At 71.6% G+C, this 55,197-nt stretch carries 59 protein-coding genes, 1 tRNA gene and 1 pseudogene (2 of these 61 running past the window's edge); 49 read left to right on the top strand and 12 right to left on the bottom strand.

All coding sequences use genetic code 11. The annotated features are described in order from the left end of the window. From CRP27_RS09545 to dapF, 13 genes are all read left to right on the top strand, one after another. Window positions 1-413 carry the 3' portion of a dihydrofolate reductase gene (locus CRP27_RS09545; RefSeq protein ID WP_176505542.1) on the top strand. 106 nt of this gene lie to the left of the window's left edge, so the window shows 413 of its 519 coding nt (coding positions 107-519); its start codon lies off the left edge, out of view; its stop codon occupies window positions 411-413. 318 nt (window positions 414-731) lie between these two features. After that, window positions 732-1,709, top strand: coding sequence for a 4-hydroxy-tetrahydrodipicolinate synthase (gene dapA / locus CRP27_RS09540; protein ID WP_097180999.1), 978 nt, complete (start codon window positions 732-734; stop codon window positions 1,707-1,709). A 49-nt stretch (window positions 1,710-1,758) separates the two neighbouring features. Continuing rightward, complete coding sequence (locus tag CRP27_RS09535) at window positions 1,759-3,435, top strand: ribonuclease J (protein WP_097180474.1); 1,677 nt, start codon at window positions 1,759-1,761, stop codon at window positions 3,433-3,435. Window positions 3,436-3,602: 167 nt separating this feature from the next. Next, window positions 3,603-6,542: a DNA translocase FtsK gene (locus CRP27_RS09530; RefSeq protein WP_097180473.1), complete on the top strand. Its 2,940-nt coding sequence runs from the start codon at window positions 3,603-3,605 to the stop codon at window positions 6,540-6,542. Between the two features lie 5 nt (window positions 6,543-6,547). Further along, window positions 6,548-7,192, top strand: coding sequence for a CDP-diacylglycerol--glycerol-3-phosphate 3-phosphatidyltransferase (gene pgsA, locus CRP27_RS09525; protein ID WP_176505541.1), 645 nt, complete (start codon window positions 6,548-6,550; stop codon window positions 7,190-7,192). Next, on the top strand, window positions 7,189-7,686 hold the full coding sequence (locus CRP27_RS09520; RefSeq protein ID WP_097180471.1) for a CinA family protein: 498 nt from the start codon (window positions 7,189-7,191) through the stop codon (window positions 7,684-7,686). The genes pgsA and CRP27_RS09520 overlap by 4 nt, the downstream gene beginning before the upstream one ends. A gap of 154 nt (window positions 7,687-7,840) precedes the next feature. After that, complete coding sequence (locus CRP27_RS09515; protein WP_027464765.1) at window positions 7,841-8,149, top strand: helix-turn-helix domain-containing protein; 309 nt, start codon at window positions 7,841-7,843, stop codon at window positions 8,147-8,149. An 84-nt stretch (window positions 8,150-8,233) separates the two neighbouring features. Further along, window positions 8,234-8,458, top strand: coding sequence for a DUF3046 domain-containing protein (locus CRP27_RS09510; protein ID WP_097180470.1), 225 nt, complete (start codon window positions 8,234-8,236; stop codon window positions 8,456-8,458). 250 nt (window positions 8,459-8,708) lie between these two features. Next, on the top strand, window positions 8,709-9,776 hold the full coding sequence (recA, locus tag CRP27_RS09505) for a recombinase RecA (protein WP_097180469.1): 1,068 nt from the start codon (window positions 8,709-8,711) through the stop codon (window positions 9,774-9,776). Next, a complete protein-coding gene (locus CRP27_RS09500) occupies window positions 9,773-10,636 on the top strand; it encodes a regulatory protein RecX (protein WP_097180468.1) in 864 nt (287 codons plus the stop codon). The genes recA and CRP27_RS09500 overlap by 4 nt, the downstream gene beginning before the upstream one ends. A gap of 37 nt (window positions 10,637-10,673) precedes the next feature. Beyond that, on the top strand, window positions 10,674-12,167 hold the full coding sequence (miaB, locus tag CRP27_RS09495; RefSeq protein ID WP_097180998.1) for a tRNA (N6-isopentenyl adenosine(37)-C2)-methylthiotransferase MiaB: 1,494 nt from the start codon (window positions 10,674-10,676) through the stop codon (window positions 12,165-12,167). Next, window positions 12,154-13,101 (top strand): tRNA (adenosine(37)-N6)-dimethylallyltransferase MiaA, encoded by a 948-nt coding sequence (gene miaA, locus CRP27_RS09490; protein ID WP_097180467.1) that lies wholly within the window; start codon window positions 12,154-12,156, stop codon window positions 13,099-13,101. The genes miaB and miaA overlap by 14 nt, the downstream gene beginning before the upstream one ends. After that, window positions 13,098-13,988, top strand: coding sequence for a diaminopimelate epimerase (dapF, locus tag CRP27_RS09485; RefSeq protein ID WP_097180466.1), 891 nt, complete (start codon window positions 13,098-13,100; stop codon window positions 13,986-13,988). Before miaA ends, dapF begins: the two co-directional genes overlap by 4 nt. Window positions 13,989-14,291: 303 nt before the next feature. Here the strand turns inward: dapF and CRP27_RS09480 are convergent, their stop codons facing one another. Further along, window positions 14,292-14,921, bottom strand: coding sequence for a class I SAM-dependent methyltransferase (locus tag CRP27_RS09480; protein WP_097180465.1), 630 nt, complete (start codon window positions 14,919-14,921; stop codon window positions 14,292-14,294). 61 nt (window positions 14,922-14,982) lie between these two features. On the opposite strand from CRP27_RS09480, the gene hflX reads away from it, so the two are divergent. Further along, window positions 14,983-16,521, top strand: coding sequence for a GTPase HflX (gene hflX, locus CRP27_RS09475; RefSeq protein WP_097180464.1), 1,539 nt, complete (start codon window positions 14,983-14,985; stop codon window positions 16,519-16,521). A gap of 151 nt (window positions 16,522-16,672) precedes the next feature. Here hflX and lexA read toward each other — a convergent pair whose 3' ends face one another. Further along, window positions 16,673-17,317: a transcriptional repressor LexA gene (gene lexA / locus CRP27_RS09470; RefSeq protein ID WP_079238651.1), complete on the bottom strand. Its 645-nt coding sequence runs from the start codon at window positions 17,315-17,317 to the stop codon at window positions 16,673-16,675. Window positions 17,318-17,554: 237 nt separating this feature from the next. On the opposite strand from lexA, the gene CRP27_RS09465 reads away from it, so the two are divergent. The 9 genes from CRP27_RS09465 (at window position 17,555) to scpB (ending at window position 24,629) form a co-directional block, all read left to right on the top strand. Then, complete coding sequence (locus tag CRP27_RS09465; RefSeq protein WP_097180463.1) at window positions 17,555-17,923, top strand: LysM peptidoglycan-binding domain-containing protein; 369 nt, start codon at window positions 17,555-17,557, stop codon at window positions 17,921-17,923. A gap of 75 nt (window positions 17,924-17,998) precedes the next feature. Further along, window positions 17,999-19,141, top strand: coding sequence for a histidinol-phosphate transaminase (locus CRP27_RS09460; RefSeq protein ID WP_097180462.1), 1,143 nt, complete (start codon window positions 17,999-18,001; stop codon window positions 19,139-19,141). Next, the gene (gene hisB, locus CRP27_RS09455; RefSeq protein WP_097180461.1) at window positions 19,138-19,740 is read left to right on the top strand and encodes an imidazoleglycerol-phosphate dehydratase HisB; all 603 of its coding nucleotides are present in this window, start codon (window positions 19,138-19,140) and stop codon (window positions 19,738-19,740) included. The genes CRP27_RS09460 and hisB overlap by 4 nt, the downstream gene beginning before the upstream one ends. Beyond that, window positions 19,737-20,375 (top strand): imidazole glycerol phosphate synthase subunit HisH, encoded by a 639-nt coding sequence (hisH, locus tag CRP27_RS09450; protein WP_097180460.1) that lies wholly within the window; start codon window positions 19,737-19,739, stop codon window positions 20,373-20,375. The genes hisB and hisH overlap by 4 nt, the downstream gene beginning before the upstream one ends. Before the next feature lie 115 nt (window positions 20,376-20,490). Beyond that, window positions 20,491-21,237: a bifunctional 1-(5-phosphoribosyl)-5-((5-phosphoribosylamino)methylideneamino)imidazole-4-carboxamide isomerase/phosphoribosylanthranilate isomerase PriA gene (gene priA, locus CRP27_RS09445; protein ID WP_097180459.1), complete on the top strand. Its 747-nt coding sequence runs from the start codon at window positions 20,491-20,493 to the stop codon at window positions 21,235-21,237. Window positions 21,238-21,241: 4 nt separating this feature from the next. Further along, on the top strand, window positions 21,242-22,078 hold the full coding sequence (locus CRP27_RS09440) for an SseB family protein (protein ID WP_097180458.1): 837 nt from the start codon (window positions 21,242-21,244) through the stop codon (window positions 22,076-22,078). 158 nt (window positions 22,079-22,236) lie between these two features. Next, entirely contained in the window at window positions 22,237-23,115 is an 879-nt protein-coding gene (locus CRP27_RS09435; protein WP_079238658.1) for a ParA family protein, read from the top strand. Next, the gene (locus CRP27_RS09430; protein WP_097180457.1) at window positions 23,099-23,962 is read left to right on the top strand and encodes a ScpA family protein; all 864 of its coding nucleotides are present in this window, start codon (window positions 23,099-23,101) and stop codon (window positions 23,960-23,962) included. Before CRP27_RS09435 ends, CRP27_RS09430 begins: the two co-directional genes overlap by 17 nt. Before the next feature lie 43 nt (window positions 23,963-24,005). Continuing rightward, window positions 24,006-24,629 carry an SMC-Scp complex subunit ScpB gene (scpB, locus tag CRP27_RS09425; RefSeq protein ID WP_097180997.1) on the top strand — a complete coding sequence of 208 codons (624 nt, stop codon included), beginning with the start codon at window positions 24,006-24,008 and terminating at the stop codon, window positions 24,627-24,629. Between the two features lie 58 nt (window positions 24,630-24,687). Here the strand turns inward: scpB and CRP27_RS18485 are convergent, their stop codons facing one another. Beyond that, window positions 24,688-25,416: a hypothetical protein gene (locus CRP27_RS18485; protein WP_255257519.1), complete on the bottom strand. Its 729-nt coding sequence runs from the start codon at window positions 25,414-25,416 to the stop codon at window positions 24,688-24,690. 234 nt (window positions 25,417-25,650) lie between these two features. Between CRP27_RS18485 and CRP27_RS18480 the strand changes: the two genes are divergently transcribed. The 6 genes from CRP27_RS18480 to CRP27_RS09395 all read left to right on the top strand — a co-directional run bounded on the left by CRP27_RS18480 (window position 25,651) and on the right by CRP27_RS09395 (window position 31,214). After that, window positions 25,651-26,406: a pseudouridine synthase gene (locus tag CRP27_RS18480; RefSeq protein ID WP_255257577.1), complete on the top strand. Its 756-nt coding sequence runs from the start codon at window positions 25,651-25,653 to the stop codon at window positions 26,404-26,406. 19 nt (window positions 26,407-26,425) lie between these two features. Continuing rightward, window positions 26,426-27,550, top strand: coding sequence for a prephenate dehydrogenase (locus CRP27_RS09415; protein WP_097180455.1), 1,125 nt, complete (start codon window positions 26,426-26,428; stop codon window positions 27,548-27,550). Window positions 27,551-27,720: 170 nt separating this feature from the next. Then, window positions 27,721-28,404: a (d)CMP kinase gene (gene cmk, locus CRP27_RS09410; protein ID WP_255257576.1), complete on the top strand. Its 684-nt coding sequence runs from the start codon at window positions 27,721-27,723 to the stop codon at window positions 28,402-28,404. A gap of 68 nt (window positions 28,405-28,472) precedes the next feature. Then, on the top strand, window positions 28,473-29,993 hold the full coding sequence (gene der / locus CRP27_RS09405) for a ribosome biogenesis GTPase Der (RefSeq protein ID WP_097180453.1): 1,521 nt from the start codon (window positions 28,473-28,475) through the stop codon (window positions 29,991-29,993). 20 nt (window positions 29,994-30,013) lie between these two features. Continuing rightward, window positions 30,014-30,652, top strand: coding sequence for a hypothetical protein (locus CRP27_RS09400; RefSeq protein WP_097180452.1), 639 nt, complete (start codon window positions 30,014-30,016; stop codon window positions 30,650-30,652). Between the two features lie 55 nt (window positions 30,653-30,707). Beyond that, on the top strand, window positions 30,708-31,214 hold the full coding sequence (locus CRP27_RS09395; protein WP_255257518.1) for a hypothetical protein: 507 nt from the start codon (window positions 30,708-30,710) through the stop codon (window positions 31,212-31,214). On the opposite strand, the gene CRP27_RS09390 is transcribed toward CRP27_RS09395, so the two are convergent. Continuing rightward, window positions 31,211-32,053: a helix-turn-helix domain-containing protein gene (locus CRP27_RS09390; protein WP_097180450.1), complete on the bottom strand. Its 843-nt coding sequence runs from the start codon at window positions 32,051-32,053 to the stop codon at window positions 31,211-31,213. The genes CRP27_RS09395 and CRP27_RS09390 overlap by 4 nt on opposite strands. 102 nt (window positions 32,054-32,155) lie before the next feature. Between CRP27_RS09390 and CRP27_RS09385 the strand changes: the two genes are divergently transcribed. Beyond that, a complete protein-coding gene (locus CRP27_RS09385) occupies window positions 32,156-33,028 on the top strand; it encodes an oxidoreductase (RefSeq protein WP_097180449.1) in 873 nt (290 codons plus the stop codon). 98 nt (window positions 33,029-33,126) lie between these two features. On the opposite strand, the gene CRP27_RS09380 is transcribed toward CRP27_RS09385, so the two are convergent. Both CRP27_RS09380 and CRP27_RS09375 read right to left on the bottom strand, forming a co-directional pair. Beyond that, a complete protein-coding gene (locus CRP27_RS09380; RefSeq protein ID WP_217990721.1) occupies window positions 33,127-35,256 on the bottom strand; it encodes an ATP-dependent DNA helicase RecQ in 2,130 nt (709 codons plus the stop codon). Between the two features lie 63 nt (window positions 35,257-35,319). Continuing rightward, on the bottom strand, window positions 35,320-36,792 hold the full coding sequence (locus tag CRP27_RS09375; protein ID WP_097180448.1) for a hypothetical protein: 1,473 nt from the start codon (window positions 36,790-36,792) through the stop codon (window positions 35,320-35,322). Window positions 36,793-36,862: 70 nt separating this feature from the next. Between CRP27_RS09375 and CRP27_RS09370 the strand changes: the two genes are divergently transcribed. The 7 genes from CRP27_RS09370 to CRP27_RS09345 all read left to right on the top strand — a co-directional run bounded on the left by CRP27_RS09370 (window position 36,863) and on the right by CRP27_RS09345 (window position 41,667). Then, the gene (locus CRP27_RS09370; protein WP_097180447.1) at window positions 36,863-37,687 is read left to right on the top strand and encodes an endonuclease/exonuclease/phosphatase family protein; all 825 of its coding nucleotides are present in this window, start codon (window positions 36,863-36,865) and stop codon (window positions 37,685-37,687) included. Then, on the top strand, window positions 37,684-38,265 hold the full coding sequence (locus CRP27_RS09365; protein WP_141399732.1) for a hypothetical protein: 582 nt from the start codon (window positions 37,684-37,686) through the stop codon (window positions 38,263-38,265). The genes CRP27_RS09370 and CRP27_RS09365 overlap by 4 nt, the downstream gene beginning before the upstream one ends. Window positions 38,266-38,399: 134 nt before the next feature. Continuing rightward, window positions 38,400-38,473, top strand: a tRNA-Pro gene (locus CRP27_RS09360). A gap of 311 nt (window positions 38,474-38,784) precedes the next feature. Further along, on the top strand, window positions 38,785-39,174 hold the full coding sequence (locus CRP27_RS18220; RefSeq protein WP_176505540.1) for a GNAT family N-acetyltransferase: 390 nt from the start codon (window positions 38,785-38,787) through the stop codon (window positions 39,172-39,174). Further along, a complete protein-coding gene (locus CRP27_RS09350; RefSeq protein ID WP_097180444.1) occupies window positions 39,174-40,139 on the top strand; it encodes a DUF2332 domain-containing protein in 966 nt (321 codons plus the stop codon). Before CRP27_RS18220 ends, CRP27_RS09350 begins: the two co-directional genes overlap by 1 nt. Window positions 40,140-40,413: 274 nt before the next feature. After that, window positions 40,414-40,665 (top strand): hypothetical protein, encoded by a 252-nt coding sequence (locus CRP27_RS17985; protein ID WP_141399730.1) that lies wholly within the window; start codon window positions 40,414-40,416, stop codon window positions 40,663-40,665. A gap of 84 nt (window positions 40,666-40,749) precedes the next feature. Next, window positions 40,750-41,667, top strand: a complete 918-nt coding sequence (locus CRP27_RS09345) for an arginase family protein (protein ID WP_097180443.1) — start codon at window positions 40,750-40,752, stop codon at window positions 41,665-41,667. Here CRP27_RS09345 and CRP27_RS09340 read toward each other — a convergent pair. Continuing rightward, window positions 41,612-41,980, bottom strand: a pseudogene (locus tag CRP27_RS09340) (amidohydrolase family protein); the annotation flags it as partial. The gene CRP27_RS09345 and the pseudogene CRP27_RS09340 overlap by 56 nt on opposite strands. A gap of 152 nt (window positions 41,981-42,132) precedes the next feature. Between CRP27_RS09340 and CRP27_RS09335 the strand changes: the two are divergent. Together CRP27_RS09335 and CRP27_RS09330 are read left to right on the top strand one after the other, a co-directional pair. Beyond that, on the top strand, window positions 42,133-42,462 hold the full coding sequence (locus CRP27_RS09335; protein ID WP_141399729.1) for a hypothetical protein: 330 nt from the start codon (window positions 42,133-42,135) through the stop codon (window positions 42,460-42,462). Between the two features lie 130 nt (window positions 42,463-42,592). Next, window positions 42,593-43,180, top strand: coding sequence for a hypothetical protein (locus CRP27_RS09330; RefSeq protein WP_097180441.1), 588 nt, complete (start codon window positions 42,593-42,595; stop codon window positions 43,178-43,180). A gap of 12 nt (window positions 43,181-43,192) precedes the next feature. Here the strand turns inward: CRP27_RS09330 and CRP27_RS09325 are convergent, their stop codons facing one another. From CRP27_RS09325 to CRP27_RS09315, 3 genes are read right to left on the bottom strand one after another with little or no spacing between them, the layout of a single operon-like run. Further along, window positions 43,193-43,858: a GAP family protein gene (locus CRP27_RS09325; RefSeq protein ID WP_097180440.1), complete on the bottom strand. Its 666-nt coding sequence runs from the start codon at window positions 43,856-43,858 to the stop codon at window positions 43,193-43,195. 10 nt (window positions 43,859-43,868) lie between these two features. Continuing rightward, window positions 43,869-44,126 (bottom strand): DUF6458 family protein, encoded by a 258-nt coding sequence (locus tag CRP27_RS09320; protein WP_097180439.1) that lies wholly within the window; start codon window positions 44,124-44,126, stop codon window positions 43,869-43,871. Then, window positions 44,123-45,478 carry a DUF1254 domain-containing protein gene (locus CRP27_RS09315; RefSeq protein ID WP_097180438.1) on the bottom strand — a complete coding sequence of 452 codons (1,356 nt, stop codon included), beginning with the start codon at window positions 45,476-45,478 and terminating at the stop codon, window positions 44,123-44,125. The genes CRP27_RS09320 and CRP27_RS09315 overlap by 4 nt, the downstream gene beginning before the upstream one ends. 145 nt (window positions 45,479-45,623) lie before the next feature. Between CRP27_RS09315 and CRP27_RS09310 the strand changes: the two genes are divergently transcribed. The 10 genes from CRP27_RS09310 to CRP27_RS09265 all read left to right on the top strand — a co-directional run bounded on the left by CRP27_RS09310 (window position 45,624) and on the right by CRP27_RS09265 (window position 53,460). Further along, on the top strand, window positions 45,624-46,019 hold the full coding sequence (locus CRP27_RS09310; RefSeq protein ID WP_097180437.1) for an SHOCT domain-containing protein: 396 nt from the start codon (window positions 45,624-45,626) through the stop codon (window positions 46,017-46,019). 2 nt (window positions 46,020-46,021) lie between these two features. Further along, window positions 46,022-46,450 (top strand): DUF6325 family protein, encoded by a 429-nt coding sequence (locus CRP27_RS09305; protein ID WP_097180436.1) that lies wholly within the window; start codon window positions 46,022-46,024, stop codon window positions 46,448-46,450. Window positions 46,451-46,459: 9 nt separating this feature from the next. Beyond that, on the top strand, window positions 46,460-46,774 hold the full coding sequence (locus CRP27_RS09300; protein ID WP_097180435.1) for an SHOCT domain-containing protein: 315 nt from the start codon (window positions 46,460-46,462) through the stop codon (window positions 46,772-46,774). A 40-nt stretch (window positions 46,775-46,814) separates the two neighbouring features. Beyond that, entirely contained in the window at window positions 46,815-47,315 is a 501-nt protein-coding gene (locus CRP27_RS09295) for a DUF1269 domain-containing protein (protein ID WP_097180434.1), read from the top strand. Between the two features lie 33 nt (window positions 47,316-47,348). After that, on the top strand, window positions 47,349-47,843 hold the full coding sequence (locus CRP27_RS09290) for a DUF1269 domain-containing protein (RefSeq protein ID WP_097180433.1): 495 nt from the start codon (window positions 47,349-47,351) through the stop codon (window positions 47,841-47,843). Between the two features lie 65 nt (window positions 47,844-47,908). Continuing rightward, entirely contained in the window at window positions 47,909-48,628 is a 720-nt protein-coding gene (locus CRP27_RS09285) for a GAP family protein (RefSeq protein ID WP_097180432.1), read from the top strand. Continuing rightward, window positions 48,625-49,989, top strand: coding sequence for a hypothetical protein (locus CRP27_RS09280; RefSeq protein WP_097180431.1), 1,365 nt, complete (start codon window positions 48,625-48,627; stop codon window positions 49,987-49,989). The genes CRP27_RS09285 and CRP27_RS09280 overlap by 4 nt, the downstream gene beginning before the upstream one ends. 38 nt (window positions 49,990-50,027) lie before the next feature. After that, complete coding sequence (locus CRP27_RS09275) at window positions 50,028-51,146, top strand: AI-2E family transporter (protein ID WP_097180430.1); 1,119 nt, start codon at window positions 50,028-50,030, stop codon at window positions 51,144-51,146. After that, entirely contained in the window at window positions 51,143-51,820 is a 678-nt protein-coding gene (locus CRP27_RS09270) for a GAP family protein (RefSeq protein ID WP_097180429.1), read from the top strand. Before CRP27_RS09275 ends, CRP27_RS09270 begins: the two co-directional genes overlap by 4 nt. Continuing rightward, complete coding sequence (locus tag CRP27_RS09265; RefSeq protein ID WP_255257517.1) at window positions 51,820-53,460, top strand: SulP family inorganic anion transporter; 1,641 nt, start codon at window positions 51,820-51,822, stop codon at window positions 53,458-53,460. Before CRP27_RS09270 ends, CRP27_RS09265 begins: the two co-directional genes overlap by 1 nt. 105 nt (window positions 53,461-53,565) lie before the next feature. On the opposite strand, the gene CRP27_RS09260 is transcribed toward CRP27_RS09265, so the two are convergent. Beyond that, window positions 53,566-53,769 carry a hypothetical protein gene (locus tag CRP27_RS09260; RefSeq protein ID WP_217990720.1) on the bottom strand — a complete coding sequence of 68 codons (204 nt, stop codon included), beginning with the start codon at window positions 53,767-53,769 and terminating at the stop codon, window positions 53,566-53,568. A 106-nt stretch (window positions 53,770-53,875) separates the two neighbouring features. Then, on the bottom strand, window positions 53,876-55,197 hold the 3' portion of the coding sequence (locus CRP27_RS09255; protein WP_097180428.1) for a LuxR C-terminal-related transcriptional regulator. Its footprint extends 1,279 nt past the window's final position; 1,322 of the gene's 2,601 nt are visible here — the last part of the coding sequence; its start codon lies off the right edge, out of view; it ends in the stop codon at window positions 53,876-53,878.

The following is a 55,197-nucleotide window of genomic DNA, read 5'->3' as shown; positions in this document are numbered from 1 at the left end:
AGGACCTCGCGCACTTCCGGCAGGTGACCGGGGACGCGACCGTCGTGATGGGCCGCCGGACCTGGGCCTCGCTGCCGAAGCGCTTCCGTCCCCTGCCCGGGCGCCGGAACGTCGTGCTCACCCGTGACGAGGCGTGGGAGGCCGAAGGTGCCGAGGTGGTGCACGACCTCGCGACCGCACTCGACACCGACGAACCCGTCTGGATCATCGGCGGCGGGCAGGTGTACGCCGCGGGGGTACCCTTCGCCGACCGGGTGTCCGAGACGGTGATCGACGTCGAGGTCCCCGGTGACACGGTCGCGCCGGCGCTCGCCGAGGCGGACGGTTGGTTCCTCGTCGACGAGGGGCCGTGGCAGGAGTCCCGCGCCGACGGCACTCGCTACCGCTTCCTCGAGTGGCGCCGGCGCGCGTAGCGCGGGCGCCGCGCGGGCGCGCCGCGGGCGCGCCGCGGGCGGCCGCGCCGCGGTTCGCGGCGGCCCCGCACAACCAAAATCACCGCGCACCACGGGTTTGCGCGGTTCGAGTCGACTTTGGTTGTGCGGCGAACGCCGCCGGGTGCACGCAACCGACGGCCGGGCCGCAGCGTCCGAGGCGGGGGTGATCCGCGCCTCTCCCACCGGCACGGCCGGCTCGCCGCTGGCGCGTCGATCCGGAACCGGCGGCGGGGCCCAGCCCGGTGACCGTCCGGGCGGACGGCCGCCCTCGCCCGCATCCCCGGTACGCTGGTGCCCGTGTCCCCGCGTGAGAATCCCTTCGGCCAGGTCCTCGTCGCCCTCGTGACCCCGTTCACGGCTGACGGCGAGGTCGACTGGCCCGGCGTCGAGCAGCACATCGACGACTGCATCACCGCCGGCGCCGACGGCATCGTCGTGACCGGCACGACCGGCGAGACGAGCACCCTCACCGACCCGGAGAAGCTCCGGCTGGTCGAGGTCGGCAAGTCCGTCGCCGCGGGCCGCGCGAAGATCATCACGGGCGGCGGCTCGAACGAGACCGCGCACGCCATCCACCTGTACAAGCAGAGCGAGAAGGCCGGCGCGGACGGCGTGATGATCGTCACGCCGTACTACAACAAGCCGACCCAGTCGGGTGTGCTCACGCACTTCCGGATGATCGCCGACGCCACCGACCTGCCCGTGATCCTGTACGACATCCCCGGCCGCACGGGCATCCCGATCACGTACGAGACGATCGTGCGGGCGTCGCACCACCCGAACATCCTCGCCGTGAAGGACGCCAAGGGCGACTTCGCCGAGGTCTCCCGGGTGCTCAACAACACCGACCTCATGTACTTCTCCGGCGACGACACGAACGTGCTCCCGCACCTGTCGATCGGCGCCACGGGCCTCATCGGCGTGACCGCGAACATCACGAGCACGCCGTACCGCACCATCATCGACGCCGTGAACCGGGGCGACCTGGCGACCGCGACCGCCGAGCACAAGCGCGTCGAGCCGCTCGTCCGTGCCGTCATGACGCACGTGCCGGGCACCGTCGCGGCGAAGTACATCCTGCACGGGCTCGGCCGCATCGGCAGCCCGCGCGTCCGTCTGCCGCTCGTCGGCCCCGAGGACTCCGAGGCCTACGCCATCGAGACCTCGCTCGAATCCGTCCGGGACATCCCGGGCGCCGACTTCTCCAACTTCCGCCCCGACCGCAACGCAGCGGCCGGCGGCGCTCTACCGAAGGTGCCAGGCACCACCCGCTAGCGAACACCGCGGCGCGCAGGACGCGCGTCGCCCGAATCCGTAGGACCGAATGCCCACACAGATCTCCGAACCGCAGCCGCTCGAAGCCGGCACCCTCCGCGTGATCCCCATCGGGGGACTCGGCGAGATCGGTCGCAACATGACCGTCTACGAGTACGAGGGCAAGCTCCTCGTCGTGGACGCCGGCGTGCTCTTCCCCGAGGAGCACCAGCCCGGGGTCGACCTGATCCTGCCGGACTTCGCGCCGATCCGGGACCGCCTCGACGACGTCCTCGGGGTCGTGCTGACGCACGGTCACGAGGACCACATCGGCGCCGTCCCGTACCTCCTGAAGCTCCGCGACGACATCCCGCTGATCGGCTCCACGCTGACGCTGGCCCTCGTCGAGGCGAAGCTCAAGGAACACCGGATCAAGCCGTACACGCTCGTCGTGCAGGAGGACCAGACCGAGCAGCTCGGCCCGTTCCACCTCGAGTTCGTCGCCGTGAACCACTCCATCCCGGACGCCCTCGCCGTCTCGATCACGACCCCCGCCGGTCGGGTCCTGCACACGGGCGACTTCAAGATGGACCAGCTCCCGCTCGACGACCGGATCACGGACCTCCGTGCCTTCGCCCGCCTCGGCGAGCAGGGCGTGGACCTGTTCCTGCCGGACTCGACGAACGCCGACGTGCCGGGCTTCACCGCCCCCGAGCGCGACATCGGCCCCGTCCTCGAGAACATCATCACGCGCGCACGCAAGAAGGTCGTCGTGGCGAGCTTCTCGTCGCACGTGCACCGTGTGCAGCAGGTCCTCGACGCCGCCGCAGCCGCGAACCGCAAGGTCGCGTTCATGGGCCGCTCGATGATCCGCAACATGACCATCGCCGCCGACCTCGGCTACCTCCGGGTGCCCGAGAACGTGCTCATCGACACGAAGAAGGCGAAGAACGTCCCCGACGACCAGATCGTCTACATGTCGACCGGGTCGCAGGGCGAGCCGATGGCCGTCCTGGCGCGCATGGCGAACCTCGAGCACCAGATCGAGATCGGCGAGGGCGACACCGTCATCCTCGCGTCGTCGCTGATCCCGGGCAACGAGAACGCCGTCTACCGGGTCATCGACGGGCTGACGAAGCTCGGCGCGAAGGTCGTGCACAAGGGCAACGCGAAGGTGCACGTCTCCGGGCACGCGTCCGCCGGCGAGCTCCTCTACTGCTACAACATCCTGCGTCCGCGGAACGTCCTGCCGGTCCACGGCGAGCACCGCCACCTGTACGCGAGCGCCGACCTGGCGATCCAGACGGGTGTGCCGCCGCGCAATGTGATCCTCGGGCAGGACGGCATCGTCGTCGACCTGAAGGACGGCGTCGCCACGGTGGCCGGACAGCTCGACATCGGGTACGTGTACGTCGACGGCTCGACCGTGGGCGAGATCACCGACGCCGACCTCAAGGACCGCCGCGTCCTGGCCGAAGAGGGCTTCATCTCCATCTTCACCGCGGTCGACTTCACCACGGGCCAGTGCGTCGTCGGCCCGGAGATCCAGTCGCGGGGCTTCGCCGAGGACGAGTCCGTCTTCGACGAGGTCCGCCCGCAGATCGCCAAGGCCCTCGCCGAGGCGGCCGCGAACGGCACCCGCGACGGCCACGCCTTCCAGCAGGTCGTGCGCCGGACCGTGGGGCGCTGGGTGAACACGAAGCACCGTCGCCGACCGATGATCGTCCCGGTGGTCATCGAGGCGTAGCGCGCCGCGCCTGCCGCACTGCGGCAGTGGACCGGACTGGAGGCCCGGTGCACGTTCCTGACGGACGTGCACCGGGCCTCCAGTCGCGTTCCGGGCACGTGTCGCGTCCGTCACGGACGCGGCGGGCCTCCCTTGGTTTGTCCTGGGAGGGCATTAGGGTGCTGCCCATGGCCGGAGGCACCAAGTCGACCACGCGCTCGCGCGCGTCCTCGTCGTCCCGTGGAAGCGGGACGCGCGGTCCGTCGCGCACCCAGGCCACGACGAAGAAGCTCCCGCAGGCGGCACCGACACCGGTCTTCCGCGAGCAGAACCCGCTCGTGACCTTCTGGCTCGCGATGGCGCACGGCGTCGGCGCGATGTTCCGCCTGCTCGGCAAGGAGACCCTCGAGAAGGACCAGCGTCGCGACGGGTTCCCGTTCCTGCTGTTCGTCCTGGCGATCGCCGGAGCGGTGGTCGAGTGGCTCAACCCGACGAACTCCGTCTCGGTGGCGCTCGACGCCTACACGTTCGGCGGGCTGTTCGGACGGCTGGCCTTCGCGCTCCCCGTCATCATGGTCGTCTTCGCCGGCTGGCTCTTCCGGCACCCGGCGTCGGTGCACGACAACACCCGCATCGGGATCGGCCTCGGGCTGCTGCTCGTGTCGATCGCCTCGCTCTGCCACGTCTTCGGCGGCCAGCCGAGCGCTCCGGACGGCATGCCCGCGCTCGCGGCGGCCGGAGGGGTGATCGGCTGGGTCGTCATCGGGTGGCTCGTCACCATCGCGACCGCGTGGGTGGCGGTCCCGGTGGCGATCGTGCTGCTCGTCCTCTCGCTCTTCATCATCACGAAGACTCCGCCGAACAAGCTCGGACGACGGCTGCACGAGCTGTACGCGTACCTCTTCGGTGCGCCGGCGCCTGCCGCCGAGCCCGAGGAAGCCGTGGCCGAGGCGCCGGCGCCGCGCGCGAAGACGTCGAAGCGCGGGAAGAAGGGCGACACCGACTTCCAGTTGTTCGACGACCTCGGCTTCGACGAGGACCGGGCCGCCGCCGACGGCGACGAGGCCGAGGGCGGCACCGTCCCCTGGTGGCGCCGCAACAAGTCCGGGCGCGAAGAGGACCCGGCCTACGACAGCCCGGTGATCACCGGCGCGACGTCGACCGTCCCCGAGGTCCCCGCGTCGGGTGCCGCGAACCCGAACGCCGGTGCCGCTGCCGGGCTCGTCGACCACACGCCGGCCGAGCCCGCGTCCGTGAACCTCAACGACTCCGTCGAGCAGGACCTGCAGGACGCCGAGCAGGCGCTCCGCGACTTCGGGACGCCCGTCCCGGAGCGTCCCGCGGCGACCGAGGTGGTGCGTCCTGACGCCGCCGTGTCCCCGGTGGTCTCCCCGTCCCTCCCGGCCGACGACGTCCCCGAGGCCGCCGACGACGGTCTCCCGCCCGTCGCCGCTGCCGACGAGGACCCGTCCGCGCCCTACCGACTGCCGGCCGCGACCACCCTGAGCTCCGGCTCGCCGTCGGTTGCCCGCAGCCAGGCGAACGACGACATCGTCGCCGCGATCACCGGGGTCCTCACCGAGTTCAAGGTCGACGCGAAGGTGACCGGCTTCTCGCGCGGCCCGACGGTCACGCGCTACGAGATCGAGCTCGGCCCCGGCGTCAAGGTCGAGCGCGTGACGGCGCTCTCGAAGAACCTGTCCTACGCGGTCGCCTCGAACGAGGTCCGCATCCTGTCGCCGATCCCCGGCAAGAGCGCCATCGGCGTCGAGATCCCGAACACCGACCGCGAGACGGTGTCGCTCGGCGACGTGCTCCGGTCGAACGCGGCACGCAAGTCGAAGCACCCGATGACGATCGGCGTCGGCAAGGACGTCGAGGGCGGGTTCGTCGTGGCGAACCTGGCGAAGATGCCGCACCTGCTCGTCGCCGGCTCCACCGGTTCCGGCAAGTCGGTGTTCATCAACTCGATGATCACCTCGCTCCTGATGCGCGCGAAGCCGTCAGAGGTCCGCATGGTCCTCGTCGACCCCAAGCGCGTGGAGCTCTCGATCTACGCGGGCGTCCCGCACCTCATCACGCCCATCATCACGAACCCGAAGAAGGCAGCCGAGGCGCTGCAGTGGGTCGTGAAGGAGATGGACATGCGGTACGACGACCTCGCGTCGTTCGGGTTCCGTCACGTCGACGACTTCAACAAGGCGATCGAGAACAACGAGATCGTCCTGCCGGCCGGCAGCGAGCGGAAGCTCAAGCCGTACCCGTACCTGCTCGTCGTGGTGGACGAGCTCGCGGACCTCATGCTCGTCGCCCCGCGCGACGTCGAGGAGTCGATCGTGCGCATCACCCAGCTCGCCCGCGCCGCCGGCATCCACCTCGTGCTCGCGACGCAGCGCCCCTCGGTCGACGTCATCACCGGTCTGATCAAGGCGAACGTCCCGTCGCGCATCGCGTTCGCCGTCACGAGCGTCACCGACTCCCGCGTCATCCTCGACCAGCCCGGTGCCGACAAGCTCATCGGGCAGGGCGACGCGCTCTTCCTGCCGATGGGGTCGTCGAAGTCGCTCCGCGTGCAGGGTGCCTGGGTGAACGAGAGCGAGGTCGCCGAGGTCGTCCAGCACGTCACGCGCCAGGCCCGCCCGGAGTACCGCCAGGACGTCCAGGCCGTGGTCGAGCGCAAGGAGATCGACGCGGACATCGGCGACGACCTCGAGCTGCTGCTCGCCGCCGTCGAACAGGTCGTGTCGACCCAGTTCGGCTCCACGTCGATGCTCCAGCGCAAGCTCCGCGTGGGCTTCGCGAAGGCCGGTCGCCTCATGGACCTGATGGAGTCCCGCGACATCGTCGGGCCGTCCGAGGGGTCCAAGGCCCGCGACGTGCTCGTGACGGCCGACCAGCTGCCGTCGGTGCTCGCGAAGCTCCGGGGCGAGGAACCACCCGCCGCCGCAGCGCCCGCAGCCGGTGCCGGGCTCGTCGGCACGACCGCCGCGCCGAGTGCGCCCGTGTCCGCGCCGTCCGACGACGGCGACCGCTACGGAGCCGACCCGGTGGGGGACATGACGCGCGGGTACGATGAAACCGACGACGAGCCCGATGAGGACGCGTGGGGACTGACGGGCAGGGAGTGACGGCGATGACCGCCTCGAACGGTACGGACACGACGCACGGCGCGAAGTTCCCGTGGCGCGGACGACTCATCCGCAAGGGTCCCGGCCCAGCGTCGACGGGCAACGTCGCGAACATCATCACGGTCGTCCGGATCCTGATGGCCCCGCTGTTCTTCGTGCTGCTCCTGGCGGACGCCGGAGCCGACGGGCCGCTGCGGATCTGGGCGGCGATCACGTTCGTCGTGGCGATCGTCACCGACAGCGCCGACGGCATCATCGCCCGACGCCAGAACCTCGTCACGGACTTCGGCAAGCTCGTCGACCCGATCGCCGACAAGGTGCTCATCGGCGGCGCCCTCGTGGCCCTGTCGATCCTCGGCGAACTGCCCTGGTACGTGACCGTGCTCATCATGGTGCGCGAGATCGGCATCACGGTGTTCCGGTTCGCCGTGCTCTCCGACCGGGTGATCCCGGCGAGCCGGGGCGGCAAGATCAAGACCGTGCTGCAGGCCGTGGCGCTCACCGCGGCGCTGTTCCCGTGGTGGAACCTCGTCGGGGACTGGGCGCACTGGGTCAACGGCATCCTGATGACGGCGGCGTTCCTCGCGACCGTCCTGAGCGGCATCGACTACCTCTGGCAGGCCTGGAAGCACAACCGGACCGCGGCGTGACCGTCGGGTCCGCCGCGGCGACCCTGATCGCCGAGCTGACCGCACGCGGTGAGACCGTCGCGGTCGCCGAGTCCCTGACCGGCGGACTCGTCGTGGCGACCCTGGTCGGCGTCCCCGGTGCGAGTGCGGTCGTCCGCGGCGGCGTCGTGGCCTACGCGACCCCCGTCAAGCACACCGTCCTCGGTGTCTCGGATGCGTTGCTCGCCAGCAACGGCGCCGTCGATCCCGAGGTCGCCCGGCAGATGGCCACGGGCGTCCGGGCGGCCCTCGCGGTCGACGGGGCGCCCGCGACCTGGGGGATCAGCACCACCGGCGTCGCCGGCCCCGACCCGCAGGACGGCAAGCCCGTCGGCACGGTGTTCGTCGGGATCGCCTCCGAGGACGCTGCCACGGCGTACGAACTCCACCTCGACGGTGACCGTGAGGCAATCCGCCAGGCGTCCGTCTCCGAACTCCTGGCACGGATGTCGTCCACGATCCGGGGCCGGGAATAGGTCCCGTTTCCACTGGGTTACATCTCACGCAATCTCCAGCGGTACAGCAGCCGGCCTCGCTAGCATGCTGCAACCGGCAACGCTACAGTTGCTCAACCCGAACTCGGCCATCCGGACCGAGCGGGCGCGGAGACGACAGAGAGGAGGAGATCTCATGGTTCTCGTTCGTCAGGAAATCGGCGACGTTCTGCGGGACTTCCGCTTGCAGAAGGGCCGGACCCTCCGTCAGGTCGCGTCCAAGGCCAGCGTGGCTCTCGGGTACCTCAGTGAGGTCGAGCGCGGTCAGAAGGAGGCCAGCTCGGAGATCCTCGCATCCGTCGCGGATGCGCTGGACACCCCCATCTCCACGATCATGCGCGAGGTGGGAGACCGTCTCGCGATCGTCGAGGGGCTCACCCCCGTGCCGGACACGCTCCCGGACGACCTCGTCGCCGAGTTCGACAACGACCTCGCGGTGCGCTGACCCGCACCGCCCCACGCGCCCCCGCTGGTCCGCCAGCGGGGGCGTTCGTGCGTCCGGTGGGCGCGTGCCGATTACGCTGGAACGATGCGTGTGAGTGAGTTCTGGCGAGCGGTCGACCAGGTGTTCGGCGATGCGTACGGCGCGGTCGTCAGCCGGGACGTGGTGCTCGAGGAGCTCGGCGGGCGGTCCGCGGCGGACGCCCTCGCGGCGGGGATCGACGCGCGCCGGGTGTGGGAAGCGCTTTGCGACTCCCAGGACGTCCCGCTCGACAAGCGGCACGGCAAGGGCCTCGCCGAACCCCGGGACTGATCCGAACACGTGTTCGGCGTGTTGCTCGAACGCGTGTTCGATCGGTGGTACTTTCCTCCACATCGGCGCTGTACGAGGACCTCGTCCACAGATCGCGCGGCCGGCGGCAGTGATGTCGGTGGCCCGCCCTAGGTTCGAGGTCATCGGGAACAGCCCGAAGCCTTGTCGCTGAGACACCGGCCCTGCACCACCGGCCGGGGTGGACGCGACAGCCTACAGGCGGCCGACACCGAGCACGAAGGAGCACCCCATGCCATCACCCCAGGACCGCGAGAAGGCCCTCGAGACCGCCCTCGCACAGATCGACCGGCAGTTCGGCAAGGGCACGGTCATGCGCCTCGGCTCGGACGAGCGCGCGCCCGTCGCCACCATCCCCACCGGGTCGGTCGCGCTCGACGTCGCGCTCGGGATCGGTGGTCTGCCGCGTGGCCGCATCATCGAGATCTACGGCCCGGAGTCGTCGGGTAAGACCACGCTGACGCTGCACGCCATCGCCAACGCCCAGCGCGCTGGCGGCATCGCGGCGTTCATCGACGCGGAGCACGCGCTCGACCCCGAGTACGCCAAGAAGCTCGGCGTCGACATCGACGCCCTCCTCGTCTCCCAGCCCGACACCGGTGAGCAGGCGCTCGAGATCGCCGACATGCTCGTCCGTTCCGGCTCCATCGACCTCGTCGTCATCGACTCCGTCGCGGCGCTCGTGCCCCGCGCCGAGATCGAGGGCGAGATGGGTGACTCGCACGTCGGTCTCCAGGCGCGCCTCATGTCGCAGGCGCTCCGCAAGCTCGCCGGTGGGCTCAACCAGACCCAGACCACGATGATCTTCATCAACCAGCTGCGCGAGAAGATCGGCGTGTTCTTCGGCAGCCCGGAGACCACGGCCGGTGGTAAGGCGCTCAAGTTCTACGCCTCGGTCCGCCTCGACATCCGACGCATCGAGACGCTCAAGAGCGGCACCGACGCAGTCGGCAACCGCACGCGCGTCAAGGTCGTCAAGAACAAGATGGCGCCGCCCTTCAAGCAGGCCGAGTTCGACATCCTGTACGGCACGGGCATCTCGCGGGAGGGCTCGTTGCTCGACTTCGGTGTCGACCACGGCATCGTCAAGAAGTCGGGCGCCTGGTACACGTACGACGGCGACCAGCTCGGACAGGGCAAGGAGAACTCGCGGTCGTTCCTCATCCAGAACCCGGAGATCGCCGCCGAGATCGAAGGCAAGATCCTCGCGAAGCTCGGTGTCGGCGGCGCGTCCGTCGAAGCGGCTGACGCACCGGTCGAGTCGATCGCGCCGAAGATCGCGGAGCGCAAGGGCGCGTGACGACCGACCACGACGACGACGCGGACCTCGCACCGGTCACCGACCTGTTCGGTGCGAGGTCCCGTCGCGCCGCTCCTGGTCCGGCTCCCGAGACGGACGCTCCCGGTCCCGACACGGACGCTCCCGTCCTCGACACGGACGCCGACGCGCCGGTCCCGCTCCCGATCCAGGGTGCGCGGGCGCAGGCCGAGTGGCTCCAGCCGGTGGTGGGGGACGGCTCCGGACGCAGTGCCCGTGCCGAACAGGACGGGTACGACGAGGACCACACCGCCGACGCCACCACGGCCTCGGTGTTCGCGATCGACAGCGGCGCCGAGATCGACCCGGCCGACGCACCACGGCCGATCGACGAGCAGCGCGCCGACGCCGAGCGGCTCAGCATGCGGGCACTCGGGCGCAAGGGTGTGAGCGAGTCCGAGCTCCGGACGATGCTGACGAAGAACGACCTCGACCCCGAGGTCGTCGAGCACGAGGTCGAGCGGCTCACGCGGGTGGGACTGCTGGACGACGTCGCGCTGGCAACCGACCTCGTCGACCGGCTGCACGACCGGAAGGGCCTCGGCCGGCAGGGCGTCGTGGCGGAACTCCGTCGTCGCGGGATCGACCAGGCAGCGATCGACGCCGCGCTCGAGGCAGCGGCCGACGACGAAGACGACGAGTTCGTCCGCGCGATCGAGCTCGCCGAGAAGCGGGCGGGACAGCTCCGCGGGCTTGATCGTGCAACAGCGGAACGCCGGCTCTCGGGGTTCCTGATGCGCAAGGGCTACAACGGCGGAGTCGTCCGCATCGCCGTGGAACGTGCACTGGACGGGGGTGGCCGGGGTCCCCGCGGCCCGCGCGGCTCGGTCCGCTTCGAGTAGCCGGGTCGCGCTCCGGCGGAATTACACTGGGATGACCATGGCCACCGTCGCAGCGCGCCCCCGCACCTACGAAGTCCGCACCTACGGGTGCCAGATGAACGTGCACGACTCCGAGCGACTGAGCGGCTCGCTCCAGGCCGCAGGCTACGTCGCCGCCGACGGTGACCAGGCCGACGTGGTCGTCATCAACACGTGCGCCGTGCGCGAGAACGCCGACAACCGGCTGTACGGGAACCTCGGGCAGCTCGCGGGCATCAAGCGCGACCACCCCGGCATGCAGATCGCGGTCGGCGGGTGCCTGGCGCAGAAGGACAAGAACGTCATCCTCGAGAAGGCCCCCTGGGTCGACGTCGTGTTCGGGACGCACAACATGGGGTCGCTGCCGACCCTCCTCGAGCGGGCGCGGCACAACGACGAGGCGCAGATCGAGATCCTCGAGGCGCTCGACGTCTTCCCGTCGACCCTCCCGACGAAGCGCGACTCGACGCACAGCGGGTGGGTGTCCATCTCCGTCGGGTGCAACAACACGTGCACGTTCTGCATCGTCCCGTCGCTCCGCGGCAAGGAGAAGGACCGCCGCCCCGGTGACGTCCTCGCCGAGATCCAGGCGCTCGTCGACGACGGCGCGATCGAGGTCACCCTGCTCGGCCAGAACGTCAACTCCTACGGCGTCGAGTTCGGCGACCGGCAGGCGTTCGGCAAGCTCCTGCGGGCCACCGGGCAGATCGAGGGCCTGGAGCGCGTCCGGTTCACCAGCCCGCACCCGGCGGCCTTCACCGACGACGTCATCGACGCGATGGCCGAGACCCCGAACGTGATGCCGCAGCTGCACATGCCGCTGCAGTCCGGCTCCGACCGCATCCTCAAGGCGATGCGCCGCAGCTACCGGAGCGAGCGCTTCCTCGGCATCCTCGACCGGGTCCGCGCGAAGATCCCGCACGCGGCCATCTCCACGGACATCATCGTCGGGTTCCCCGGCGAGACCGAGCAGGACTTCGAGGACACCCTGCGCGTCGTCGAGCAGGCCCGGTTCGCCTCGGCGTTCACGTTCCAGTACTCGATCCGCCCCGGCACCCCCGCGGCCACGATGGACGACCAGCTCCCGAAGCAGGTCGTGCAGGAGCGCTACGAACGCCTCGTGGCCCTGCAGGAGCGCATCACGGCGGAGGAGAACGCCGCCCAGGTCGGCCGGAGCGTCGAGGTGCTCGTCGCGACGGGCGAGGGCAAGAAGGACGACTCGACGCACCGGCTGTCCGGCCGTGCCGAGGACTCGCGCCTCGTGCACTTCGCCGTGCCCGCAGGGTCCGCCGTGCCGCGCCCCGGCGACGTCGTGACGGTCGAGGTCACCCGGTCCGCACCGCACTTCCTCATCGCCGACAACGACGGGCCCCTGTCGATCCGTCGAACCCGCGCGGGCGACGCCTGGGACCGCGCGCAGGCGGAGAGCTGCGGCGTGCCCACACCGGCAGCACCCGCCGACGGCCCGCGCGCGGTGTCGCTCGGCCTGCCCACGCTCCGTGTCGGCCGCTGACCCCGAGCACGTCGACGCCGACCTGATCGCCGTCGTCGGCGCCACCGGTACCGGCAAGTCCGACCTCGGCATCGCCATCGCAGAGCGGCTGCAGGCGTCCGGACGCCCGGCGGAGATCGTCAACGCCGACGCCATGCAGCTGTACCGCGGCATGGACATCGGCACCGCGAAGCTCACCGTCGAGGAACGCCGTGGCATCCCGCACCACCAGCTCGACGTGCTCGACGTCACCGACGAGGCGAGCGTCGCCGCGTACCAACGCGACGCCCGCGCCGAGATCGACGCGATCCACGGGCGCGGCGGCGTCGCGGTCCTCGTCGGCGGGAGCGGGCTGTACGTGTCGGCCGTCCTCTTCGACCTCGCGTTCCCCGGCACCGATCCCGAACTCCGCGCGCAGCTCGAACGGGAGCACGACGAGCTCGGTCCGGGCATCCTGCTCGAGCGGCTCCGGACTCTCGACCCGACTGCCGCAGCGACGATCGACGCACGCAACCCACGGCGGTTGATCCGGGCACTCGAGATCGCGAGCCGATCCGAGATCGTCACCCCGAGCCTCCCGTCCGCGCCCCGTGCCTGGCGACCAGCACGGATCCTGCACCTGCACCGCGAACGCGCGCAGCTCGTCGAGGCACTGCACGAGCGCGCCGCGCGCATGTTCGCCGAGGGCCTGGTGGACGAGGTCGACGCGTTGCGCGAACGAGGTCTGGAACGCGGGAAGACGGCGCGGGCAGCGATCGGGTACTCCCAGGCGCTCGAGGTGCTGCGGGGGGAGTCGACCGTCGAGCACGCGGTCGAGGCCACGGGCATCGCCACGCGCAAGTACGCCCGGCGCCAGGTGTCGTGGTTCCGCCGGTACGCCGACACCGAGGTGCTCGACGTCACCGGGGCCGACCGGACGGCGCTCACCGAGACGGCCCGTAGGATCGTCCCGTGACCGAGCTGCACTTCACCAAGGGCCAGGGGACCGGCAACGACTTCGTCCTGTTCGCCGACCCCGACGCCACGGTCGACCTGACCCCAGACCGGATCCGCGCGATCGCGGACCGGCGCTTCGGCGTGGGCGGCGACGGCGTCATCCGCGCGGTCCGGTCCGAGTCGCTGGCGGAGGGGCAGGCGCTCCTCGCCGAGGACCCGGCCGCCACCTGGTTCATGGACTACCACAACGCCGACGGCACCGTCGCGGAGATGTGCGGCAACGGGATCCGCGTGTTCGCGCGGTACCTCACCGAGTCCGGGCTCGTCGAGCTCGCACCGGGGGAGACCCTGACGGTCGGCAGCCGCAAGGGCCTGGTGGACATCCAGCGCACCTCGAACGGGTTCGCCGCCGACCTCGGTCGCTGGGGCCTGGGCATCGAGGGCGGCGGGTCGGACGACGTCCTCGTCCGCGCGAAGAACCTCGACCGCGCGCGCCCCGGCCTCGGCATCGACGTGGGGAACCCGCACGTCGTCGTGGCACTCGCGACGGACGACGAACTCGCGGACGTCGACCTCACCTACGTGCCGGTGCTCGACCCGGCGCCGGCCGCGGGCGCCAACGTCGAGTTCGTCCTGCCAGGCGACCCGCTCGTCCAGGACGGCGTCGGCCAGATCACGATGCGCGTGCACGAGCGCGGCAGCGGCGAGACCCTGTCCTGCGGCACCGGGGCCGTCGCCGCCGCGCTGGCGACGCGGTACTGGGCCGGCAACGGGGCACCAGACACGTGGCGCGTGCGCGTCCCCGGCGGGGTCGTCACGGTGCGCATGTTCGCTGCGGAGGACGGCGAGCACGTCTCGCTGTCCGGTCCGGCGGAACTCGTCTTCTCGGGGGACCTGACCGTCTGACCCGACCACGGCCGTCGGCCTGGAGGCACGGATCACCGTGCCGACGTCGGTGACGCTGGTCGTGCCTCCAGTCCGGATCGCGCGCAGGCGGCCTGCGTCGTGCGCGAGGCGCCGCGTCGTGCGCGAGGCGCTGCGTGCTGCGCGAGGCGCTGCGTGCTGCGCGAGGCGCCGCGTCGTGCGCGAGACGCCGCGTCGTGCGCGAGACGCCGCCGGATCCGGCGGTGTCTCGCTGCCGCGCCGGTGTCTCGCGCCCGTGCCGGTGTGTCCGCTCGCCGAGACGCCGCCGGACGGGTGCGCCCGTCGCTACTCCGAGGCGGGCGACTCGGCGGTGCGGTGCACCCGCAGCACGCGGAAGCCCTTGTCCGTCGTCGCCCGAGCCACGTGGAAGCCGCTGTCGAGGGTGTCGTGGAGCCAGCGCTGCAGCGAGTCGCCGCCGAGGTCCTTCGAGACGACGAGCCAGGCGTCCCCGCCGACCTCGAGCCGCGGCAACCACGTCAGCAGGATCTGGTGGAGCTCGTCCTTGCCGACGCGGATCGGCGGATTCGACCAGATCGTCCGGAAGCGCAGGTCTGCCGGGACGTCGTCGGGCACTGCGACGGACACGTTGTCGGTGCCGGCAGCCGCTGCGTTCGCGCGCGCGAGCCCGAGCACCCGCTCGTTGACGTCGACGCCCCAGACCTGTGCGTCGGGCGACTCGAGGGCCATCGTGATCGCGATCGGACCCCAGCCGCAGCCGACGTCGAGCAGTGCGCCGTCGTGCGCGGGCGGCGGCACGGAACCGAGCAGGACCCGGGTGCCGCGGTCGAGGCCGTCCGGGCTGAAGACCCCTGCCGCGGTGGTGAGCGTGAGCGCCCGGCCGGCGAGCGTGACCTGGATCTGACGTTCACGGGCGTCCGACGTGGGGCTCGCGGAGAAGTAGTGGTCGTTCGCCATGGATGAACCGTACCGGGAACCCCGTGTGTCCCGGGCCGTGCGGAGGTACCCTGTGCACAGGATGACGGATACCCACCAGAACGACCAGATCAACGACGACAGCGCTGCCGGTGTCGTCGAACGGGTCCTGCGCAACGCGGATTCCCGAGCGGCCTCGTCCGTGTTCGCACCGGCGCAGGCGATCCAGACCCGATCGGTCGACGACCGCGGCTGGAACGGCGACGGCGAGCAGTACGACCGCGAGGACCGTGCGGCCCTCCGACGCGTCGCCGGCCTCTCCACCGAACTCGAGGACGTCACCGAGGTCGAGTACCGGCAACTCCGGCTCGAGCAGGTCGTCCTGATCGGCGTCTACCCGCACGGCGAAGCCTCCGACGCCGAGAACTCCCTGCGCGAACTCGCCGCCCTCGCCGAGACCGCGGGCGCCGTGGTCCTCGACGGGCTGCTGCAGCGCCGACCGAACCCGGACCCCTCGACGTACCTCGGCAAGGGCAAGGCCGAGGAGCTGGCGATGGTCGTCAAGGCCACCGGAGCCGACACGGTCATCGCGGACACCGAACTCGCACCGTCCCAGCGTCGTGCGCTCGAGGACGTGGTCAAGGTCAAGGTGATCGACCGGACCGCCGTGATCCTCGACATCTTCAGCCAGCACGCCAAGAGCCGCGAGGGCAAGGCGCAGGTCGAACTGGCCCAGCTCGAGTACCTCCTGCCGCGACTCCGCGGGTGGGGTGAGTCGATGTCCCGGCAGGCCGGTGGCCAGGTGTCCGGCGGTGCCGGCATGGGCTCCCGTGGTCCCGGTGAGACGAAGATCGAGCTCGACCGACGCCGCATCCACACCCGGATGTCGAAGCTCCGTCGGCAGATCGCGGGCTTCCGTCCCGCACGAGAGGCCAAACGGGCCGATCGGCACCGCAACGACGTGCCGAGCGTCGCGATCGCCGGCTACACGAACGCCGGCAAGTCCTCGCTGCTGAACCGGCTGACGAGCGCGGGCGTGCTCGTGCAGAACCAGCTCTTCGCGACACTGGACGCCACGGTGCGCCGCACCGAGAGCGCCAAGGGCCGCGAGTTCACCTTCGTCGACACGGTCGGTTTCGTGCGCAACCTGCCGCACCAGCTCGTCGAGGCCTTCCGCTCCACCCTGGAGGAGGTCGGCGAGGCGGACGTCATCGTGCACGTCGTCGACGGCTCGCACCCGGACCCGGCCGCGCAGCTGGCGACCGTGCGCGAGGTCATCGGCGACGTCGGTGCCCGCGAGATCCCGGAGATCGTCGCGTTCAACAAGGCGGACCTGATCGACGAGTCGCAGCGGCTCGTGCTGGTCGGACTCGTTCCCGACGCCGTGTTCGTCTCGGCACGCACCGGCGAGGGCATCCAGGACCTGCTCGAGGCGATCGAGTCCCGCCTGCCCGAGCCCGACGTGTCGCTGACCGTGGTGATCCCGTACGACCGGGGTGACCTCGTGTCGTCCCTGCACGACGCCGGAGCGGTGGAGTCGGTCGACTACGTCGAGGACGGCACCCGGCTCGACGTCCGGGTGTTCCGGCGCCAGGTCGCGGAGCTCGACCCGTTCGTGGTCGCGCCCGTCGCGTCCGCCTAGCGGCCGGTCACGACCCGGACGGGAGGCGCGGCTCGGCTCCGCCGGACACCCTTCGGTCGGCAAGACGCCTCCGAACACACGAAACGCCGCCGGACCCGGCGGCGTTTCGCTGTGCGTGCGGCGTCTCTGGTGAGCGACGGCGTCACGCCGGTCAGATCGAGCGGAGGACCGCGACGACCTTGCCGAGCACGGTGGCCGCGTCGCCGAGGATCGGTTCGAACGCGGTGTTGCGGGGGAGCAGCCACGTGTGGCCGTCGCGCTGGCGGAAGACCTTGACGGTCGCTTCCTCGTCGAGCATCGCGGCGACGATGTCCCCGTTCTCGGCGGTCTGCTGCGAGCGGACGACGACCCAGTCGCCGTCGCAGATCGCGGCGTCGATCATCGACTCGCCCACGACCTTGAGCATGAAGAGGTCGCCCGTCCCGACGAGCTGACGGGGGAGCGGCACGATCTCGTCGACGTGCTGCTCGGCCGTGATCGGGACACCGGCGGCGATGCGGCCGACGAGCGGCACGAGCGTGGTGGCGTCGACGTCGGGGCCGTCGACGTCCGGCGTCGGCTCGTCGACCAGGACCTCGAGCGCACGGGGCCGGTTCGGGTCGCGGCGGATCCAGCCGCCGAGCTCGAGCTGCCCGAGCTGGTGGGAGACGCTGGAGAGCGAGGACAGACCGGCGGCGTCGCCGATCTCGCGCATGCTCGGCGGGTACCCCCGGCTGGCGATCGACGCACGGATCGCGTCGAGGATCGCCTGCTGCTTCGCCGTCAGCGGCTTCTGGACCCGCAGTTCGTCCGCCACGTCGTCTCGCCCTTCGTCGGTGCTGGGACGGTGCCCGCGGGAATGTCGGTGGTTCCCGTTTGACTTGTCCCAGTCGATCGAAACAGTATCCGACCGGCCCACGCCGAACAAACACCTGTTCGAGCGTGTCGAAAGAAAACTCCCCAGAAATCTCCGAACAGGACTTGTGCGACCTCGCATTCGAAACTATGTTCGGTACAGGACTTCGGTTCACCCGAACGGGAAGGCAAGAACGACATGAGCACCATCGCCATCGCTGACATCCAGCGCCACACGGCGCCCGCCGTGCGTACGCGCCTGCGCCTCACGCGCCGCGGGCGGTTCGTCATCACGACGCTCGCCGCGATCCCGGTCCTCCTGGTCGTCGCCCTCGCCGTGCTGAACGGCGGGCAGGCGTCCGCCGGCAACACGCAGGCGAACGTCCACTTCGACACCGTCACGATCCAGCCGGGCGAGACGCTCTGGCAGCTGGCGGAGGAGACCGCGCCCAACGCCGACCCGCGCGACTTCGTGCAGGACGTCATCAGTCTCAACGCGCTCGACGGAGCGGGGCTGCAGGCCGGCGAGCAGATCGCCATCCCGGCGCAGTACACCTCCGCGAAGTAGCGAGCGGTCGTCGCGAGCCTGCGCACCGTCCGGACGGCCGGTCTCCTTCGTGCCCGTGCGGCCTACGATGGATCGGTGGCATTCACGCTCGAAGACCTCCCGATCCGAGACGACCTGCGCGGGCAGAGCCCGTACGGCGCTCCGCAGAAGCACGTCCGCGTGCAGCTCAACGTCAACGAGAACACGCATCCCGTTCCGGCTGACGTGGCGGAGGACATCGTCGAGTCGATCCGGCAGGCCCTCACGACCGTGAACCGCTACCCCGACCGAGAGTTCACCGAGCTCCGGCAGTCCCTGGCGGACTACCTCCAGCGCGGGCTCGGGCCGGACGGGCAGATCGGCACCGGCCAGACCATCAGCCCCGAGCAGATCTGGGCGGCGAACGGCTCGAACGAGGTCCTGCAGCAGCTGCTCCAGGCGTTCGGCGGCCCCGGGCGCACGGTGCTCGGGTTCCCGCCCACGTACTCGATGCACTCGATCCTCGCCTCCGGGACGGGGACGACCTGGATCCCGGCGCAGCGTGACGACGAGTTCCGCATCTCGCCCGAGACCGTCGTGGCCGCGATCCGCGAGCACCAGCCCGACATCGTGTTCCTGTGCGGGCCGAACAACCCCACGGGCACGCCGCTGCCGCTCGAGACGATCGAGGCCGCGTACGCCGCCACCGACGGCATCGTGATGGTGGACGAGGCCTACGCCGAGTTCATGCCGGCCGACGTCCCGAGCGCCCTCACCCTGCTGCCCGGTCGGGAGCGCCTCGTCGTGTCCCGCACCATGAGCAAGGCGTTCGCGTTCGCCGGTGCCCGCGTCGGGTACATGGCCGCGCACCCCGCCGTGATCGACGCGATCCGGCTGGTCCGCCTGCCGTACCACCTGTCCGCACTGACCCAGGCGGCGGCGGTCGCAGCACTCCGGCACGCCGCGGAGATGCTCGCGATGGTCGACGACATCAAGCAGCAACGCGACCGCATGGTCACGGAGCTGCAGGCGATGGGCTACCGCACGTACGAGACCTGGTCGAACTTCGTCCTCTTCGGCGGTGTGGCGGACCCGCACGCGGCGTTCGAGGCGCTGCTGGACCAGGACGTCATCGTGCGCGACCTCGGTATCCCGAACCACCTTCGGGTGAGTGCGGGCACCGAAGAGGAGACGACCGCGTTCCTCGACGCCATGCGCCGCGTCGCCGCCGATCAGCCGCCGGTTAGGGTTGCAGCATGACCGCGCGCACCGCCACGATCAGCCGGAGCACGAGCGAATCGAGCATCGAACTCGAGCTCGACCTCGACGGCACCGGCACGTCCGACATCTCGACGAGCGTGCCGTTCTTCGACCACATGCTGACGGCGTTCAGCAAGCACTCCCTGATCGACCTCCGCGTGCGGTCGTCGGGGGACACCCACATCGACGTGCACCACACGGTCGAGGACACCGGCATCGTGCTCGGCCAGGCGCTCAAGCAGGCCCTGGGTGACCGCTCCGGCATCGGCCGGTACGGCGACGCCCTCGTGCCCCTCGACGAGGCACTGGCGCAGGCGGTCGTGGACGTCTCGGGCCGCCCGTTCCTCGTGCACACGGGGGAGCCCGCCGGCTTCGAGTTCCACCGCATCGGCGGCCACTTCACCGGTTCGATGGTCCGCCACGTGTTCGAGGCGATCACCTTCAACGCCGGGATCACCGTGCACGTGCGGCTCCTCGAGGGCCGTGACCCGCACCACATCGCCGAGGCCGAGTTCAAGGCGTTCGCCCGTGCGATGCGCAAGGCGGTCGAGCTCGACCCGCGCGTCGACGGCATCCCTTCCACCAAGGGGAAGCTGTGACGGGCGCGCGGCCGAACGTCGTCGTCCTCGACTACGGATCCGGCAACGTCCACTCCGCGGCGAAGGCGCTCGAGCGCGCGGGTGCCGACGTCACACTCACGTCCGACAAGCAGGCGGCGCTCGCGGCCGACGGACTGCTCGTCCCCGGTGTCGGTGCCTTCGCCGCCGTGATCGACCAGCTCGAGGGCGTGCGGGGCGGCGAGATCGTCGACCACCGGCTCGCGGGTGGTCGTCCGGTGCTCGGCATCTGCGTCGGCATGCAGGTGCTGTTCTCGCGCGGCATCGAGCGCGGCGTCGACGTCGAGGGGCTCGGTCAGTGGCCGGGCACGGTCGAGGAGATCCAGGCCGAGGTCCTGCCGCACATGGGTTGGAACACGGTCGAGGCCCCCGCGGACTCGGTGCTGTTCGACGGCCTCCACGACGAGCGCTTCTACTTCGTGCACTCCTACGGTGTCACCGAGTTCCCGCTCGAGGCGTACGGGCCGTTCCGTGCGCCCCGCCTGACCTGGGCCGAGCACGGTCAGCGGTTCGTCGCCGCGGTCGAGAACGGCCCGCTCACCGCCACCCAGTTCCACCCCGAGAAGTCGGGGGAGCCCGGCATCCGGCTGCTCCGCAACTGGGTCGACTCGCTCTGAACCCGGGCGCCGAAGACACCCGGACGCCGACGCACCGAAGACACCCGGGCGTCGACGCGCCGAAGACACCCGGACGCCGACGCACCGAAGACACCACCGCAACCAGAACAGGACCATGACCGACCTCATCGCCACCCCGCCCCTCGTCCTGCTGCCCGCCGTGGACGTCGTCGACGGCCAGGCGGTGCGCCTCACCCAGGGGGAGGCCGGCAGCGAGACCGCGTACGGCGACCCGGTGTCGGCCGCCCGCACGTGGCGCGACCAGGGCGCCGAGTGGATCCACCTCGTCGACCTCGACGCCGCGTTCGGTCGGGGCGACAACCGCAGGGTCATCGCCCACGCCATCCGTGAGGTCGAGGGCGTTGCCGTCGAACTCTCCGGCGGCATCCGCGACGATGCCTCGCTCGAGGCCGCCCTCGCGACCGGCGCCGCACGCGTCAACCTGGGCACGGCCGCGCTCGAGAACCCCGAGTGGGCCGCCCGCGTGATCCGGACGTACGGCGAACAGATCGCCGTCGGGCTGGACGTCCGCGGCACCACCCTCGCGAGCCGCGGGTGGACCGAGGACGCCGGGGACCTGTGGGAGGTCCTCGACCGACTCGAGGAAGCCGGCTGCGCCCGCTACGTGGTGACCGACGTGACGAAGGACGGCACGTTGCAGGGCCCCAACGTCGATCTCCTCCGCGAGGTCTGCGACCGCACCGACCAGCCCGTCGTCGCCTCCGGCGGCATCTCCACGCTCGACGACCTGCGGGCGCTGCGCGAGCTCGTACCGCACGGCCTCGAGGGCGCGATCATCGGCAAGGCGCTCTACTCGGGGGCCTTCACGCTCCCGGCCGCGCTCGACATCGCGGCGGAGTAGCCGCGTGGCGGGCATCTCGAACGGCCGCGGCACCGGACCCGACGCACCGGCCGGCGGGGTACACCCGGACGACGCGCACACCCCGGGCGGCGCCGCCGACTCCGCGGGTGTCGCGTGGGCCGGCCGGACGTTCGAGCAGCACGACACGACGTTCGACGACGACGACGGCCTCGCCGACCCGGCGCTCGTCGCGGCGATCACGGCGCTGCCCGACGGCGGGTCGCAGCGGGCGATCGTCGACGCCCTGCGTACCGCGCGCCTGCTCATCCCGCTCGTCGCCGAGGCCGGGGACGTCGGACACACCGACGCCGGGAAGCTCGTCGACAAGACCCAGGAACTGTCGATCGTCACGGTCGCCGGGCCGGACGGGCGCAGCGTGATGCCGGCGTTCACCTCAGTGGCGGCGATGCGTGCGTGGGACGCCGACGCCCGGCCGGTGCCGGTCGAGTCGCGTCGGGTCGCGATGGCGGCGGCGAGCGAAGAGACCCAGCTCGTCGTGCTCGACCCGACCTCGACGACAGAGTTCGTCCTCCGACGCCCGGCCGTCTGGGCGCTCGGGCAGGACCTCCCGTGGGCACCGTGCTTCGAGGACCCGGAGGTCGGCCGGGCCTTCGCGGAGTCCGTCGTCGGCGAGGGTGCGGTGGCACGGGTCGAGCTGGCACCGGGGGACCCGCTCGGGCGGTTCGCCGGGGCCGAGCTGACGGTGGGCCTCGCGCTCCACCCCGGGCTCGACCAGGCGAGGGTGCAGGAGCTCGTCGGTCGGCTGCAGCAGCGCTGGACGGCGGACGCCGTCATCGCGGAACGCGTGGACAGCATGCGGGTGGCGCTCCGCCCAGCGTGATCCGCGCCTCCAGTCCGACGAGCGGCCTGCGGACGCGACGCGCACTGCCGGACGGCTTGGAGGCTCGACCCGCGTCCGTCCCGCGGCCAGCGACCCCGCGGGTCACCGCCACGGCGGTGCGGCCCGGCCCGACGGCCGGTCGCCGGTACGATGGCCGGGTGAGCACGAACCCGACGACCACCCCCGGAACCGGCGAGACCACCTTCGGTCCGACCGGACGGCCCGTCCGGCAGTTCGCGGTGCCCGAGGAACTCGACGGTCACGGCCCCGCTCGCATCATCGCGCTCTGCAACCAGAAGGGCGGCGTCGGCAAGACCACGACGTCCATCAACCTCGGTGCGGCGCTGGCGGAGTACGGCCGCAAGGTCCTCGCCGTCGACTTCGACCCGCAGGGCGCGCTGTCCGCGGGCCTCGGCGTGCGGACCCACGACATCCCCACCGTGTACGACCTGCTGATGGGGTCGATCAAGGACCCGAACCAGGTCATCCAGCCGACGAACACGCCGTACCTCGACGTCATCCCCGCGAACATCGACCTGTCCGCGGCCGAGGTGCACCTCGTCAACGAGGTCGCGCGGGAGCAGATCCTCGCGAGCGTGCTGCGGAAGGTCGCGAACGACTACGACGTGATCCTGGTGGACTGCCAGCCGTCGCTCGGGCTGCTCACCGTGAACGCCCTCACCGCGGCGCACGGTGTGCTCATCCCGCTCGAGTGCGAGTTCTTCGCACTGCGCGGGGTCGCCCTGCTCATCGAGACGATCGACAAGGTCCGCGACCGGCTCAACCCGGCGCTGACGCTCGACGGCATCCTCGCGACGATGTACGACTCCCGCACCCTGCACTCGCGCGAGGTCATGGAGCGCGTCGTTGACACGTTCGACGACCGCGTGCTCGACACCGTCATCGGCCGCACGGTGAAGTTCCCGGACGCCACGGTCTCCGCCCGTCCGATCACGCAGACCGCTCCGGACCACGCCGCCGCGCACGCGTACCGGCAGCTCGCCAGGGAGCTCGTCGAGCGTGGCGCCGTCGCCTGACGACGCCGTCGTCCAGCAGCCGAAGGACCCGGCTGCGGCCCCCGCCGGCACACAGACCGCGCCCGGCTTCCGGGTCCGGCTCCGGAACTTCGACGGCCCGTTCGACCTGCTGCTGTCGCTCATCACGAAGCACGAGCTCGACATCACCGAGGTCTCGCTCGGTGCGGTGACGGGGGAGTTCATCGAGTACGTCCGGCTGGCCGAGGCGGCGGACGAACTCGACGAGGCCAGTGAGTTCCTGGTCGTCGCGGCGACCCTGCTCGACCTGAAGATCGCCGGGCTCCTGCCGCAGGGCGAACTCGTCGACGCCGAGGACGTCGCCCTGCTCGAGGCCCGCGACCTGCTGTTCGCCCGGCTGCTGCAGTACCGGGCGTTCAAGCAGGCCGCCGACTGGTTCGGTTCCCGCTGGCTGACCGAGTCCCGCCGGCACGTCCGGAGCGTCCGACTCGAGGAACGGTTCCGTGCCCGGACCCCGGAACTCGTGTGGACCCTGTCGGTGCAGGACTTCGCCGCGCTCGCGACCCTGGCGTTCGCGCCGCGGGAGCTCCCCACCGTCGGACTCGACCACCTGCACGCCCCGCTCGTGAGCATCCGCGAGCAGGCCGCCATCGTCGTCTCGATCCTCCGGACCCGCGCCGACGAGGACGTCTCGTTCCGCGAACTGGTCGCCGGCGTCTCGGAGGCGGGTATCGTGGTGGCTCGCTTCCTCGCGATCCTGGAGCTGTACCGGAACGCGTCCATCTCGTTCGAACAGTTCGAACCGCTCGGGGAGCTGACGCTGCGCTGGACCGCCGAGGACTGGTCCGACGAGAGCCTCGCCAACCTGGGAGCCGACTATGACGGATGACGTGCACGACGCGTCCAGCGCCGAACCCGGCGGTGCCGACGAGATGGCCGACGCTCGCGCGATCGAGCAGGAGATCCACGCTCGCGCCGCGCACGCGGTCCCGATCGACCGGCAGCTCGAGGCGATCCTGATGATCGCGGACGAACCCCAGTCGCTCGTGTCGCTCGGCGCGGCCGTCGGCGCTCCCGTGCCCGCCGTCCGGCAGGCGATCGAGCGCCTCGTGGCGGACTTCGACGGCGTCGACGGCACCATCCGCCGCGGGTTCGAACTCCGCGAGGTCGGCGGCGGCTGGCGCTTCTACGTCCGGCAGGACCTCGACGACGTCGTCGAGCAGTTCGTCGAGGCCGAGCGCCCCTCCCGCCTGTCGCAGGCCGCCCTCGAGACCCTGGCGGTCGTCGCCTACAAGCAGCCGATCACCCGGTCGCAGATCGCCTCGATCCGCGCCGTGAACGTCGACGGCGTCGTCCGGACCCTGGTCGCCCGCGGGCTCATCGAGGAGTCCTTCACCGACGCCGAGACCGGCGCCATCAACTACGTCACGTCCGACCTGCTCCTGCAGCAGCTCGGCATCAATTCGCTCGACGAGCTGCCGCTCATCTCGCCCCTCCTGGACGACGGTGCCGCTGGCTTCGAGCAGAACGAAGGGATCCCCGATGGCCGCGCATGAGGAAGAACGACGAGGCGGCGCGGGTCGCCGGGACGGTTCGGGTCGGCCTGGAGGCGCGTCACGCGACCGCAACGCGGGCTCCGGCCGTGCAGGTGGTCGGTTCGAGGGCGCTGGTCGCGACGACCGCGGTGGGTACCGCGGGCGTGACGAGCGTCCGGCAGCCGGTGGCGGGTACCGCGGTCGCGACGACCGTGCGGGTTCCGGTCGCCGGGACGACGACCGTGGTGGCTACCGCGGCCGCGACGAGCGTCCCGCCTCCGGTGGTGGGTACCGGGGTCGCGACGACCGCAGTGAGGCCCCGCGCCGCGATGACGACCGCGGTGGGTACCGCGGTCGCGACGACCGTCCCGCGACCGGTGGCGGGTACCGCGGCCGTGACGACCGTGGGGGAGACCGTGGCCGGTTCGTCGGCCGTGACGACGACCGCCGTGGCGGCGACCGCGGCGGGTTCAACCGCCGCGAGGACGACCGCGGTGGGTACCGCGGCCGTGACGAGCGCCCCGCTTCCGGTGGGTACCGGGGTCGTGACGAGCGCCCCGCCTCCGGTGGGTACCGAGGTCGCGACGACCGTCCCTCGACCGGCGGGTACCGCGGTCGTGACGAGCGCCGTGACGCCCCGCGCCGTGACGACGACCGCGGTGGGTACCGGGGTCGTGACGACCGCCGTGACGACCGGCGCCCTGCCCCGCGCCGCGACGACGACCGCCGCCGCGACGACGACCGCCGCCGTGACCCGGCCCGCGAGGACCGCCGCGCTCCCGACGGCCGACCGAGCACGGTGTGGCACAACGGCCGCCGCTACGTCGGTGGCACCACGACGGCCCGCAACGGCGACCGTCCGCGGAGCAGCGGCCCCCGCGGCACCGACCGCCGCACCACCCCGCGACCCGAGGGCGCCCGCGACCAGCAGGGCCAGCCGCTCGAGGGCACGCCCGAGCGCCCGATCATCCCGGACTGGGACGCGGCGGACGGGACGGCGACCGCCGGGGCCGCACCGCGCCTCCAGGCTGATGGTGAGCGCCTGCAGAAGGTGATCGCCGCTGCGGGCGTGGCATCTCGCCGCGTCGCGGAGAACCTGATCGTCGAGGGCCGCGTGACGGTCAACGGCGAGGTCGTCGACGCACTCGGCCGCCGGGTCGACCCCGAGACCGACCAGATCGCGGTGGACGGCGTCCCGGTGCAGATCGACAGCTCGCGCCGCTACGTGCTGCTGAACAAGCCGACCGGCATGGTGTCGAGCCTGCAGGACGAGCGCGGTCGCCGTGACCTGTCCGAGTACGTCGACCGGTACGAGGAGCGCCTGTTCAACGTCGGCCGCCTCGACACCGAGACGTCCGGCCTGCTGGTGCTGACCAACGACGGCGACCTGGCGCACGTGCTCGCGCACCCGTCGTTCGGGGTGACGAAGACGTACATCGCGAAGGTGCGCGGCAACGTGAACCCGGCGACGGTCCAGCGCCTGCTCGACGGTGTGGAGCTCGAGGACGGGCCGATCGCCGCCGACAAGGTGCGACTGCTCGAGTCGTCGCGCGGGGAGTCGCTCGTCGAGATCACGCTGCACTCCGGCCGCAACCGGATCGTGCGCCGCATGCTCGACGAGGTCGACCACCCCGTGCTGGAACTCGTCCGACGGTCGTTCGGGCCGCTGCACCTCGGGTCGCTCCCGATCGGCAAGACCCGGGAGCTCTCGACCGTCGAGCTCGGCAAGCTCCTCCGCATCGCACGCGAGGCGAAGGGTTCTGCACAGGGCGCCGACGACGGGGAGTCCTCGGACTGACGATCGGTAGGCTTGCCGGGTGACCGACGCCCCCGCCCCGCACGACGCCCCGGACATCGACCGGCGGCTGCGCGGACCCGTGCGGGTCGTCGGTGCCGGCCTGCTCGGTGCGTCGATCGGCCTGGCGCTCCGCGAGAAGGGCGTGGACGTCGTCCTCGACGACGTCTCGCCCGCAGCCCTCGCGCTCGCCGTCGACTACGGCGCCGGTCGTCGCCCGGCTCCGGGTGACGGTCCGGAACTCGTGGTGGTCGCGGTTCCCCCGGACGTCGTGGCAGCGGTCGTCGAGCGCGAGCTCGCGGCGTTTCCGGACGCGGTGGTGACGGACGTGGCGAGCGTGAAGTCAGGGCCGCTTGCGTCGCTCAGGGCAGCGGGCGCCGACGTCTCGCGGTACATCGGGTCGCATCCGATGGCCGGACGCGAGCGCAGCGGTCCGACGGCAGCGCGTGCCGACCTGTTCCTCGGGCAGCCGTGGGTGATCGCCGGACACGACGACATCTCGTACCAGCGTGCCGCCGTGGTGGAGGACCTGGCGCTCGACGTCGGCGCGACGGTCGTTCCCATGGACCCGGAGTCGCACGACCTCGCGGTCGCCTACGTCTCGCACACGCCGCAGCTCGTCTCGACGCTCATGGCTGCCCGGCTCCGGGATGCCCCCGCGGGCTCGCTCGGCCTCGCCGGTGGTGGTGTCCGCGACGTCACGCGCATCGCCGCGAGCGACCCGGGCCTGTGGGTGCAGATCATCGGCGCGAACGCGTCGCGCATCCGGCCGGTGCTCGCGGACCTCCGCGACGACCTCGACCGTGTCCTCACGGCGCTCGACGACCCAGCCGGGTCCGGTTCGCCCCGCGCCATCGCCGAGACCATCGCCGCGGGCAACCGCGGTGTCGAACGGCTGCCGGGCAAGCACGGCACCACCAAGCGCTTCGCCCAGGTGGTCGTCCTCGTCGACGACACCCCCGGGCAGATCGCCGCGCTCCTCACGTTCATCGGGGAGATCGGCATCAACCTCGAGGACATGCGCCTCGAGCACTCACCGGGCGCGCAGATCGGCATCGTCGAGGTGTCGGTCGTGCCCGAGCAGGAACAGCGACTCGTCGAGGAACTCGAGGGGCGCGGATGGAGGATCGCAGCAGCATGGGCCTGAACGACACGCACGCAGCCGCCGAGTCCGGTGTGACCGGTGGTCCGGACGGACCCGACACGGGGCTGCCCACGCCCGACGACCAGCCGGGCCCGATCGGCGGTGCCGGTGGCGGGCTCGACGGGCAGGGCGGCGGCGAGCCGGGCTCCACGAGCGCACCGATCCCCGCAGGACTGCCGGACGGCGCCTTCGTCGCGAAGTTCGTCATCGCCGTCGACGGTCCGGCGGGCAGCGGGAAGTCGAGCGTGTCCCGGGCCGCGGCCCGCGCGCTCGGGTTCGGCTACCAGGACACCGGGGCCGCCTACCGGGCGCTGGCGTGGCACGCCCTGCAGGAACAGGTCGACCTCGACGACGCCGCGGCGATCCTGGCGAGCTGGGACACCTTCGACTACGCGATCGGCACCGACCCCGACGCCTACTTCGTCCGGGTGAACGGCACCGACGTCACCGACGCGATCCGCACCCCGGAAATCACGGGTGCGGTGGCCCACATCGCGAAGCTGCCGGAGGTCCGTCAGCGGCTCGTGCAGCTCTTCCGGAACGTGATGCGCAAGGCCGAGGGGCGGGGCATCATCACCGAAGGTCGGGACATCACCACGGTCGTCGCACCCGACGCCGAGGTCCGGATCCTGCTGACGGCCGACGAGTCCGTTAGAATGGCCCGGCGCTCGGCTGAGGTCACCACCCAGTCGGCCGCCGAGACCTCCGCTGCACTCGCTCGTCGCGACGCGGCGGACGCGAAGGTCGTCGACTTCATGAACGCCGCCGACGGCGTCACGACGCTCGACTCCACCGACCTCGACTTCGACCAGACCGTGCAGGCGGTCGTCGACCTGGCCCGCGCGGCCGGGCACTGACCACCAGGGCCACGCGCGGCCACGCACTGACAACACGCGGCCGAACGGTCGCCGGCAAGGACACCCACATGGCGCAGCTGGACAACCCAGACCACGACGACTTCCCCGAGTACGACGACGCGCTCGGCGAGCGGCTCGCCGGGCTCGACGAGGCCGAGGCCGAGCAGCGGGCGACCGCGCTCCGCGCCGGGCTCGAGGACTACGAGCTCGACGAGGAAGACGTCGCCCTGCTCGAAGCGGGCGAGATCGGTCCCGACGGAACCTACCTGCTGCCGGCGCTGCCGGTGCTCGCGATCGTGGGGCGACCGAACGTCGGCAAGTCGCAGCTCGTGAACCGCATCCTCGGTCGCCGCGAAGCGGTCGTGCAGGACACCCCCGGCGTGACGCGTGACCGCGTCTCGTACAAGGCGGAGTGGAACGACAAGCGCTTCACACTCGTCGACACCGGCGGGTGGGAGCCCGACGCGAAGGGCATCAACGCCTCCGTCGCCGCCCAGGCCGAGGTCGCGATCGACCTCGCCGACGCGGTGCTCTTCGTCGTGGACGTCACCGTCGGCATCACCGCGACCGACGAGCACGTCGTGAAGATGCTGCGCGGCACCGACCGTCCGGTCATCGTCGTCGCGAACAAGTCCGACGACGACCGCCGAGACCTCGACGCCTACGAGCTCTGGAACCTCGGTCTCGGTGAGCCGCACCCGGTGTCGGCCCTGCACGGTCGCGGCGTCGCGGACCTCCTCGACCTCATCATCACAACACTCCCCGACACCTCGGCCGTCGCCAAGCAAGAGGTCGGCGGGCCCCGTCGCGTCGCGATCCTCGGCCGTCCGAACGTCGGCAAGAGCTCGCTCCTCAACAAGGCCGCCGGTGAAGAGCGCGTCGTCGTCAACGAGTTGTCGGGCACGACTCGCGACCCGGTGGACGAGCAGATCGAACTCGGCGGCCGCGTGTGGCGCTTCGTCGACACCGCCGGCATCCGGAAGCGCGTGCACCTGCAGCAGGGCGCGGACTTCTACGCCTCGCTCCGCACCACCGCCGCGCTCGAGAAGGCCGAGGTCGCCGTGGTCGTCCTCGACGTCACCGAGCCGATCTCCGTGCAGGACCTCCGCATCATCGACCTCGTCCTCGAGTCCGGTCGCGCCCTGGTCCTCGCGTACAACAAGTGGGACCTGCTCGACGACGACCGCCGCCGCTACCTCGAGCGCGAGATCGAGCAGGACCTCGCGCACGTGTCGTGGGCCCCGCGCGTGAACATCTCGGCGCGGACCGGTCGTCACCTCGAGAAGCTCGTACCGGCCCTCGAGACCGCGCTCGACTCGTGGGACACCCGTATCCCGACGGGCAAGGTCAACGCCTTCATCGCCGAACTCGTGCAGGAGCACCCGCACCCGGTCCGCGGTGGCAAGCAGCCGCGCATCCTGTTCGGGACGCAGGCCTCGAGCCAGCCGCCGACGTTCGTGCTCTTCACGACGGGCTTCCTCGACCCGCAGTACCGACGGTTCATCACCCGTCGTCTGCGCGAGGTCTGGGGCTTCTCGGGAACGCCGATCAACGTCAACATGCGCGTGCGCGAGCGCCGCAAGCGCTGAGGACCACCGGGGGATCTGGCATGACGGGGGCGAGACGACGATGGCTGTTCGCAGCGGTCGTCGTGCTCGCCCTCGTCGCGCTGGTGCTGGCCTGGACGACGCTGCAGACCGAGCGCCGGACCGAGGCCGCGCGACCCGTGGCGACCTCGACCTCCACTGCCGTCGCCGGGCAGGGCGTCTTCGGCGGTGAACTCGCGACGCCCTCGAACACCCTCGGCGCGCCCGTCCCCGAGCCGGACTCCGGGTCGCAGTCGGACACCGACGGGTCACCGATCGCTCCGTGGTGGCAGCGGGTCCCGCCCGTGTCCGGCACGCTGCTCCCGATCAACCGGTACGCCGGGGGGACGGTCCGGATCGAGGACATCCCCGACGTCGGCCTGGTGATCACCTTCGACGACCTCGAAGTCGCGACCCCCGGCACGCCGCCGCGCACGCTCCGCGTGTTGCTGTCCTCGAAGCCCGTGATCGGTGCGAAGCGGGGTCTCTGGGCCGACGACGGCTCACCGGTCGTGGTCGGGGACATCCCGGCCGACACCCCGTCGCAGTCCCTCGTCCTCGCCGACCCGCACGTGCTGCCGCCCGAGGTCCGCTCGCTGATCCTGTTCGACGCCGACACCGGGGAACTGCTGGGCGGCGCATCGCTCATCCCGACGGACTGACCCGCCAGGAGGCGCGGTGCACGACCGCCCCCGTCGGATGCGGCACCATGGACTCGTGTCAATCCCCGCCCTCGCCGACCGCCTGTGGTGCCGCCTGCGGCTCGACCGGTTGGCCGGTGGCCGCCAGGCCGGGTACGTCATCCGCGAGGACATGCTCGAGCACCCGGACACCGTGCGCTCGTTCCGGTGGATCCGCTGGTTGCTCGTCGCCGAGACCGTCGTCGGGCTCACCGCGATCGTCGTCGCCGTGCTGCTGACGCACGCCGGACAGACGGTGTCGTGGGCGGTGTGGTTCCGGGCGACGGTCGTGCTGCTCATCACCCTGACGTTGTACGTGTTCGCGTGGCGGGCGCAGCTCGGGTACTACTGGGCGTACCAGCGGTTGCGGTTGTTCAGCCGGATCTTCCCGGTCGTGACGCTCGTGATCGCCGCGATCCCCGGGCTCTACCCGTTCTGGATGGTGATCGAGCAGATCGTGTTCTCGCTGCTCATGATCGGCATCGGTGACGTGCTCACCTCGGATCACATGCGGGCGACGTTCCCGAAGCCCGCCCGGCGCTAGGAAGCCGTCGCGCCGGCCGTCGTCGCGGCGAGACTCCCGAGCAGCGTGAGCGCTCGGGCCGAGGGCGATCCCGGTTCCGCGTGGTGCAGGACGAGGAGCTGCCCGTCGGTGCCGCCGATCGCGAGCTTCTCGCGCCGGAGCTCGAGTTCGCCGACCTCGGGGTGCCACATCCGCACGGTGCCGCCGGCGAGCGGACGGACGTCGTGGCGCGCCCAGAGCCGACGGAAGTCCTCGCTGCCCAGTGACAGCTCGCCGACGAGCGTCGTGATCGCCGGGTCGTCGACGTCGGTGCCGATCGAGGACCGGAACGAGGCGACCATGCCGCCCATCTGGTCCTCCCACTCCGGGTAGCGATCCTGTTCCGACCGGTCGAGGAACATCGTGCGCAGCCGGTTCTCGCCGGCGCGCATCCCCGGGGCGAGCGCTGTCGCGAGTGCGTTGGCCGCGAGGACGTCGAACGCCCGGTTCTCCACGAACGCCGGCAGCCCGACGACGTCGAGGAGCTGCCGGGTGCCGCTCGGGACGGGCTCGGCGTACGTCCGCGCGCTCGGTCGGCGCCGGACGGCGGACGTGTCGGCGAGGCCCCGCAGGTAGGCCGCCGCCGTCGTGTCGAGGCCGAGCACCCGCGCGATCGCGTCGAGGACCTGCGCCGACGGGTTGCGGTCTCGCCCTTGTTCGAGGCGGAGGTAGTAGTCGGCGCTGATGCCGGCGAGCGTCGCGACCTCCTCGCGACGAAGCCCCGGCGTCCGGCGGACCCCGGTCACGCGCAGTCCGGCGTCCTCCGGGCGCACGAGCTCGCGTCGTGCGCGGAGGTACTCGCCGAGGGTGTTGTCGCTCACGCCTCGATGCTACGGACCCGCCGCCGTCCGATCCTGGTCCCCGTGGTCCCAGGGACGACGGGGACCTGCCCGTTGCCCGGTGACCGGTGCATCGTGGTGGACATGACCGACACGACACTCCCCGGCGGCACCTACCGCCTCGCCGACGACCTCGAACTCACCCGCGTCGGGTACGGCGCCATGCAGCTCGCCGGCCCGGGTGTCTTCGGACCGCCCACCGACCGAGCCGAGGCGATCCGCGTCCTCCGCACCGTGGTCGAACTCGGCATCACGCACATCGACACGGCGGACTTCTACGGCCCGCACGTCACGAACCAGGTCATCCACGAGGCACTGCATCCGTACGCCGACGGACTCCACATCGTCACGAAGGTCGGCGCGCGTCGCGATGCCGAGGGTGGGTGGCCGCACGCCCGAGAACCCCACGAGCTCGTCGCGCAGGTGCACGACAACCTCCGCAACCTCGGGCTCGAGCAGCTCGACGTCGTGAACCTCCGCGTGGGCGGCTTCGACGCGCCCGAGCCGGGCAGCCTCGCACCGCAGTTCGAGGCGCTCGCCCAACTGCAGCAGCAGGGGCTCATCAAGCACCTGGGGCTGTCGACCGTGAACGCCGAGCAGCTCGCCGAGGCCCAGTCGATCGCCCCGGTCGTGTGCGTGCAGAACATGTACAACGTGGCCCGTCGCGAGGACGAGGCGCTCGTCGACCTGACGGCGGCGCAGGGTATCGCCTACGTGCCGTACTTCCCGCTCGGGGGCTTCTCGCCGCTGCAGTCCGGTGCACTCGACGCCGTCGCCGAGCGACTCGGGGTGTCACGGCTGACCGTGGCGCTGTCGTGGCTCCTGCAGCGGTCACCGAACATGCTGCTCATCCCGGGGACCTCGTCGGTGGCGCACCTCCGCGACAACGTCGCGTCGGCCGGCTTCGCGTTGCCGGCGGATGCGGTGGCCGAACTGGACGCGATCGGCGCTGCCTGACGCGGGAGCACCACCTGTTCGACACCGCACTATTCGATCGACGCGTGCGGTGTCGAACAGACCGTGCGACGCAGGTCAGGCGACCGAGTGGCCCCGGGTCAGGCGACCGTGGCGAGCGCGAACGGCAGCACGGCCGAGGCTCCGGCACGTCGGAGCTCCCGGCCCGCCACGGTCATCGACCACCGGCTGTCCACGAGGTCGTCGACGAGCAGCACCGGCCCCTCGTGCGACTGCAGCGCGGCGGCGAGCTCGGGATCGACCACGAAGGTGTCCCACACGCCGGACAACCGGTAGGCGCTGTTCGTCGCGCCGTCGCCTCGGGGCGTTCCGCCGCTCCGGCCGAGCGTCCCGAGGAACTGCAGCCGCCCGATCGACGACAACGCCTGCGCCAACGACCCGACGAGCTCCGGCCGTGACCGGGACGACATCGCCACGACCCCGGTCGGCCGGGTCTCCCACGGCCAGTCCTTGAGCGCACGGACGCAGCCGTCGACGAGCTCGCGGGAGATCGGGGCGTCTGCGGTGGTCGATGCGAAGAGCGCCCGCAGGGGGCCGCCCCACCCGAGGTCGGTCAGGCGGGCGACGGCCCGGCCGGGCTGCGCGAGCTCGTCGGGGCCGATCTTCCCGCGGACGGGGACGCCGAGCGCCGACATGCCCGAGGGCCACTGCGCACGCGGAGCGATCTCGACGCCCACCTTGTCCAGCGCAGCGGCCGCCCCCGACGAGTCGGAGTCGGAGACGGCGGTCGGGAACCACGCGCCCGCGCAGTTGTCGCACCGACCGCAGGGTTCGGCCGACGGGTCGTCGAGGTCCTGCTGCAGGAGCTGCATGCGGCACTGCGAGGTCGTCTCGTAGTCGAGCATCGACGCGGCCTCGGCAGCGCGCGCCGCGGCGACGCGCTCGTAGCGTGGCGCGTCGTACTCCCACGGCTGCCCGGTCGACACCCAGCCACCGGTGACGCGGCGCACGGCACCGTCGACGTCGAGCACCTTGAGCAGGAGCTCGAGGGTGGAGCGCTTGATGTCGACGAGACCCTCGAGCGCGACGGTCGACATGGCCGTGTCGGTGGAGAGGGCGCTGAGCACGGCGGAGGCCCGGGCTTCCGTCGGCATCGAGGCGCTGGCGAAGTACTGCCAGATCTCGCGGTCTTCACGCCCGGGCAGCAGGAGCACGTCGGCGTTGTCGGTGGCACGCCCCGCACGGCCGATCTGCTGGTAGTACGCGACGGGGGAGGACGGTGCGCCGACGTGGACGACGAACCCGAGGTCGGGCTTGTCGAACCCCATCCCGAGCGCACTCGTTGCGACCAGCGCCTTCAGCTCGTTGCCCTTCAGCTGCTGTTCGAGTTGCTCGCGTTCCTCGGTGTCGGTGCGCCCGGTGTACGCGCGGACGGCGTACCCGTTCTCGCGCAGGAGCCGGGCGATGTCCTCGGCCGCTGAGACGGTGAGCGTGTAGATGATGCCGCTGCCGGGCAGGTCGCCGAGGTGCGCCAGCAACCACCCGAGGCGCTGCCGGGCATCGGGGAGCGTGAGGACGCCGAGCCGGAGCGACGCCCGCGCCAGCGAGCCGCGGATCGTGAAGACCGGGTCGGCCGGGCCGGCGGTGAGCTGCTCGGCGACGTCCTCGACCACGCGTTCGTTCGCCGTCGCGGTGGTCGCCAGCACGGGCACGCCGTGCGGGAGGGACCGGATGAGTTCGGCGAGCCGACGGTAGTCCGGTCGGAAGTCGTGGCCCCAGTCGGAGATGCAGTGTGCCTCGTCGACGACGAGCATCCCCATCCGGGCGATCAACGTCGGCATCTGCTCGTCGCGGAACTTCGGGTTGTTGAGTCGTTCGGGGGAGACGAGCAGCACGTCGACCTCGTCGCGGGCGAGTGCCGCCTGGGTCTCGCCCCACTCGTGTGCGTTCGCGGAGTTGATCGACACCGCGCGGACGCCGGCACGCGCAGCAGCGGCGACCTGGTCGCGCATGAGGGCGAGCAGCGGGGACACGAGCACCGTCGGGCCGCCCCCACGCCGGCGCAGCAGCAGCGTCGCGAGGAAGTACACGGCGGACTTGCCCCACCCGGTGCGCTGCACGACGAGGGCGCGCTGCCGGTGTTCGACGAGGGCGGAGATCGCCTCGAGCTGACCGGGGTGGAAGACCGCGTCGGGCCGCCCCGTGAGCGCAGCGAGCGCCTGCTGTGCCTCGGCGGCGATGTCTGCAGAAGGCAGGGCGGTGGTTTCCATGCCCCCATGCTGTCAGCACCGACCGACGAAACGCGGGTCGCGCCTCCAGGCTGTGGAAAACCCCTACTGGTACGTGATCAGCGACGGCGTCGGCGACACGTCCGCCATCGTCTGCTGTGGCGACAGCATCGGCTGGTCTTCGTCGTAGAAGTTCTTCCAGCCCCAGTGCACGCCCTCCGGCGCACCGTCGTGCAGCGCCTTCCACGTCGCCTGCTTGTCGGGCTGCGACCCCTGCCCGTCGACGTGGATGAGCATGTCCAGCTCGGGGTGCGACTCGAGCGCCGAACGGTCCTGGACCATCGACAGCCGGAACTGGTGCAGCACGAACGCCTTCGGCGGCAGCCCCTTCGACCGCACGAGCGACGCCAGCCACGACGAGACCTCGTTCACCTCGGACGCCGTGACGCTGCCGATCTGCTTGAGGGGGACCTGGTCCTTCGTGAGTCGCCACTCCGGGTCGAGCGCGAGCCACACCCCGGGTCTCGCGAGCAGGGACTCGTACCGCTTCGCCTGCGACAGGAAGTCCGAGCGCCCCGGCTGCAGGTCGAGGATGACGGGCATCCCGGCATCGTGCGCGGCATCCACGTACGGTTCGAGGGTCTTCACCGGCAGCTCGGTCGAGTAGTCCCCGTCCGCGCCGGCGTCCCCGGCCGCGACGGTCGCGATGACCTCCATCGCGGGCGTGATCGGCGTGCTGCTCAACCCGCGGTACCCGGCCGCGACGGACTTCGCCCGCGCCACGGTCGCCGCGGGGTCCTGCTCCCCGAGCACGCCGAGTGCCGGTGCTCCGGGTGCGCCGTACAGGGCCACGTACCGGTGCCCGTCGAACGGCCGCTGCCCGCCGTTCGGCAGCTGCCAGCCGTTCTCCGCCGCACGGACGGCCCACTCCGGGTCACCGAGCGCGTCGAACGCGGCACCGGCGAGCACCGTCGGGTGGTCGCGCTCCTCGTGCAGCGCACGGACCACGCCGGACGCCGCCGCCGGGTCGGTCACCCCGTCCGGCATCACCACGACGCGGGCCCCTGCTGCCTTCGCCGTCGCCACGACCGCGGCGTCGGCGCTCGCGTCCGCCACGACGACGGTGGCCTGCCTGGAGGCTCGGCTCGACTCCGGCGCGTCGCCCCGGTCCGGTGCGTCCCGCTCCGGCACGTCGGTGTCGACCGACACGTCGCCCTCGGCCTGGTACCAGTCGGCACCGAGCCGGTGCAGCTCGCGGCCGACGGGAGCGGCGTCCTTCCCGGCGAGCAGGACCGGGACGTGCGCGGCCTCGGCGGCGCTCGCCGCGGCACGGACCGCTGCCGCGTCGTCGGCCGGCGCGACGACCGCGCCGGGCGCGGTCGCGAACAGGGCACGGCTGACCCGGACGGAGCGTTCCGCGGCGTCGGACTGCGCGGCCACCGTCACGGTGTCGGCGGTCGCCTTCGCGAGGGTCGGGCGCGCCGGCGTGTGCTGGTCCGCCGTGCAGCCGGCGGCCCCGAGCAGCAGTCCGGTGGCGGCGAGTGCGAGGAGGACACGGGAGGTGGGACCGGAACGCATCGGGCCACCCTACGAGCCGTCCGGAGAGGTCCCTGGGAATCCGACGGGTGTCGTCTCGTAGAAGGGAGGCATGCCCGAGGACGACCGCCCGCTCATCGGCGCGGTGCAGCCGCCCGACGTGCACTGCATGACGCTGAACGTCCGCCGTCGCGTGCCGCGCCCGGCCGGACACCCCGACGCGTGGGAACGACGGCGGGACGCGGTGGTCGCGCTCGTCACCTCCGAAGCGCCAACCGTCCTCGCCGTCCAGGAGGCACTGCCCGCGCAGTCGGCGGACCTCACGGCCGCCCTCGGGTCGCGTTGGGAACCCGTCCTCGTCGGGCGCGGACCGCGCGGGGGCGGGGAGCAGGTGGGCCTGTTCCTGGACCGGTCGAGACTCGAGGTCGTCGAGCGACGGTCGTGGGCGCTGTCGCGGACGCCGCACCGGCCGGGCTCCCGGAGCTGGGCCACCGCGTTCCCGCGACACGTCGTCGGCGCCGTCGTCCGCGACCGTGCCACGGGCGTGTCCTTCACCGCCCTCGCCACCCATCTCGACGTCGTCTCGCCGTGGGCCAGGCGGCGGTCCGCCGAACTGCTCGGGCGGCTCGTCCGGGAACGCGGCCTGCCCGCCGTCGTGATGGCGGACTGGAACTGCGGGGTGGGCTCCGCCCCCTGGCGAGCCCTGGCGGAGGCGGGCGTCGTCGACAGCTGGGGTCGCGCCTCCAGGCCGGTGACCGAGCCGTACGGGACGTACCCGCACTACGCGACGCCGCGTGTCGGGGACCGGCGCATCGACGGCGTCCTCGTGACGGCGGAGGCGACCGTCGAACGCGTCGCTGTGTCGGACCGGAAGCCGGGTGGGGTGTGGCCGTCCGACCACGCGGCCGTGCACGCGGTCGTGCGGTGGGCGTCGTGATCGGCACGCTCGGGCCGACGTTCCTGCGGCCGCGGTTCCTCGTCGCCGACGTGGTGCGCGGACTGACGCTTGTGAGCCTCGTCGTCGCGACGATCGGGTGGGGCGGGACCGCGTTCCCGGTGATGGCGCTGTGCCTGCTCGGGGTCGTCGTGCCGCGGATGCTCGGGCTGCGGCCGGCGTTCGACGTGCTCGTGTGCGTGCTCGTGCTCGTCGCCGGGTGGTCGAGCGTGCTGGAGTGGTACACCTCGGTGTTCCTGTGGGACAAGCTCGTGCACGTGCTGCTGACCGGGCTGCTCGCGGCGGTCGCGTCCGTGATCGCCGCCGACCTGCGGGTCGTGCGACCCGCGACGGACTCGCCGCTCGGGGTCGTCGTCGTGGTGACGACGGTCGCGGCGTTCGGCATCGGAGCCGTGTGGGAGATCGGGGAGTGGGCGGGGCACACGTACGTGGACTCGGCGATCTTCGTCGGGTACGTCGACACGATCGGGGACCTGGCGGCGGACGGGCTCGGGGGAGTGCTCGCCGGGTTCGGGTTGCCGTGGTTGGCGGCGCGGCGGTCGGTGGTCGGGCCGGGGTGACGTCGTCGTGTCGGTCGGGCTCGTCGTGCTCGGTGCGACGCGCCGTGGCGCGGGAGGGGTCCGGCGTCCGCTATGCTGGTCGGGTTGCTCCGCGCTCCGGTCGGACGCGGGCGACGTGAGCTCCTCGGGGCTCGCGGGCTGTGGCGCAGCTTGGTAGCGCACTTGACTGGGGGTCAAGGGGTCGCAGGTTCAAATCCTGTCAGCCCGACCGAGAAGCCCCGATGGGACCATGGTCCCGTCGGGGCTTTTGTGTCTGCCGAGCCGCAAGTCCCCCGCCCTCGCGGCTTCGGCGTGTTTTCGGAACGTCGCCGAGCCAGCGTGCTGCTTGGCGCTCCGGAGACTGCGTCAGTCTCGGCGGAGCGAACACGGCGCGACGCTGCCGATCCCGCCGTTCGGAGGGGCAGGCGGCGTTACGGTGTCCTGATGGGAGACACCATCGTCCGCGCCGCGCGCACCGGGGATGCTGCCGGCATCGCTGCCGTCCACGTGCAGGCATGGCGCGAGGCGTACGCGCACCTGATGCCAGCGGACTTCCTCGCGTCGCTCGATGTTCAACGGCGGGAGTCCGGGTGGATCACGATCATCGCCGACGAAACCACGGACGTGTTCGTCGCGCTCGACGAGGAGGAGATCATCGGCTGGGCGTCAGCGGGTCCGGGAAGAGACTCCGACGCCGTTCGCCCACGTGAACTCGAAGGTATCTACGTGCTGGCCTCCGCACACGGAACCGGCGTCGGGCAGCGGCTCCTCGAGGCCGCGGTCGGAGACGACGCGGCCTACCTCTGGATGGCTGAGGACAATCCTCGAGCAGAAGCGTTCTACCGGCGGAACGGATTCACGCGCGACAGTGAGGCGAAAGAGGAGTCAATCGGTCCAGTCCGGCTTCCTGTCGTCCGCCTGACCCGCTGATGGGCACGACTGGCGAGAAGTACTCGGCGTGGGCGGAGGTCGAAGCGCGCGGTGTCTCGGACCTGTACTTCGACTGGGCGACCGGTGTCGCGGCCGATGAGGAGATCCTGGAGCTGGTCGACGGGCTCCCCGCAGCGAAACGGCAACCGAACCTCGTCTTCGCTTCGGCCCGGATGGCCGGTGTGCCTCTTGCGCCCTATCGCGAGGCACGGAGCGAGTTCGTTGCCAGGTGGGACTCGATCCGCGGGGTGGCGCTCACCCACGCGACGCAGACGAACGAAGTCCGCCGGTGTGCCGTGCTCGTGCCCGAGCTGGCGAAGATCCCTGGGCCGATCGCCCTGCTCGAAGTCGGTGCGTCAGCGGGACTGTGCCTGTACCCGGACAAGTACGCCTACCGCTTCACCACCGAGAGCGGAGTCGACGAACTGGCACCGGAAAGCCGCAGCGATGTCGTGCTCGAGACCGAGCTACGCGGGCCTTCGGCTCCGACGCGCCTCCCCGAGATCGTATGGCGTGCCGGCATTGACCTCAACCCGCTCGACGTTGCGGATCCGGCGTCACGTGAATGGCTGGAAACACTTGTCTGGCCCGAGCACGACGAGCGCCGCCGGCACCTGCATGCGGCGGCATCCGTCGTCGCGGAAGAACGACCGCTGCTGGTGGCCGGTGACCTGAACGAAGCGTTCGAGGAGGTCGTTGCGCAAGCGCCGGCCGACGCGACGTTGGTCGTGTTCCACAGCGCCGTGCTCGTGTACCTGAGTCCGGAGGCGCGCGAGTCGTTCGTCGGCAAGGTGCGCGCGAGCGGTGCCGTGTGGATCAGTAACGAGGGCAAGTCGGTAGTGCCGGAAGTCGCCACGCAGCTACCGGCGAACGCCGACAACGGCACCGTCCTGGCGGTCAACGGCACACCCGTCGCCATCGTCGGCCCGCACGGTCAGTTCTTCCACGCTCTCGACGTCCCCTGACAGGTCAGCGTGCTCCGGTGATCGATCGTCGAACGGGACCTGATCACGACACCGAGTGAACCTGCTCACACGTCGCTGCGTGCCGGGCGACTTCTCGGTGGACCGGCAATCGGACAGCGGGGCGAGCGCCCGGCTTTCATGATGCATCCCCCATCCGGGAAGCCCGACTCGCGCGTGGACGACGTGTCGTACCGATCCGTCCCGACAGCCGATGGTGAGCGGGCCACCGCACCGGCGACGCACCAGAAGCGAGCGGGCTGCGTACCCTCCAGTCATGCGCACTCCACGCGAGACCTTCGGCCTCGAAGGAACGGGGCGATCGTGGACTCAGGTACTGCTCGACCTGCTGAGTGGGACTCTCGTCTTGACCGGAATCGCTGTGATCGTCGGCAGTGCGTCGTCCGGTGACGCGATCGCGATCTGGGTCGGAGTCGGACTGATCCTGATCGGGGCCGTCTGCTGGGGTGCCAACATCTCGTTGGCCGTTCGAGCAGCCAAACGCGAACCGTGCAACCCGTCCCGGTAGTGGATCGGCCGCGTCCCGTCGCGATCGGCCGTCGTGTTCACTCTGTCCGAGGAAGAGCGGATCCGTTCTGGAAGACTCGGTGGGGTGATCGCGCTCGTCTCGGCCCCGACCAACCTCGGCCTGCGGCCACCAGAGCCCGGTGCGGTCCCCGGCGTGGCGAAAGCACCTGAGGCGCTCCGAGAAGCCGGGCTCTTCCGCTGGTTCACCGAGCGGGGAGCCACCGACGCCGGCGTCGTCCTCCCTGGCCGGTACGTCGACGACGACGCGACCCGCAGCCCGGGTGTCGTGCGGAACCAGGGCGCGATGGTCGATCATGCGCGGCGGCTCGCGGACCGCATCGAAGCGGTCCTGGCCACCGGGGCTGCGCCGTTGGTCATCGGTGGAGACTGCAGCGTGCTCCTCGGGGCTGGCCTGGCGATGAAGCGACGTGGCGGTGTCGGGCTGGTGCACGTGGACGGGCACACCGACTTCCGGCACCCGGGCAACAGCGACGGCTGCGCGAGCGTCGCGGGGGAGGACCTGGCCGCCGCTGTCGGGCTCCACTGGCCAGCCGTGTCCGACATCGACGGCGCCGGCCCGTACTTCGAGCCCGCACGGACTGCACACGTCGGCTGCCGTGACGACGACGCCGAACTCGCGGAGGTCCGCACCGTGGTCGGAGCGGTGGTCCCGACGTCCGAGTGGCGCGGTCGCGGCACCGCTGCCGTCGTCGATGCCCTGCGGACGACAGCGGGTGCTGCCGGCTACTGGTTGCAGGTCGACGTCGACGTGCTCGACCCGTCGGTGATGCCCGCGGTCGACAGTCCGGACCCTGGTGGTTGCACGCCGGAGGAGCTGATCGAGCTGCTCCGTGGCCTCGCACCGCGCGCCGTCGGCGCCTCGGTCACGGTCTACGACCCTGACCTCGACCCCGACGGCACGCATGCACGTCTCGTGACGGCCGCCCTCACTGTCGGCCTCGGTGAGCTCGGGAGCGAGCGACTGCGGCCTCCTGCGGGGTGAGCACGGTCCCCCGCCGCCAGACCTGCCGGATCGCGAGCGTGTCGGAGATGACGGAGGTCGGATCCCCGTCGACGAGGACGAGATCAGCCCGGAGGCCTTCTGCGATCCGACCGCGGTCGGTGAGACCGAACCGCCGCGCGGGGACGGACGTCGCCGCTCGGAGCGCCTCGACGGGGGTGAGCCCCGCGCGGACGAGGAGCTGGAGTTCGTGGTGGACACTGGCGCCGTGTGCCATCCCGCCGAACGTGGGGAGTGGGAAGGACACGTCGGTGCCGACCAGGATGTCCACCCCGGCGTCGTTGAGCGCACGGACCGATGCGAGAACCGCTTCGAGGTCCCCGCTCGGGAACCGGTCGTAGCTGCTCTCGAGTGTCGCGGTCCACTGGTCGTCGAGCCGCGCCCGGACACGTGGGTCCGCGAGGCGACAGCAGTGTCGATGCCGGGCTCGCTGCGCTGGGCGACCGCGTGACGACGACGCGTACGACGACCGCCCGGCAGGCCTGCCACGACATCACTGCTGCGTTCCTCGGCGACGCCCTCGACGAGCCGGCGCACAGTGTCTACCGAGAAGCGCTACTCACCGCAGCCAGCCGTGGAACTGCCCGGTCCTTCCGCACATCGGTGCCGGATGGATGGACGACCGCGGGGACCGTTCTCGTCGACGCATCGACCGCAGGAGCAGTCGCGGTCCTCAGCGGCGTCCACTGGTCGACGGTCATCACGGTCTTCGTCACCGACGCGTCGGAACCACTCGACGTGCTCGCCCGCGCGACCGAGATCGCCCTCACCCCCTGAGAGCCCGTACGAAGCAGGAACCCCCCTGTCCCGCGGACGCCAGGGGCGTCGGCCCCAGCTGCTCCGTTCCCGCTCGAGTTCACCTGGACCGGGCGACGCCGCCTCGACGCGCCGGGCGCACGCTTCCTGCATGGAGCCGATCGTCGGCGGGGAACAGCCAGCGAGGAGACGGGAGCTGCCGCTCCCGTCGCTGGCTCGTGCCGCCGCCTGGCTGCAGTCGGCAGTCGGGCTGGTCGCCGGGTTCGGCACCCTCGTGGTGGTCCCGGGTTCGCCGGTGTCCTTCCGGTTCCTCGGCGTCCTGGTGGCCGTGACGGGTGTCTGGACCGTGGTCGGGGTGACGAGCAGACGCGTGGTGTCCGTCGGGGGCAGCCGGGACCCGCTCGTGCTGTCCGGCGGCGTTGCCGGTGTCGCAGCGGGCCTGTGGCTGGGACTCGCTCCGACCGTGGACGCGCGCGGTCTGCTCGTCGCGACGGGGATCGGGTTCCTCGGGGCGTCCGTGGGATACTTCGCCGTGGCGCAGGTCGACGCCACCTCCCCGGGGCGGCAGTGCTGGTTCGCGCTCGCACTGACCCTGTCGGTGCTCGGGCTCGTGCTCGTGCTCGTGCCGGTGGAGTCGGTCGAGTCGGCGCAGGTCGTGGTCGGGGCCGTGTTCGTGGGCGTGTCGCTCGTCGCAGCGGCGGCCGTGCTCCTCGGTGCGATCGACCTCGGCGACGACTGAGCCACTGCGTCGTCAGAACCGCCCGAGGCCGTCCCCGACGAGCACGGCGCCGATGAGGAGCAGGACGACGACGGTCACTGTCCGGGCGTTGCGCGCGATCCACGCCCGCACGGCCTCGAGGCGGGCGCGACCGCCGTCGGAGCGGCCGAACGCGAGTGCGATCGGCACGGCCACGGTGCTGGCCGAGGCCACGGCGTCGAACGCGAGCAGCGCGAGGTCCTGCGCGAACGCCAGGTGCGCGGACGCGAGGGCCATGCCGACACCGGAAGCGAGCAGGAGCGCCTTCGCGCGGAACGCGAGCGCGACCCCGAGGAGTGCCGTGACCGCCGGGGGTACGGTCCCGAGCACCCGTGTCAGGAGCGCGGCCGCGCGGGGGGTACCCGTCGCCCTCCGACGTGGAACGACGGCGACGGCGACGCACGCGACGCCGAGGACGATCTCCGCCACGCCGATGCCGGGCTCCGCTCCGACGTGCCGGGGCGGCACGAGGGCGGACCGGAACAGTGTCTGTGCGGCGAGGGTCACCCCGAACACGCCGACCACGTAGCCGCACGCGAACAGCACCGCGGGGAGGCGGCCCGGCCGGCCGAGGAGCAGCGTCAGCACGGCGACGACCGGGACCGAGCTCAGGGCGCCGGCGACGGCGAAGGGGAGGACCTGGCCGAGGACGACGAGCATCGACCGACGGTCAGTACTCGGCGTCGTCCTCGTCGACGCGGCGACGCACCGTGCGCTGACCGGTCGCCGGGTCGACCTCGGTGACCAGCGTCGTCTCGGCACGCCTGCGTCGGAAGCGCAGCACGATCCCCAGCACGAGCACGAGGAACCCGGCGACGAGCAGGATGCAGCCGATCAGCTGGATGTCGACGCCGACGATCGTGAAGTCCAGTGCGAACGCCAGGATCGCGCCGACCACCATGAGGAAGACGCCGCCGCCGATGCTCATGCGTCGACCTTCTCGATGTCGCCGATTACCCAGGACCGGTCGAAGTACGGCTGCAGCGGACCGTACAGTCGCAGGTACGAGAACCACTGCTGTCCGGGGATCGTCTGGATCCAGTTCGTCACGCCGGATGCCGGCGGCGTCGGGCCGAACTCGAGCACCACCGACCCGTCCTCCTCGGTGCGGAGGTCGGTGTCCCGGCTTCCCCGGTCACCGCGCTGCTGCTCGTTGTCGACGAGGCACCGCGTGACGGTGTCGTAGACCGTGACCGACCAGAACAGTGCGGCGGGCACCGGGGCCGGCACGGTCAGGGTGTACGCCCGGCCACCCTCGAGCCAGTCGCCGTCGGCGTCGGTGTAGGCGCCGAGGTAGGCCTGACCCTTGCCGGGGGTCGTGCTCTTCATCGCCGACGAGAAGCTCACGGCCTCGTAGAACCACGACGCTCGCTCGAGCAGTTCGTCGTACCACGGCCCGCGCTGCGCCGAGTTCGAGAGCACCACGGCGCTGTCCCAGGCCCGGTCGGGCCAGTACCTGGCGTCCGGGAAACGCTTCGCGAAGGTGTTCGCCTGCGCCATCCGTTCGCCGACCTCCGCCGCACGTCCCAGGATCGCCTGCAGACGGGCGTCGGGGGTGAACGGCCGGCCCGGCTCGATGCCGAGCTGGCGGAGCATCGCGAGGAAGAACCGGTCGCGTTCGTCGACGACCTCGGTCTGGACGACCTCGTGCAGTCGGGCCCAGTACGCCAGACCGGACGGCTGGTCGCCCGACCACGGGCGCCCGTCCGGTGACACCAACCGGGTCTCGGGCGGGTCGTCGTGCTGGCTGAAGGGGTGGACCCGGACCTGCTGCGCGAGCGCGAGCCCTGCGTCGGGGTCCGGGTCGAGCGTCCGGAAGCCGAACATGACGTTCATCCCGGAGGACCGCAGCACGGACCAGTCCGGAGCGTGATCGGGGACGGCCTGGCCCGGGCCCACCACGAGGGTCGTCCCGCCACGACCACCGTCCGGCCCCATCTCCCCGAGCGCACCGACCTCGCGCTGCCAGAAGTCCGACACCCCGCCCGCCGTCGGGCCCGGTGGGAGCTCGATGACCAGTGGGCCGGTCCGGCTGAGGTCGAAGAAGTTGAGGATGTACGGCGTCGTGGCGTTCGCGGTGATGAGGCCGAGCCGGTCCCGGTACGTCACGTAGTGCACGAGGTCGTGGTCGGTCGCGCCGAAGACCCGCTCGTGCTGGTCCCGCCACTGGGCGTAGGACACGATCGGGAGCGCCCACAGGTAGAGCAGGCAACCGAGCTGGTGATCGAGCTCGTCGAAGACCTCGGGGAGCGCGTCGCGTGGTGGGAGTGCCGTCGTCATGCCCGCATGACACCCCCTCCGCGACGGACGGTCGTCACCCCAGGCGGGTGAACCGCGGTCCACCTGCGGATCGCCCGGTTGGGGTGGTGCCGCCCCGCGGAGCCCGGCGGTAGACCTTCCGCAACCGATCAGGAAGGGAACGATCATGGACTTCTGGACCACGTTCTGGGCGATCCTCTGGTACGCGCTCCTCGGCTTCGCGTTCGTCGCGTCGCTCATGGCGCTCTTCGCCGTCATCGCGGACCTGGTCCGCGACCACGAGCTCAGCGGCTGGTGGAAGGCCCTCTGGGTGCTCTTCCTCGTGTTCGTGCCGTTCCTCACCGTGTTCGTCTACCTCGTCGCCCGCGGCCGGGGCATGGCCGAACGGGGCGCCAGATCCGCCCAGCGCGACCGGGACGCCACCGAGGGCTACATCCGCCAGGTCGCCGGCACCTCGCCGTCGGACGAGATCGCCAAGGCGCGCACGCTCCTCGACGCCGGGACGATCACCCAGCCCGAGTTCGACCAGATCAAGACGAACGCCCTGGCCGGACGGTCCTGACGATGGTCCGGTTCGAGTTCGGTCCGGTCGAGGCGTTCGTCGTCCGGTTCCGGTCCGACGTCCCGATCGACGCCGTCTTCCGAGCCCTCGGCGACGTCGAACGAGCGGGGACGGTCCGACTGCTGGACTTCGCGCTCGTCGTCCGCGACGAGGACGGAGCGGTCGCCGTCCGCGAGGTCGACGACCTCGCGGACCTGCTCCCCGACGACGTCGTCGAGTTGGCGGCACGAGGGCTGACCGCCAACGAGGACATCGAGCAGGTCGCCGAGTCGGTGCAGCCGGGGTGGTCCGCGGCGATCGTCGTCATCGAGCTCCTCTGGGCGAAGTCGCTCGCCGAGCGGTTCACCGAGAACGGCAGCGAGTTGCTCGCGACCGTCCGGATCCCCGCTCCCGCCGTCAACGAGCTCGCCGCCGCGGCGCACATCGGGTAGGGGACGACCATGCTCTTCCGACGATTCGGACGACCGAGTCTCCTCGGCCTCGCCGCCGGCACTGCTGTCGTCGCGGGCACCGCGTCGGCGGTCGACGGCGCGATGGCCGGCCGCCGCGAGCGCATCGCCGCGGAGCGTGCCCTCGCGGCGCAACCGCCCGCCCCACCGGTCCAGCCTCCGGCGCCGGCAGCGGCAGCACCACCGGCCCCGGGCAAGGGTACCGACCTCATGAGCGAACTCGAGCGTCTCGGCAGCCTCCGGCAACAGGGGCTGCTCGACGATGCGGAGTTCACCGCGGCGAAGCAACGCCTCATCACCGGCTGACGTCCGACCGGACGCAGCCACCGAACGAAGGGAACCACCCATGCCAGCAACGACGACAGCCTCGGACTCGACGGTCGCGGTCTTCGCGACGAGCGACGAGGCACTCGAGGCCGCGAAGGCGCTCAAGGACGGCGGGTACGGCGAGGACGTCGTGTCCATCGTCGGGAAGGGCGTCAAGGACGAGAAGAAGGTGCACGGCTGGATCCCGAGCGGGAACGAAGCCGGTGCCTTCGGCGGGTGGGGTGCCCTGTGGGGTGCACTCACCGGGTGGCTCCTGCTCGGCTTCGTCTGGCTGCCCGGCATCGGCTGGGTCGCCGCCGCCGGATGGCTCGCCAGCACCCTGGTGGGCGCTGGCATCGGTGCAGGCCTCGGCGCACTCGTCGGGCTCGCGGTCCCGAAGGAGGAGATCCCCGAGTACGAGGAGGACCTCAAGGCGGACCGCTACCTGGTCATCGTGCACGGCGACGCCGCGACGGTCGACGCCGCCCACCGGATCCTCGGCGACGCGTCACCGGTGCGGGTCAGCCGCTACTCCGAGTGACGCAACCACACCAGACGGAAGGAAGGCACCACCATGGCTGATCTCATCGTGATCTCGTTCGACGACGAGGCGAAGGCGCTCGCCGCCTACGAGGAAGTGCAACTGCTGCAGGACGACCTCGTCGTCGAGCTCGCAGGCCTGGCACTCGTCCACGTCGACGACGCGGGCAAGACCCACGTCGAGACGCCCGGTCCCGCCGGCAAGATCGGTGCCGGGGTCGCGGGCGGGGCGCTCTTCGGGACGCTCCTCGGGCTCCTGTTCTTCGTCCCGTTCTTCGGGCTGGTGATCGGCGGCGCCCTCGGTGCCCTGTTCGCCGGGCTCGACAAGACCGGGTTGAACGCCGAGTTCCGCGACCGCGTCAAGAGCGCGGTCGCCGACGGGCAGTCGGCAGTCGTGATCTACGCGACGAAGATCACCGGGGACAAGTTCGGTGAGGCGCTCGCGCGGTTCGGCGGCACGATCGTGCAGACCTCGTTGTCCGAGGCCGACGAGCACGAGCTCGCACACGACATGACCGGGACGCGTTGACGCCTGGGCACTGACACGTCGCCGGCACCCGTGCCGGCGACGTGTCCGATCGGAAGGACGTGGCCATGACCGCGCTCATCGCCGGACTGATCGCTCCGGCACTCGGCATGGTCCTCAGCCCGCTCGCGATCATGGCGCTCGTCGCCGAACTCCTGTCGAAGCGGAACCGGGCGAACGGCGTCGCGTACCTGATCGGCTGGTCGCTCGCCGTCGTGGTCATCCTCGGCGCGTCGGTCGCCGTCTTCACCGCCATCGACTTCCACCCCGACCCGAACACGCCGACGTGGACCGCGCTCGTCCGGCTCGTCATCGCGCTCGGCCTGATCGCCACGGCCGTCTGGGTGTTCCGCCGGGGCGGCAAGGACCTCCGGAGGATGTCGACGGCATCGACCCCGAGCGAGGTCGCGGCGGCGGCACCGCAGCTCCCCGGGTGGTTGCAGAAGATCGGGGAGTTCACCCCGGCACGGTCGCTGGCACTCGGGTTCGGCATCTTCGCCGTCAACCCCGTCGACGCGTCCTGCGCGATCATCGCCGGCATCGACATCGCCGGCGCTCCCGTGACGTTCGGGGCCGGCGCGGTCGTGGCCGTCGTCTTCGCCGCCGTCGGGATCGCGCCGATCGCCGTGCCGGTGTGCTTCGTCCTCGCGCGGGGCGAGCGCGCCGAGCCGCTGCTGCAGGGCCTCCGCACGTGGATCGCCGGCCACACGAACGTCCTGAACGCCGCGCTGATCCTCGTCATCGGGGCGCTGCAGCTGCAGAAGGCGATCTCGGGGCTGCTGTCATGAGCGCCCCCGACGTCGACGACGGCCAGGACCGCCCGGACACGACCGGTGAACTCGCCGCCCTCCGGGCCGAGAACGCAGCACTGCGCGCGCAGCTGCACGGGACCGGCCGCAGTCGACGCGGATGGGGATGGGCGGTGCCGTCCGCGGTGCTGATCACCATCGGGGCGCTCCTGGCCCCGGTCGCCGTGCTGTCGTCGTGGGCCGGGCGCGAGGTGACCTCCACCGACGCCTTCGTCGCGACGTACGCTCCGCTCGTGCGCGACGAGGCGGTGCGCAGCTTCGTCGCCACGAAGACGATCGCTGTCGTCGACGAGCACGTCGACGTCCGAGCCCTCACCGGGACGGTCTTCGACGGCATCCGCGACCTCGACCTGCCGCCCCGGGCGAAGGCCGCACTCGGCACGCTCGAGGCGCCGGCGGCGGCGGGCGTGGAGAACCTCATCACGTCGACGGTGCACCGGTTCGTGGACTCTCCGCAGTTCGCGACGCTCTGGGAACGACTGCTCAGGACGGCGCACACACAGGTCAACGCCACCCTGCGCGGTGACCGGGACGCGGACGTGACGATCGCCGCCGACGGGTCGATCGGCATCCAGCTCGGCCCGGTCGTGTCCGCGGTGAAGCAACGCCTGCTCGACGACGGGCTCACCCTCGCGTCGCGGATCCCGGCGGTCGACCGGACCATCGTCATCGCCACCTCGGACGCCGCCGTGCGCGCACAGACGGCCTACACGCTCGTCCAGCTCACGGCGACGTGGCTGCCGTGGGCGGTGGTCGCGTTCGTCGCGGTCGGCGTGCTGATGGCACGTCGACGTGCACGGGCCCTCACCGCGGCCGCGGTCGGCGTCGCCGCGGCGATGGTCGCGACGATCCTCGCGGTCGCCGTCGGCCGGGTCCTCGCCGTCCGTGCGCTCGCCCCGGACCTGATGCCGCGGAACGCCGCACGTGTCGTCTACGACAGCACCGTGGCATTCGTGCTCAGCGCTGCGGTCGCCGGTGTGGTCCTGGCGCTGTCGGTCGCCGTCGTGGCCTGGTTCGCCGGATCGTCACGGTCCGCCGTGCGACTCCGCGGAGCCTGCACCCGTGCGGCGTCGGCGCTCCGGGACGCCGGCGCCCGTCGGGGCTGGACGACCGGGGGTGTCGGGGTCGCGCTGTACCGCGGTCGGGTGCTCCTCCGCACGCTGGTCGCACTCGGGGCCGCGGCGATCATCGCGCTGCACCGGCCCCTCGAGCCGTCCGTGATCGTCTGGACGCTGGTCGGTGCGCTCGTCGTGGTCGCCCTCGTCGAGGTGCTCGGGCGGCCGGTCCCCGCGGTGTTCTCACCCGCTTCAGACGACCCGCCGCCGACGGCTCGACCGTAGCGTCGGCGCGAGACACAACCGATCGGGACGGAGACCCCATGCGACTCTGGAGAGCACGTGCGGCCGGTGCGGTCGCCGGGCCCGGCGCCGGCGGCAGCCCCGCACCCGACCGTGGGGTCGGTCCGGGGCTCCGTCTCGTCCTCGGACTCGCGGCCGCCGTCGTGGTCGCCATCGGCTGCGCGAAGTTCTCGACGATCATCGGCCCGACGGTGCTGGCGCTCGTGGTGACGATCTGCGTCCAACCCGTCCGGGTGGGGCTGGAACGGATGGGCCTCGGTCGCGCGTTCGCCTCCGCGGTGGTGATCGTCGTGATCCTCGTGCTGCTCGTCGGGTTCAGCGCGGCACTGGTCGTGTCCGTGGCCCAGTTCACGACGCTCTTCCCGCAGTACGCCGACCAGATCCACGCGTTCGAGCAGTCGATCGCGCAGTGGCTGACGTCGCTCGGGATCGGGCAGCAGCAGGTCGAGGCGCTGCTCGGGAGCTTCGACCCGGCCGGGATCGTCGGCGCGGTCTCCGGTGTCGTCGGCAGCGTGTTCGGGCTCGGCGTCGGGTTGTTCCTCGTCCTGGCGCTCATCGTCTTCATGACCCTCGACGCCGGGTACGGCCGGGTGATCGCCCGCCGGCTCCGTCCGGCTCGTCCGCTCCTCGTCGACGCGCTCGACGCGTTCACGGCGAGCGTGCGGCGCTACATGGTCGTGACGGCGCTGCTCGGAGCCGCGGTCGCGGTGCTGGACTTCGTCGCCCTGCTCGTCCTGCACGTGCCCGGCGCCGCGCTCTGGGGCCTGCTGGCGTTCATCACCGGGTTCATCCCGAACATCGGGTACTGGATCGGCATCATCCCGCCGGTCGTCCTCGCGCTGCTGGCGAACGGCTGGGGGAACGCCGTCGCCGTCATCGTCATCTACGCCGTCATCAACGGCGTGATCCAGTCCGGGCTGCAGCCGCACATCGTCGGGTCGGCGGTGTCGCTCAACCAGACCGTCACGTTCCTCTCGCTCGTCTTCTGGTCGGCGGTACTCGGACCGCTCGGCGCGGTGCTGGCGATCCCGTTGACCCTGGCGGTCCGCGCGCTCCTGGTCGACGCCAACCCGGACGCCCGGTGGATCAGACCCGTGCTCGGCGACGTCAGCGGCCTGCAGGGGACGGTGCGGCGATGAACGCGGCGCAGCTCATCGGCGAGCTCCTGCCGCAGGCGGTGACGATCGCGATCAGCCCCATCCCGATCATCGCGGCGATCCTGATGCTCCTGTCGGCGCGCGCCCGTTCGGTCGCGACGGCGTTCCTCGCAGGGTGGGTCGTGGGCATCGCGGTCGCGGCCGTGGTCGTGACCCTGCTCGCCTCGGCGATCCCGACCAGCGACCCGGACTCGTCGAAACCGATCGTCGGGGTCGTGAAGATCGTGCTCGGTGTCCTGCTCGTCCTCCTCGCCGTGCACCAGTGGCGCGGGCGGCCCGCGGACGGCGCGACTCCCGCGCCCCCGGCGTGGATGACGGCGATCGACTCGATCACCCCGGTGAAGGCGGCCGGACTCGCGTTCCTGCTCGCCGCGGTGAACCCGAAGAACCTGCTGATGGCGGTCGCGGCGGGGGTGTCCGTGGGGACCTCCGGTGCCTCGACGGGGGCGGTCGTCGGTGCCCTGGTGGTCTTCGTCGTCATCGCGTCCGTCAGCGTCGGGGTCCCGGTCCTGGGATTCCTCGTGCTCGGCACCCGCCTGGCCGACGGGCTCTCGCGGCTCCGCGACTGGCTGACCCACAACAACGCCACGATCATGGCCGTCCTGCTGCTCGTCATCGGGGTCGTGACGATCGGCAAGGGCATCGGGGACTTCTGATGCGGTTCCTGGCAGGGCTCGACCGCACCACGTGGCGGACCGAAGCGCTCTCCGGTGTGACGCTCGCCGCGATCGCGATCCCGCTCAACATCGGGTACGCGCAGATCGCCGGCCTCCCCGCCACGGCCGGCCTCTACGCGCTCATCGTGCCCGGTGTGCTCTTCGGCCTCCTCGCGTCCAGCCGGCAGCTCGTCGCCTCGCCGGACGCCGCGGCCGCCGCCCTCGTCGGGTCGTCGCTCGCGGGACTCGCGGCAGCGGGGAGTGGGTCCTACCTCCAGCTCGCGTTCGCCCAGGCGCTCATCGGTGCGGTGGTCTTCGCACTGTGCGCGGTCCTGAAGCTGGGGTTCCTGGCGAACTTCCTGTCCGCCCCGATCCTGGTCGGGTTCGTCGGCGGCCTCGCGCTGGACATCCTGATCAGCCAGGTCGCGAAGATGCTCGGCGTCACGGTGGACAGCGGTGACGACGTCGTCCCGCGCCTCGGTGAACTCATCGCGGGACTCGGGCACGTGAACCCGTGGTCGACGTCCATCGCGGTCGGGTCGATCGTCGTCCTCGTGGTCGGCCGGCGCGTCCGTGCGGTCCCGTGGGCGCTCGTGGTCCTGGTCGCGTCGACCCTCGTGCTGGTGCTCTTCCACCTGGACGAACGAGGGGTGTCGGTCCTCGGGTCGGTGCCGGCCGGACCGCCCACGCTGACGTGGCCGCAGATCTCCTGGCACCAGTGGCTCCAGCTGGTGCCGAGCGCGGTCGCCCTCACGCTCGTGGCCATGGCCGAGGGACTGCTCGTCGCCCGCCGGTACGCGGAACGGCACGGGTACCCGGAGAACGCGAACCGCGATCTGTTCGCGTTCTCCGCGGCGAACCTCGGATCGGGTCTGACCGGCGGGTTCACGGTCGGGTCATCGGCCTCCCGGACCGCGGCCATGGACCAAGCCGGGTCGCGGACACAGCTCCCGACGGTCATCGCCGCCGTGCTCGCGTTGCTCGTGGTGTGCTTCGGGACGGCGCTGCTGCAGGACATCCCCTCGCCGGCCATCGGTGCCATCGTCGCCGTCGCGGTCGTCCCGCTGCTCGGCATCCGGGACTTCGCCCGGCTCTGGAAGCTCCGACGGTTCGAGTTCGCGGTCGCAGCGGTGTGCTTCCTCGGCGCACTCCTGCTCGGTCCGATCGCCGGTGTCGTCATCGCGTTCGTCCTGTCGCTCGTCAACGTCGTCCGCAGCGCCGCGAACCCGCCCGTCGACGTCCTCGCCCCGAGCGGTGAGCCCGTCGACGCGTTCCGGGCCGCGCGCGACGGGCAGGTGTCGTCCGCGCCGGGCGTCGTCGTCCTCCGGTTCGCCGGGCCGCTGTTCTTCGGCAACGCGCAGGTGTTCGCCGCGGCGGTCCGCTCGTCGGTCACCGCCGGGGTCGCGGACGGCGCACGACACCTCGTGCTCGACTGCGAGGCGGTCACCGGCATCGACACGACCGCTGCCGACGTCGTCGGTGAGTCGATCGAGTGGGTCCGGGCCCAGGGCATCGACGTCGCCTTCAGCCGGGCACGGGCAGCGACCCGCGCCGAGCTCGAGCACTTCGACCTGGTCGGCGACAGCAGGTTCTTCGGCAGCAACCGTGCCGCGGTCGCGGCACTGTCCGTGGCGGAGTGACGCGCGCTCGGTCGTGTCCGGCAGGGGCGGTGGGGCCGGGAGGCGCGGATCGCGGCCGGCGCGCACGTCGCGATCCGCGCCTCCCGGCCGTCCACTGCGTCGGCTTCAGCCGTCCTGTCGGATCTCGGAGATCTCGAGGCCGAGATCCGCGATGCGCGCGAGCAGCGCGTGCAGCTCGACCTGGTCGTGGAGCGTGCCGACCAGGAGGGTCTGCGCCGGCGCGACCTGGACGACCTCGAACTCCGGGAACGCGGCCGCGAGGGTGTCGGAGCGCGCGTAGGGGAGTCGGACCTCGTAGCGTCGCATCATCGTCCTCCTCGGAGCGGTACCCCGATGATCGCCGAGGGGACACACACGATCGTCCCCTGAACCGGGTGAACCGGGCTCCACCGCCGAGCAGTCCGCCCGGCGACGCTCAGAGCAGGCCGTGCTGGCGGGCGACGGCGACGGCCTCGGTGCGACCGCCGACGTCGAGCTTCGTGTAGATGCTGCGGAGGTGCGTCTTGACGGTGTTCGCGCTGAGGTGGTGCTTCGCCGCGATCTCGGCCACCGTCTGGTGGGCCGGGAGTTCCAGGAGCAGCTCCTGCTCCTTCGGGGTGAGCGCGACCATCGTGTCCGCCCGTTCGACGCCGAGCGGGATCCGCGCGGCCGTGGCGAGGTCGAGCACGTGCGTCGCGTACGCCTCGAGCGCACCGAACGAACCACGGGCCTCGAACACGAGCTGCGCGCCGAAGCCGCGGTTCGCGAGGAACTCGCGGGCGTACCCGAACTCCTCCGCGACCTCGAGCGCTCGGCGGAGCCGCTCGGTCGTCTCCGTCCGGCGTCCGTCGTCCTTCGCCCGCGCGGCCAGCACGAGGTGTGCGGTGACCACACTCGACCCCGTCCAGGCGCTCCGGTCCTCGTCGAGCACCTCGGCCAGCGCCCGCTCGGCGAGGTGGTCGTTGCGCCCCGCGGCGAGGAGCCGCAGGGTCCGAGCCTCGAGCGAGTCCGGGCCGAGGACCGCGACGACGAGCTGGCGGACGTCGGCGGCGGCGTGCGGACCGTGGAGTGCGTGCGACCAGGTGAAGAGCCGGGTCGAGACGGTGGCGACGACCCGCGGGTGGTCCCGACCGTCGGCGCGGACGAGCTGGACGAGCTGCGACAGAGCTTCCCGCGGCGCGGGCGACGCGTCGAGCGCGGCGACGAGCAGCAGTGACCGTGCCTGCAGCAGGAGCCCCAGGTCGGTACCCGTCGGGTCTGCGGCGTGGATCTGGTGCACCGAGGCGAACGACACCGGCTCGCACCGCGCGTACGCGTACGCCGTGGTGATGAGCATCGTCCGGGCGGTCGCTCGGTTGTACGGCGGTGACGTGTCGAACGACACCGCTGCCGTCCGCTGCTCGTACGCCGTCGCGCTCCGCCAGTCGCCGACGCTCCCGGCGAGGCCCGCGAGTGCCTCGGCTGCGATCAGGTACACCCACGTGTAGCCGGCGCGCAGCGCGGTCGCCTGCAGTGAGCGCAGGAGGGACTCGGCGTCGGTGCGGTTCCCGGCGGTGGCGAGCAACGACGCGATGGCCGAGCGGATCGCGAGGGCCGCGTCGAGCGACTCGATGGGCGTCGCGCGCATGAAGTCGCCGAGGACGCGCAGCTGCACCGTCGCCTCGTCGGGGTCGTCGACCATGAACGCCTCGATCGCGTGCACCATCGGCCGCCAGCGTCGAGCGCTCTCCGGCGTCGCCGTGGCCAGCAGCCGCTTCG

The organism is Curtobacterium sp. 314Chir4.1 (assembly GCF_900215175.1).
GTDB classification, from domain to species: domain Bacteria; phylum Actinomycetota; class Actinomycetes; order Actinomycetales; family Microbacteriaceae; genus Curtobacterium; species Curtobacterium pusillum_A.
Note: the sequence above shows the minus strand (reverse complement) of the source record. Positions and strands in the feature narration are given on the sequence as shown.

Excerpts from the sequence above, each read along its gene's own strand:
- CRP27_RS09380 (WP_217990721.1), bottom strand. The coding sequence starts at position 35,256 with ATGGAAACCACCGCCCTGCCTTCTGCAGACATCGCCGCCGAGGCACAG.
- CRP27_RS09515 (WP_027464765.1), top strand. The coding sequence starts at position 7,841 with ATGGTTCTCGTTCGTCAGGAAATCGGCGACGTTCTGCGGGACTTCCGC.
- CRP27_RS09385 (WP_097180449.1), top strand. The coding sequence starts at position 32,156 with ATGACCGACACGACACTCCCCGGCGGCACCTACCGCCTCGCCGACGAC.
- CRP27_RS09305 (WP_097180436.1), top strand. The coding sequence starts at position 46,022 with ATGGTCCGGTTCGAGTTCGGTCCGGTCGAGGCGTTCGTCGTCCGGTTC.
- CRP27_RS09375 (WP_097180448.1), bottom strand. The coding sequence starts at position 36,792 with ATGCGTTCCGGTCCCACCTCCCGTGTCCTCCTCGCACTCGCCGCCACC.
- CRP27_RS09465 (WP_097180463.1), top strand. The coding sequence starts at position 17,555 with ATGAGCACCATCGCCATCGCTGACATCCAGCGCCACACGGCGCCCGCC.
- CRP27_RS09370 (WP_097180447.1), top strand. The coding sequence starts at position 36,863 with ATGCCCGAGGACGACCGCCCGCTCATCGGCGCGGTGCAGCCGCCCGAC.
- CRP27_RS09290 (WP_097180433.1), top strand. The coding sequence starts at position 47,349 with ATGGCTGATCTCATCGTGATCTCGTTCGACGACGAGGCGAAGGCGCTC.
- CRP27_RS09400 (WP_097180452.1), top strand. The coding sequence starts at position 30,014 with ATGACGGGGGCGAGACGACGATGGCTGTTCGCAGCGGTCGTCGTGCTC.
- CRP27_RS09275 (WP_097180430.1), top strand. The coding sequence starts at position 50,028 with ATGCGACTCTGGAGAGCACGTGCGGCCGGTGCGGTCGCCGGGCCCGGC.
- CRP27_RS09510 (WP_097180470.1), top strand. The coding sequence starts at position 8,234 with ATGCGTGTGAGTGAGTTCTGGCGAGCGGTCGACCAGGTGTTCGGCGAT.
- hflX (WP_097180464.1), top strand. The coding sequence starts at position 14,983 with ATGACGGATACCCACCAGAACGACCAGATCAACGACGACAGCGCTGCC.
- CRP27_RS17985 (WP_141399730.1), top strand. The coding sequence starts at position 40,414 with ATGCGCACTCCACGCGAGACCTTCGGCCTCGAAGGAACGGGGCGATCG.
- CRP27_RS09350 (WP_097180444.1), top strand. The coding sequence starts at position 39,174 with ATGGGCACGACTGGCGAGAAGTACTCGGCGTGGGCGGAGGTCGAAGCG.
- scpB (WP_097180997.1), top strand. The coding sequence starts at position 24,006 with ATGGCCGACGCTCGCGCGATCGAGCAGGAGATCCACGCTCGCGCCGCG.
- CRP27_RS09310 (WP_097180437.1), top strand. The coding sequence starts at position 45,624 with ATGGACTTCTGGACCACGTTCTGGGCGATCCTCTGGTACGCGCTCCTC.
- CRP27_RS09320 (WP_097180439.1), bottom strand. The coding sequence starts at position 44,126 with ATGAGCATCGGCGGCGGCGTCTTCCTCATGGTGGTCGGCGCGATCCTG.
- CRP27_RS09315 (WP_097180438.1), bottom strand. The coding sequence starts at position 45,478 with ATGACGACGGCACTCCCACCACGCGACGCGCTCCCCGAGGTCTTCGAC.
- priA (WP_097180459.1), top strand. The coding sequence starts at position 20,491 with ATGACCGACCTCATCGCCACCCCGCCCCTCGTCCTGCTGCCCGCCGTG.
- hisB (WP_097180461.1), top strand. The coding sequence starts at position 19,138 with ATGACCGCGCGCACCGCCACGATCAGCCGGAGCACGAGCGAATCGAGC.
- CRP27_RS09280 (WP_097180431.1), top strand. The coding sequence starts at position 48,625 with ATGAGCGCCCCCGACGTCGACGACGGCCAGGACCGCCCGGACACGACC.
- recA (WP_097180469.1), top strand. The coding sequence starts at position 8,709 with ATGCCATCACCCCAGGACCGCGAGAAGGCCCTCGAGACCGCCCTCGCA.
- CRP27_RS09285 (WP_097180432.1), top strand. The coding sequence starts at position 47,909 with ATGACCGCGCTCATCGCCGGACTGATCGCTCCGGCACTCGGCATGGTC.
- miaB (WP_097180998.1), top strand. The coding sequence starts at position 10,674 with ATGGCCACCGTCGCAGCGCGCCCCCGCACCTACGAAGTCCGCACCTAC.
- pgsA (WP_176505541.1), top strand. The coding sequence starts at position 6,548 with ATGACCGCCTCGAACGGTACGGACACGACGCACGGCGCGAAGTTCCCG.
- CRP27_RS09300 (WP_097180435.1), top strand. The coding sequence starts at position 46,460 with ATGCTCTTCCGACGATTCGGACGACCGAGTCTCCTCGGCCTCGCCGCC.
- CRP27_RS09480 (WP_097180465.1), bottom strand. The coding sequence starts at position 14,921 with ATGGCGAACGACCACTACTTCTCCGCGAGCCCCACGTCGGACGCCCGT.
- CRP27_RS09270 (WP_097180429.1), top strand. The coding sequence starts at position 51,143 with ATGAACGCGGCGCAGCTCATCGGCGAGCTCCTGCCGCAGGCGGTGACG.
- CRP27_RS09530 (WP_097180473.1), top strand. The coding sequence starts at position 3,603 with ATGGCCGGAGGCACCAAGTCGACCACGCGCTCGCGCGCGTCCTCGTCG.
- CRP27_RS09325 (WP_097180440.1), bottom strand. The coding sequence starts at position 43,858 with ATGCTCGTCGTCCTCGGCCAGGTCCTCCCCTTCGCCGTCGCCGGCGCC.
- der (WP_097180453.1), top strand. The coding sequence starts at position 28,473 with ATGGCGCAGCTGGACAACCCAGACCACGACGACTTCCCCGAGTACGAC.
- CRP27_RS09330 (WP_097180441.1), top strand. The coding sequence starts at position 42,593 with ATGGAGCCGATCGTCGGCGGGGAACAGCCAGCGAGGAGACGGGAGCTG.
- CRP27_RS09260 (WP_217990720.1), bottom strand. The coding sequence starts at position 53,769 with ATGATGCGACGCTACGAGGTCCGACTCCCCTACGCGCGCTCCGACACC.
- CRP27_RS09265 (WP_255257517.1), top strand. The coding sequence starts at position 51,820 with ATGCGGTTCCTGGCAGGGCTCGACCGCACCACGTGGCGGACCGAAGCG.
- CRP27_RS09295 (WP_097180434.1), top strand. The coding sequence starts at position 46,815 with ATGCCAGCAACGACGACAGCCTCGGACTCGACGGTCGCGGTCTTCGCG.
- CRP27_RS09535 (WP_097180474.1), top strand. The coding sequence starts at position 1,759 with ATGCCCACACAGATCTCCGAACCGCAGCCGCTCGAAGCCGGCACCCTC.
- CRP27_RS18220 (WP_176505540.1), top strand. The coding sequence starts at position 38,785 with ATGCCAGCGGACTTCCTCGCGTCGCTCGATGTTCAACGGCGGGAGTCC.